Annotated in this window: 43 protein-coding genes and 1 other RNA gene; 28 read left to right on the top strand and 16 right to left on the bottom strand. The window is 65.3% G+C overall.

Annotated features, from left to right (window positions below):
- Positions 1-51: 51 nt before the first annotated feature.
- Positions 52-1,818 carry a GH25 family lysozyme gene (locus TVB01_RS12185; RefSeq protein WP_422456177.1) on the bottom strand — a complete coding sequence of 589 codons (1,767 nt, stop codon included), beginning with the start codon at positions 1,816-1,818 and terminating at the stop codon, positions 52-54.
- A 701-nt stretch (positions 1,819-2,519) separates the two neighbouring features.
- Here TVB01_RS12185 and TVB01_RS12180 point away from each other — a divergent pair.
- The 7 genes from TVB01_RS12180 (at position 2,520) to TVB01_RS12150 (ending at position 7,161) form a co-directional block, all read left to right on the top strand.
- Complete coding sequence (locus tag TVB01_RS12180) at positions 2,520-3,746, top strand: CpaF family protein (RefSeq protein WP_422456176.1); 1,227 nt, start codon at positions 2,520-2,522, stop codon at positions 3,744-3,746.
- Entirely contained in the window at positions 3,743-4,597 is an 855-nt protein-coding gene (locus tag TVB01_RS12175) for a type II secretion system F family protein (protein ID WP_422456175.1), read from the top strand. Before TVB01_RS12180 ends, TVB01_RS12175 begins: the two co-directional genes overlap by 4 nt.
- Complete coding sequence (locus TVB01_RS12170; RefSeq protein WP_422456174.1) at positions 4,594-5,529, top strand: type II secretion system F family protein; 936 nt, start codon at positions 4,594-4,596, stop codon at positions 5,527-5,529. The genes TVB01_RS12175 and TVB01_RS12170 overlap by 4 nt, the downstream gene beginning before the upstream one ends.
- A gap of 77 nt (positions 5,530-5,606) precedes the next feature.
- Positions 5,607-5,837, top strand: a complete 231-nt coding sequence (locus TVB01_RS12165) for a hypothetical protein (protein ID WP_422456173.1) — start codon at positions 5,607-5,609, stop codon at positions 5,835-5,837.
- Entirely contained in the window at positions 5,818-6,273 is a 456-nt protein-coding gene (locus tag TVB01_RS12160; RefSeq protein WP_422456171.1) for a TadE family protein, read from the top strand. The genes TVB01_RS12165 and TVB01_RS12160 overlap by 20 nt, the downstream gene beginning before the upstream one ends.
- Entirely contained in the window at positions 6,245-6,706 is a 462-nt protein-coding gene (locus TVB01_RS12155) for a hypothetical protein (protein WP_422456170.1), read from the top strand. Before TVB01_RS12160 ends, TVB01_RS12155 begins: the two co-directional genes overlap by 29 nt.
- Positions 6,703-7,161, top strand: a complete 459-nt coding sequence (locus TVB01_RS12150; protein WP_422456169.1) for a pilus assembly protein TadG-related protein — start codon at positions 6,703-6,705, stop codon at positions 7,159-7,161. Before TVB01_RS12155 ends, TVB01_RS12150 begins: the two co-directional genes overlap by 4 nt.
- 36 nt (positions 7,162-7,197) lie before the next feature.
- Here TVB01_RS12150 and TVB01_RS12145 read toward each other — a convergent pair whose 3' ends face one another.
- Positions 7,198-7,533 (bottom strand): hypothetical protein, encoded by a 336-nt coding sequence (locus tag TVB01_RS12145; protein WP_422456168.1) that lies wholly within the window; start codon positions 7,531-7,533, stop codon positions 7,198-7,200.
- 134 nt (positions 7,534-7,667) lie between these two features.
- Between TVB01_RS12145 and prfB the strand changes: the two genes are divergently transcribed.
- The gene (prfB, locus tag TVB01_RS12140) at positions 7,668-8,786 is read left to right on the top strand and encodes a peptide chain release factor 2 (RefSeq protein WP_422456167.1); all 1,119 of its coding nucleotides are present in this window, start codon (positions 7,668-7,670) and stop codon (positions 8,784-8,786) included.
- A gap of 9 nt (positions 8,787-8,795) precedes the next feature.
- Here prfB and TVB01_RS12135 read toward each other — a convergent pair whose 3' ends face one another.
- Entirely contained in the window at positions 8,796-10,937 is a 2,142-nt protein-coding gene (locus tag TVB01_RS12135) for an acyltransferase family protein (protein WP_422456166.1), read from the bottom strand.
- A gap of 190 nt (positions 10,938-11,127) precedes the next feature.
- On the opposite strand from TVB01_RS12135, the gene TVB01_RS12130 reads away from it, so the two are divergent.
- The 15 genes from TVB01_RS12130 to ssrA all read left to right on the top strand — a co-directional run bounded on the left by TVB01_RS12130 (position 11,128) and on the right by ssrA (position 24,531).
- Positions 11,128-12,330 (top strand): substrate-binding domain-containing protein, encoded by a 1,203-nt coding sequence (locus tag TVB01_RS12130; RefSeq protein WP_422456165.1) that lies wholly within the window; start codon positions 11,128-11,130, stop codon positions 12,328-12,330.
- A gap of 10 nt (positions 12,331-12,340) precedes the next feature.
- Complete coding sequence (locus tag TVB01_RS12125) at positions 12,341-13,099, top strand: ABC transporter ATP-binding protein (RefSeq protein WP_422456164.1); 759 nt, start codon at positions 12,341-12,343, stop codon at positions 13,097-13,099.
- Positions 13,099-13,902, top strand: coding sequence for an ABC transporter ATP-binding protein (locus TVB01_RS12120; protein ID WP_422456163.1), 804 nt, complete (start codon positions 13,099-13,101; stop codon positions 13,900-13,902). The genes TVB01_RS12125 and TVB01_RS12120 overlap by 1 nt, the downstream gene beginning before the upstream one ends.
- Positions 13,899-14,777 carry a branched-chain amino acid ABC transporter permease gene (locus TVB01_RS12115; RefSeq protein ID WP_422456162.1) on the top strand — a complete coding sequence of 293 codons (879 nt, stop codon included), beginning with the start codon at positions 13,899-13,901 and terminating at the stop codon, positions 14,775-14,777. The genes TVB01_RS12120 and TVB01_RS12115 overlap by 4 nt, the downstream gene beginning before the upstream one ends.
- Complete coding sequence (locus TVB01_RS12110; protein WP_422456161.1) at positions 14,774-15,904, top strand: branched-chain amino acid ABC transporter permease; 1,131 nt, start codon at positions 14,774-14,776, stop codon at positions 15,902-15,904. Before TVB01_RS12115 ends, TVB01_RS12110 begins: the two co-directional genes overlap by 4 nt.
- Entirely contained in the window at positions 15,901-17,493 is a 1,593-nt protein-coding gene (locus TVB01_RS12105; RefSeq protein WP_422456160.1) for a class I adenylate-forming enzyme family protein, read from the top strand. Before TVB01_RS12110 ends, TVB01_RS12105 begins: the two co-directional genes overlap by 4 nt.
- Positions 17,490-18,128: a TetR/AcrR family transcriptional regulator gene (locus TVB01_RS12100; protein ID WP_422456159.1), complete on the top strand. Its 639-nt coding sequence runs from the start codon at positions 17,490-17,492 to the stop codon at positions 18,126-18,128. The genes TVB01_RS12105 and TVB01_RS12100 overlap by 4 nt, the downstream gene beginning before the upstream one ends.
- The gene (locus TVB01_RS12095; protein ID WP_422456158.1) at positions 18,125-18,892 is read left to right on the top strand and encodes a 3-hydroxybutyrate dehydrogenase; all 768 of its coding nucleotides are present in this window, start codon (positions 18,125-18,127) and stop codon (positions 18,890-18,892) included. The genes TVB01_RS12100 and TVB01_RS12095 overlap by 4 nt, the downstream gene beginning before the upstream one ends.
- Positions 18,889-19,815 (top strand): alpha/beta fold hydrolase, encoded by a 927-nt coding sequence (locus tag TVB01_RS12090; protein ID WP_422456157.1) that lies wholly within the window; start codon positions 18,889-18,891, stop codon positions 19,813-19,815. Before TVB01_RS12095 ends, TVB01_RS12090 begins: the two co-directional genes overlap by 4 nt.
- Positions 19,816-20,006: 191 nt before the next feature.
- Positions 20,007-20,819 carry a cell division ATP-binding protein FtsE gene (gene ftsE / locus TVB01_RS12085; RefSeq protein WP_422456156.1) on the top strand — a complete coding sequence of 271 codons (813 nt, stop codon included), beginning with the start codon at positions 20,007-20,009 and terminating at the stop codon, positions 20,817-20,819.
- A complete protein-coding gene (gene ftsX / locus TVB01_RS12080; protein WP_422456155.1) occupies positions 20,816-21,727 on the top strand; it encodes a permease-like cell division protein FtsX in 912 nt (303 codons plus the stop codon). The genes ftsE and ftsX overlap by 4 nt, the downstream gene beginning before the upstream one ends.
- A 52-nt stretch (positions 21,728-21,779) precedes the next feature.
- On the top strand, positions 21,780-23,210 hold the full coding sequence (locus TVB01_RS12075; protein WP_422456154.1) for a peptidoglycan DD-metalloendopeptidase family protein: 1,431 nt from the start codon (positions 21,780-21,782) through the stop codon (positions 23,208-23,210).
- Between the two features lie 42 nt (positions 23,211-23,252).
- Positions 23,253-23,726 (top strand): SsrA-binding protein SmpB, encoded by a 474-nt coding sequence (gene smpB / locus TVB01_RS12070; RefSeq protein ID WP_422456153.1) that lies wholly within the window; start codon positions 23,253-23,255, stop codon positions 23,724-23,726.
- Positions 23,726-24,094, top strand: a complete 369-nt coding sequence (locus tag TVB01_RS12065) for a hypothetical protein (protein ID WP_422456152.1) — start codon at positions 23,726-23,728, stop codon at positions 24,092-24,094. Before smpB ends, TVB01_RS12065 begins: the two co-directional genes overlap by 1 nt.
- Positions 24,095-24,161: 67 nt before the next feature.
- Positions 24,162-24,531, top strand: a transfer-messenger RNA (tmRNA) gene (gene ssrA / locus TVB01_RS12060).
- Between the two features lie 118 nt (positions 24,532-24,649).
- Here ssrA and TVB01_RS12055 read toward each other — a convergent pair.
- The 3 genes from TVB01_RS12055 to TVB01_RS12045 form a co-directional block, all read right to left on the bottom strand.
- Entirely contained in the window at positions 24,650-25,156 is a 507-nt protein-coding gene (locus TVB01_RS12055) for a hypothetical protein (protein ID WP_422456151.1), read from the bottom strand.
- A 68-nt stretch (positions 25,157-25,224) separates the two neighbouring features.
- Positions 25,225-27,126, bottom strand: coding sequence for a hypothetical protein (locus tag TVB01_RS12050; protein ID WP_422456150.1), 1,902 nt, complete (start codon positions 27,124-27,126; stop codon positions 25,225-25,227).
- Positions 27,123-27,575: a DUF6507 family protein gene (locus TVB01_RS12045; protein ID WP_422456149.1), complete on the bottom strand. Its 453-nt coding sequence runs from the start codon at positions 27,573-27,575 to the stop codon at positions 27,123-27,125. The genes TVB01_RS12050 and TVB01_RS12045 overlap by 4 nt, the downstream gene beginning before the upstream one ends.
- Before the next feature lie 304 nt (positions 27,576-27,879).
- Between TVB01_RS12045 and TVB01_RS12040 the strand changes: the two genes are divergently transcribed.
- Positions 27,880-28,563 carry a uracil-DNA glycosylase gene (locus TVB01_RS12040; protein ID WP_422456148.1) on the top strand — a complete coding sequence of 228 codons (684 nt, stop codon included), beginning with the start codon at positions 27,880-27,882 and terminating at the stop codon, positions 28,561-28,563.
- Positions 28,564-28,576: 13 nt separating this feature from the next.
- Here TVB01_RS12040 and TVB01_RS12035 read toward each other — a convergent pair whose 3' ends face one another.
- Together TVB01_RS12035 and TVB01_RS12030 are read right to left on the bottom strand one after the other, a co-directional pair.
- Positions 28,577-28,951: a hypothetical protein gene (locus TVB01_RS12035; protein WP_422456147.1), complete on the bottom strand. Its 375-nt coding sequence runs from the start codon at positions 28,949-28,951 to the stop codon at positions 28,577-28,579.
- Between the two features lie 71 nt (positions 28,952-29,022).
- Positions 29,023-29,520: a DUF1269 domain-containing protein gene (locus TVB01_RS12030; RefSeq protein ID WP_422456146.1), complete on the bottom strand. Its 498-nt coding sequence runs from the start codon at positions 29,518-29,520 to the stop codon at positions 29,023-29,025.
- A gap of 242 nt (positions 29,521-29,762) precedes the next feature.
- Between TVB01_RS12030 and TVB01_RS12025 the strand changes: the two genes are divergently transcribed.
- Positions 29,763-31,466, top strand: coding sequence for an alpha-glucosidase (locus TVB01_RS12025; protein WP_422456145.1), 1,704 nt, complete (start codon positions 29,763-29,765; stop codon positions 31,464-31,466).
- Here TVB01_RS12025 and TVB01_RS12020 read toward each other — a convergent pair.
- From TVB01_RS12020 to TVB01_RS11990, 7 genes are all read right to left on the bottom strand, one after another.
- Positions 31,463-32,563, bottom strand: a complete 1,101-nt coding sequence (locus TVB01_RS12020; RefSeq protein WP_422456144.1) for a carboxylate-amine ligase — start codon at positions 32,561-32,563, stop codon at positions 31,463-31,465. The two genes, TVB01_RS12025 and TVB01_RS12020, sit on opposite strands and share 4 nt — an antisense overlap.
- Positions 32,564-32,684: 121 nt before the next feature.
- Positions 32,685-33,758, bottom strand: a complete 1,074-nt coding sequence (locus TVB01_RS12015) for a carboxylate-amine ligase (RefSeq protein WP_422456143.1) — start codon at positions 33,756-33,758, stop codon at positions 32,685-32,687.
- 154 nt (positions 33,759-33,912) lie between these two features.
- Entirely contained in the window at positions 33,913-34,695 is a 783-nt protein-coding gene (locus tag TVB01_RS12010) for a class I SAM-dependent methyltransferase (protein WP_422456142.1), read from the bottom strand.
- Between the two features lie 11 nt (positions 34,696-34,706).
- Positions 34,707-35,516 carry a histidinol-phosphatase gene (gene hisN / locus TVB01_RS12005; protein ID WP_422456141.1) on the bottom strand — a complete coding sequence of 270 codons (810 nt, stop codon included), beginning with the start codon at positions 35,514-35,516 and terminating at the stop codon, positions 34,707-34,709.
- A gap of 78 nt (positions 35,517-35,594) precedes the next feature.
- Positions 35,595-36,710 (bottom strand): ribosome small subunit-dependent GTPase A, encoded by a 1,116-nt coding sequence (rsgA, locus tag TVB01_RS12000; RefSeq protein WP_422456139.1) that lies wholly within the window; start codon positions 36,708-36,710, stop codon positions 35,595-35,597.
- Between the two features lie 2 nt (positions 36,711-36,712).
- A complete protein-coding gene (gene aroA / locus TVB01_RS11995; RefSeq protein ID WP_422456138.1) occupies positions 36,713-38,059 on the bottom strand; it encodes a 3-phosphoshikimate 1-carboxyvinyltransferase in 1,347 nt (448 codons plus the stop codon).
- Between the two features lie 5 nt (positions 38,060-38,064).
- The gene (locus TVB01_RS11990) at positions 38,065-38,646 is read right to left on the bottom strand and encodes a DoxX family membrane protein (protein ID WP_422456137.1); all 582 of its coding nucleotides are present in this window, start codon (positions 38,644-38,646) and stop codon (positions 38,065-38,067) included.
- 225 nt (positions 38,647-38,871) lie between these two features.
- Between TVB01_RS11990 and TVB01_RS11985 the strand changes: the two genes are divergently transcribed.
- Positions 38,872-39,654, top strand: coding sequence for a sigma-70 family RNA polymerase sigma factor (locus TVB01_RS11985; RefSeq protein WP_422456136.1), 783 nt, complete (start codon positions 38,872-38,874; stop codon positions 39,652-39,654).
- Positions 39,651-39,911, top strand: coding sequence for a mycothiol system anti-sigma-R factor (rsrA, locus tag TVB01_RS11980; RefSeq protein ID WP_227894604.1), 261 nt, complete (start codon positions 39,651-39,653; stop codon positions 39,909-39,911). The genes TVB01_RS11985 and rsrA overlap by 4 nt, the downstream gene beginning before the upstream one ends.
- Before the next feature lie 83 nt (positions 39,912-39,994).
- Here rsrA and TVB01_RS11975 read toward each other — a convergent pair whose 3' ends face one another.
- Positions 39,995-40,069 carry a 50S ribosomal protein bL37 gene (locus TVB01_RS11975; protein WP_369299106.1) on the bottom strand — a complete coding sequence of 25 codons (75 nt, stop codon included), beginning with the start codon at positions 40,067-40,069 and terminating at the stop codon, positions 39,995-39,997.
- Positions 40,070-40,218: 149 nt separating this feature from the next.
- On the opposite strand from TVB01_RS11975, the gene TVB01_RS11970 reads away from it, so the two are divergent.
- Positions 40,219-41,184, top strand: coding sequence for a zinc-binding dehydrogenase (locus TVB01_RS11970; RefSeq protein ID WP_422456135.1), 966 nt, complete (start codon positions 40,219-40,221; stop codon positions 41,182-41,184).
- The last annotated feature ends 63 nt before the right edge of the window (positions 41,185-41,247 follow it).

The following is a 41,247-nucleotide window of genomic DNA, read 5'->3' as shown; positions in this document are numbered from 1 at the left end:
ACAAGGGGGGGAGCTCCAGTTGGGGCCAGACACCCCGTTTCTGCTTCCCGGCTAGCTGACCACAACTCCCCGAGACGGGATCCACCGCAAAGACCCGCGCTCAAAGAGCTGCCTGCAGCTTCCGGATGCATCACACTTCTCCTGCGAAGTGGGATAGCCCAGCCTGCCTTTCTCCCAGCCCAAGGACGCCCAGACTGTAGCGAAGGCGCCGGATGTCGGGTAGGCCCCGGTTGCCGGTGACCAGTGCATCTGGCCTTTCTGGAAGTTTTGATAGCAGCCGCCGGCTTTCAATCCGCATACCTGCGAGCTGGTCGGGTAGCCGAGTTTGCCGTTTTCCCAACCGGTGGCCGCCCATCCCTGGGCGATCTTCCCCGTCGTCATCTGGGGACCGGTCACTGGAGTCCAATGGATTTGCCCGCCTTGGAAGTCCTGGTAGCACCCGCCCAGACGCAGTCCGCACCGCTCACCGCCCGTGGGATAGCCAAGTGCGCTCTGTTCCCTTCCCAAGGAGCTCCATAGGCTGTCGATTCCTCCCTTTGTGTACTGCGGACCTGTCTGGGCTGTCCAGTACGCGTTGCCGCCCTGGAAGACCTGCAGGCATCCACCATTCTTCAATCCGCAGATCTCGTCCATCACGGGAAAGCCGAGCGGGCCTGCTTCCCAGCCCTGAGCTGCCCACATGCTGTTGATGGCTCCCCGGGTGATCCGCGCTCCCGTAGCTTTGGTCCAGTGGATCTGCCCGGACGCGAAATTCTGGACGCATCCATTTGAACTGATGCCGCAGACGATGGCGGACGTTGACCGGCCTAGTGAGGGATTCGCGGCGGCCTTGGCAGCGATGGCAGCGCGTCCCGGGGACTGTCCGTTGACGAAGTCCGATAACGCAGCACCCGAACCGTTCCAGACGTTGGAGTCACCTTCGAAGGGCCCGGTGCTGCTGTACTGCCAGACGTTGTATGTTTTCCATCCGGAAGGCATTGAGCCGGGGCCGGCAGTGCTGTACCGCGCGATATGCAGCGGATGATCGGAAAACGCCGTGCTGTTTCCGGTGCAGCGGTTCCACCAGTCGGCGGTGGTGTAGATCATGGGCAGCCGTCCGGTGCGGGCCCTGATCGTGTTGGAAAAGTCCCGGATCCAGGACACCATCTGGGAGGCCGAGAAGTTGTAGCAGGTGTTGCCCAGCTCCGGGTAGGGGTTGTATTCGATGTCCAGCAGCGGCGGAAGGGTCCGCCCGTCGGCAGACCAGCCCCCGCCGTTGTCCACGAAGAAGTTGGCCTGTGCAGCGCCGCTGGAATCCTTTTTGGGAATGGCGAAGTGGTAGGCCCCGCGGACCATGCCCACGGACCCTGCGCCGTTGTACTGGCTGGTGAAGCGCGGGTTCTTGTAGGTGGTGTGTTCCGTAGCCTTGACGTAGGCGAACCGTGAGCCCTGGCTCCAGGCCCGGCTCCAATTGACTGACGGCTGGTGGCTGCTGACGTCCATGCCCTGGATTCCAGCCGGCTTCCACGTCGCAGCCAGTGAAACTGCAGCGGGCTGGGATTGATAGAGGGCGGCGTGTGCGGCGCCGGGACTCGCCAGGGGGGTCCCCGAGGTCTCCGGGGTTCCTTCTGCCGCCTTTTCCGGTTCCGTAGCCAGCTGCGGATCGGCAAGACCTTGGTCGATCAGCACCTGCTCTGCTTCGATGCGCTCCACAGTCTCTGCTGCGCTCGGGACCTGGGCGTTGCTTGTTTCCTCAAGTCGTTCCAGGCCCTGGCCCATTTTGGCGCCGAGGATACCGATTACTTCCTTGAGTTCTTCCTCGGCGGGTTCCTGCTGCAAGGGGTCGGCTTCTTCGTGTGACGGTCCTGGTGCAGGCACCGGAGCGGTGGGCGACTGAGGTGTGCTGTCCAATGCGTCGCCACCGGGCAACGGCAAGTCTGTCGCAGCGGGGTCGCCAGCGGGCAACGACGATGGATCTGTCGCAGAAGGTTCGGTGCTGGGTAGGTCTGTTGCAGCGGGGCCGGCGGGCAGGTTTTGTGCATCCTCCGGCAAGCCTGACGTTTCCGGGTTTGAGGGGCTTTCAGAGGCCGCCGGGTTTGGTACATCGACGGTGGCGTAAGCCGGCGCCGCCGAGGCTACCAGTGTGAGGCTGAGGATGCCTGCGAGGATGGGCGCGAGGTGGGATTGTTGCACTGGATCTCCAGAAGGGGCGAGAGCGGATCAAGGTGAACACTACCTGTGCCAATGTGATTGTTGTTGCATATGATGAAGAAGGGGTCTTCGTGGTCCGGATATAGGGACTGACCCTGCAGGCTCGGAATTAGGTCCGTAGAAAGCTACGACTGGGGATCTCACGGCGGAAGCGTGCCGGGCTGTTTTGCGCGCCGAACAGCCCAGAACCTTTTCCACACCCGAGAGCCGCCACTCTCGCCAGCACAGCCGAAATAACTTATCCTCTGCCGCATGGCCGCGTTGGCCTGCAGTTTTTGTCTCGTTTCCGCACGCCCAAAAGGGAGTGCGGGATAGCCCGGGGGAGCGCCATGGATGCTGTGCGTATTGTCGAGGATGAGGTCAGGGAGCTCATCCGCGTGCGCGGGCTCGACCCGGCGAGCCAGGTGACCGAGGTCCGCCGTCTGGTGGAGGCGGCCGTGCAGGACTACGACGAGCGCTCCATGCTGGGCTCGCTGCCGGCACTTGGACAACTGGACCATGCACGCAAACGCGTGTTCGACGCCGTCGCCGGCTTTGGCGCGCTGCAACCACTGCTGGACGATCCGAGTGTTGAAGAGATCTGGATCAACTCGCCGCATGAGGTCTACGTTGCCCGCGGCGGCCGCTCAGAGCTGACGGCCCTTTCCCTGACCCAGGACCAGGTCCGCGACCTGGTCGAGAGGATGCTGAAGTCCTCCGGACGGCGCCTTGACCTCTCGTCACCGTTCGTTGACGCTGCCCTCCCGGACGGGTCCCGGCTGCATGTGGTGATCCCGGACGTAACCAGGCGTCACTGGGCGGTCAACATCCGCAAATTCATTGTCAGGGCAAGCCGTCTGGAACATCTTGTAGAGCTCGGAACGCTGACGCCTCAGGCATCCCGGTTCCTCTCGGCAGCCGTGGCAGGTGGCCTGAACATCCTTGTCTCCGGCGCCACCCAGGCCGGAAAAACCACCATGCTCAATTGTCTGGCGGCATCTATTGGGGCCAGGGAACGAGTGGTCACTGTGGAGGAAATTTTTGAACTGCAGTTGCCGCTTCGCGATGTGGTGGGACTGCAGTGCCGGCAAGCCAACCTGGAGGGAAACGGAGAGATCCCACTGCGCAGGCTGGTTAAGGAAGCCCTCCGTATGCGGCCCGACCGGCTCATCGTCGGTGAAGTCCGGGAGGCTGAGAGCCTGGACATGCTCATCGCCTTGAACTCGGGCCTGCCGGGGATGTGCACCGTGCACGCCAACAGTGCGCACGACGCCGTCACCAAGATTTCCACGCTGCCTCTCCTGGCAGGGGCCAACATTTCCAGTGCCTTCGTGGTACCGACGGTTGCCTCCTGCATCGACCTGGTGATCCACTGCGTCCGGACTCCTTCCGGACGGCGGGAGGTCTCCGAGATCCTGGCCCTCGGACGCCGGGTGGAAAACGGAATCATCGAATCCTCACTGGTCTTTCAGCGCGAGGACGGCCGCCTTGTACCCAGTCCGTCCTCGCTCCCGTCGCCGGAAAAGTTCCTGCGTGCCGGAATGAACCTCACCGAGCTGCTGGAGCCGGCGGCATGACGGGGCTGGCGGGACTGGCACTTGGCCTTGGTCTGTTCCTTATCTGGTGGTCGTGCTGGGTGTTGCCGGAAAAACCAGCGAAGCGGTCCCGTCCCGGCAGGCTGACGGAACTACTCACGGCGTCGGGTATCAGGTCGGTGACGCCCACCGGCCTGGTCGTCAGCAGTGTCGTCCTGGGGCTCTTCGCAGCTCTCCTGACGTGGGTACTCACCGGTTCCCTCCCCATCGGAGGCTGTTTCGGTGCCTTCGCCTGCGCACTTCCGGTGAGCGTTGTCCGTTGGCAGGCAAGCAAAAGGTCAGCTTCCCTCATGGAACTCTGGCCCGATGCCGTTGATCATCTGCGCTCGGCCATCCGTGCTGGCCTGTCCTTGCCCGAGGCGCTCATCCAGCTGGGCGAGAACGGGCCGGCGGAACTCCGTGAACCATTCCGTGAGTTTGGAATGGCGTACCGTTCGGGTGGTTCATTCGATACTGCGCTCGAGGGCCTGAAGGAACGGCTGGCGGATCCCGTAGGGGACCGGATCGTCGAGGCACTGAGGATCACCCGGCAGGTCGGAGGATCAGATCTCGGCCGGCTGCTCGGTACGCTCGCTGAATTCCTGCGGGAGAACGCCCGCACCAGGAGCGAGTTGCTGGCGCGGCAGTCGTGGACGGTCAACGCCGCACGTCTCGCGGTCGCAGCGCCATGGATCGTACTGCTGCTGATGGCGACCAACCCCGCGGCGGTCGCGGCCTACAACACGCCGGCGGGGGCCATGGTGCTCATTGCCGGAATGGTGGTTTCCGTTGTCTGCTACCAGCTGATGCTACGTATTGGAGCCCTTCCGGCCGACCGGCGGGTTCTGCAGTGACCGGGGCACTTCCGGCTGCGTGGCTGGCTGGGGCGGGCTTGGGGATCGGACTGTGGCTGACCGTTGTCCGGCTGCCGTTTCTCCGGCCGCGCACCTTCACGGAACGGATCGCCCCGCAGCTGCGTTCAGGTGCGCCGGGTTCGCGCCTGCTCACCAGTGCGGACATCACACCGTTCGGTCCGTTGGAGAGAGTCTTCCGGCCAGTCCTCCACAGTGCGGTCGCCAGGCTGGAGCGGCTAAACCCCGCGGCCCCGGCCCTTTATAAGCGGCTGGAACGCACAGGACGGCAAACCACAGTGGTGGAGTTCAGGTCCGAACAGGTTCTCTACGCTGCTGCCGGACTGGTCGTTGGAGCGGCAGCAGGAGTCTGGCTGGCATTCAACGGCAGGATCTCCGTTCCGGGCGTCGCCTTCCTGGCGCTCGCCGGAGGAATCCTTGGCTACCTGCTGAGGGACTACCTGCTGACCAGGGCGATCAGCAGCCGCGAAGCATCGATGCTTGCCGAGTTTCCCAGCTTGGCGGAGATGATGGCCTTGGCCGTCAGCGCCGGCGAGAGTGCCGGAGGGGCGTTGGAACGGGTCTCCCGGACCGCGAACGGGGAGCTGGCCGCAGAATTCGGAAGGGTACTCGCGCAAACCCGCTCCGGCGTGCCCCTGCTGACCGCGTTGGCAGACCTTTCCCAACGAACCCAGCTGGCCCCGCTGGCCCGGTTCATCGACGGGATCTCGGTGGCCATTGAGCGTGGCACGCCGCTCGCGGACGTCATGCGTGCCCAGGCGCAGGACGTGAGGGACCTCGCCAAACGCGAACTCATGGAAGCGGCCGGAAAAAAGGAAATCGCCATGATGGTTCCCCTGGTCTTTGGCGTCCTGCCGCTCACGGTGCTCTTTGCGATCTATCCGGGACTGTCCCTGCTGAGGATCGGCCTGTGAGGACGTCCGTCCAGGATGCGTCGCAGAAAGCGGCGCCCACCAACCAGATACCGAAGATGAACAACGAAAGGGCACCAATGACTACTCGAACAAGGCTCCGTTCGCTGCCAGGGCTGCTGGCCTTCGCCCTGCTCACCCGGCTGCAAGCGGCCGCTGCACCTGCTGACGACGATCATGAGCGGGGCGACGTGCCGGGCTGGGTGATGATCACGCTGATGTCGGCTGTCCTCGTGGCCGCCATCCTTGTCGTGGCCCAGGACGCGCTGCTGGAACTGTTCGAATCCGCCATTGCCCAGGTACGGAGGTAGACCCATCGGGCATCCGGAAAGGGGTGCACCCGGTACCAGGGAACGGGCCGCAAAAGAGTCAGCTGCGGAGGACGGGTCCGCCGTCGTCGACTTTGTGCTGGTGGGGGCCCTGCTGACTCTCATCGCCGTTGCCGTCATTCAGCTGGCGCTGATCCTCCACGTGCGCAACACACTCATCGATGCGGCTTCCTCAGGAGCGCGCTACGGCACCCTGGCAGACCGCACGCCGGCGGACGGAGTGGAGCGGACCCGTGACCTCATCTCACAGTCCCTGTCACCGGTGTTCGCAGAGGACGTTACGTACTCAAGGACCAGCGGCGGTGCGGGAATGCTGCAGGTACGCGTGAGTGCTCCGCTTCCAGTGATCGGCTTTCTGGGGCCGCAGGGAGGAATCGAGGTGAGCGGACATGCGCACTGGCCTGCGACGACGGATTAGGGCGGCTCTCAAGGAGAGTGCCGGCGATGACGGAAATGCGGTCGTCGAGTTCATCTTCCTGGGCGTCCTGCTCCTGGTTCCGCTGATCTACTTCATCGTGGCTTTAGGGCAGGTGCAGGGCGCTTCCTACGCAGTTGTGGGCGCGGCAGACCATGCTGCCAAGGTTTATGCGGCAGCAGATCCTGAGGGTGTGCCGGAAGCGATTGCCCGTGACGCAGCGGGATTGGCTCTCTCCGACTTTGGCTTCGACGACTCCGGCATGGAGATGGAGGTGATGTGCTCCGCTGCGTGCCTGACCCCGGGATCGACAGTGACCGTCACCGTGGCCTTTGACGTCCCGCTTCCGCTCTTTGCCTCGATCCCGGGAATGGACCTTGCTCCCGTTCGGGTGGACTCGACCTCGATGCAGACAGTGGAGCGTTTCGGATCATGACGGAACAGCGCTCGGGTGGCGACGAATCAGGCCAGGTCGGTGTCCTGATTATTGGGTACGTGCTGCTCGCGCTGCTTGTGATCACAGTAGTCGCAGGAGCCTCATCGGTTTATCTGGGGCATAAAAAGCTTCTGTCGGCCGCTGACGGAGCGGCGCTCGCGGCAGCAGACACCTTTTCGCTGTCGCAGGTCCAGGGCACGCAGCCCGGCGCGCCCCCGGCTGCACAGCTTGAGCCCGCTGCAGTGACGGCCGCTGTGCAGCAGTATCTGGCGGACAGCGGGGCGGGGGAGCGGATCGACGCACTTCGAATTTCGCCTGAGACCGGTACCCCGGATGCCCGGACCGCGCGCGTAGTGCTGCTCGGGGCGGTGCATCCGCCGATCATGAACTTCCTGGTCCCGGAGGGGATACCTATCCGGGCCGAAAGCGACGCGAGGGCCAGGCTGACCCGTTAGGCCACCGCGGGAGATGCAGTTGGTGACTCTAAGGAGTCAGGAGGCTTTAGCCTCCTCCTGCTGGACGTAATGGCTCCAGCCGCCGTGATCCACCTCGAGCAGGGTGCCGTCGTCGGCATAACAGAGCGTGACTCGCTCGCCGTAGAGTTCGCAGGCTGGGTCAGGGCAGCGGTCACGGAAGGAGCCAACGTAATCGGTGGCGTCGTAAAGGTCCCAGTCGTCGAGTTTTGAGTGGGCCCACGGATCGCCCTCGGCAGCCAGTTCCTCGAGTTCAGCGCGGTCGTACTTGCGTCCGGACTCGGGATGACGGGCGGGGGATCCTGGGAGTCGGTTCGTGGAAATGGCGATGCTCCTTTCCGGTCGTGACAGCACCAATGTACTACCGGGTGCCTGACAGAGACTGCGTTGTAACCCGGTGCGTCGCGCCGTCATACGGCACGCGGCACCGTTGTGCAGGAGGCCGGGCCCGGGCCTGCGCCCGGCCCATGGCGTAGTCTGTAAACACCATGGCAGAAATCGATTTTCCCGCAGAAATCCGCGCGCTCCGCTCCACGTTCGCTTCCATCGAGGACGTCTCAGACGTCGCAGCGATGAAGGAAGACATCGCCGAGCTCAGCGAAATGGCCGGCGAACCGAACCTCTGGGACGACCCTGACGCCGCCCAGAAGATCACGTCGAAACTCTCGCACCGCCAGAGCGCGCTGGAGAAGCTGCAACGGCTTGAAGCCCGGATCGATGACCTTGAGGTCCTCGTGGAGCTTGCCCAGGATGAATCTGACGCCGACAGCAAGGCCGAGGCTGTCCTGGAACTGGAATCGCTGCGCAAGGCCCTCGCAGAGCTCGAAGTGGTGACACTGCTTTCCGGCGAATACGACGAGCGCGAAGCGGTAGTGACCATCCGGGCAGGCGCCGGCGGGGTGGACGCGGCGGACTTTGCCGACATGCTGCTGCGGATGTACCTGCGCTGGGCCGAGCGCCATGGCTACCCGACCCAGGTGCTCGACACCTCCTACGCCGAAGAGGCCGGCCTTAAATCGGCGACTTTCGAAGTCAAGGCTCCCTACGCCTTCGGCACGCTCGTGGTGGAAGCCGGTACCCACCGGCTGGTCCGCATCAGCCCCTTTGATAACCAGGGGCGGCGCCAAACGTCCTTTGCCGCCGTCGAGGTCATCCCGCTGATCGAGGCGACGGACCACATCGATATTCCGGACAATGAGATCCGCGTGGATGTGTTCCGTTCCTCGGGCCCTGGCGGCCAGTCGGTGAACACCACAGACTCGGCCGTGCGCCTGACCCACATCCCGACCGGGACGGTGGTGTCGATGCAGAACGAGAAATCGCAGCTGCAGAACCGCGCCGCTGCGATGCGGGTGCTCCAGTCGCGCCTGCTGCTGCTGAAGAAGGAACAGGAAGACGCCGAAAAGAAGGCTTTCGCCGGTGATGTGAAGGCGTCCTGGGGTGACCAGATGCGTTCCTACGTGCTGAATCCGTACCAAATGGTCAAGGACCTGCGCACCGAACACGAAGTGGGAAATACCTCCGCGGTGTTCGACGGCGAGATTGACGACTTCATCGACGCCGGCATCCGGTGGCGTGCCAATGGGAGCGTTTCGGCGCGCAACTAGCGCTCCGTCCTAGACCCCCAGGGCCTGGCGCAGGGGAATGGTCAGCGTCTTGGCGAAGGTTCCCGTCATATGGTTGTCGCGGTACACCAGTACGTTCCCGATGACGCTCCGGCAGACGCTGTCCGGGCACAGATAATCCCGGAGGTCCACGGAGGTGACACCTTCCACTGACTTGGCCGCTGCGGCAAGGGGACTGGTTTCTTGCCCGGCCGGGAAAGTGCAGGAGTCCTCCGACTTCGCGGCGACGCATTCCGGCACGCTGAAAGGCGGATAGGGAAGGTCGCTGATGACCGCTATGCGGATGCCGGCCTCCTGCAGGGGCAGCAGGGTTCCCCTGAATCCATCGATTGCGGCGGACTCATCGCTCCAGCGCCAGCTCAGTGCGTCTTCGTATCCCGCGGGGCTCAGGGCGGCCGTGACTACGACCGCCGGCTGGATCGCCAGAATGTCCTGGACCGTTTGTTCGTTCTGTTCGGAGCAGTTGGTGTAGGTGAAGGTGTCTGACTGCAGCGGGTGGAGGCTGAATGGACAGCCGTTCCTGCTGAGCACATACAGGCGGTAGCCGCTTTCGCGCGCAACAATGCCAAGGGAATCCATGTACTGGGCCGAGTGGGAGTCACCGACGAGGACGATGCTGCGTTCTGCTGCTTCATCTCCAAAAACACAGTCCTGATAATCCACCTTGGCGGGGTCATAGCTGTTGCGGCACCCCTCGGGTGCATCGGGCTGATCGGCTGCGGCGATGGCGGGGTCTGGCCGAACCGGCATCTCCGGGAAGTCCCTGGGCCCGAAACCATGCAGTGCCATCGCGCCCGGATAGGTATCAAGATCCAGTTCGTCCGTCAGCGAACGTTCCTTCAGCTCCATGGCCTGATAAGGAACGGCGGCCAGGCCAATGGGCAGAAGCGTGAGGATCGCGCCCATCGCAAAAATTCGGCTGTAGCCGGGTGTCACGGTGCGGCGCCTGCCGCGTGAACCTCTGCGGCCCGGCTGGAAATTACGCGCGGGCTGCTCGATATAACGTGTGGAGACAGCAGCCAAGGCGACGCTGGCAGCGATGACGGCGCTGCCGTGCAGCCAGCCAGGATTCGGGCCCAGCAGGAAGACGGAAAAGACGATGAGGGGCCAATGCCACAGGTAGAGCGAATATGAGATGTCGCCCAAATACCTCATCGGGCCCAGGGACTGCCACCAGGCCGGTGATAAGCCGCGGCGCGGTTGGGCGGTGTCTCCCGAAAGGAGCAGGAAAACGGTCCCGATCACCGGAAAGAGGGCGATCCATCCGGGAAAGGGCATGGCCGTCGACAATGCCGCTGCTGATCCCAGAACCAGGAAGAGGCCAAACCAGCCCAGCAGCGCGGAAAGTGCCGGGCGCATGCGGGCGGGTCGGGCGGCCAGTGCCACCATGCCCCCGAGGGTCAGCTCCCACACGCGGGTAGTGGTGAAGAAATAGGCCAGGTCCGGACTGGCTGCGGAGAAGAGGATTGAATGGGCGAAGGATGCCAGGGTCAAGCTGCCTAAAACACCCAGTGCCAGCAGCTCGAATGTTCGCGCACCTCCGCGCAGTCTTCTGCGTGCAAGCCAGGCACAGGAAAGCAGGATGACAGGCGCCACGAGGTAGAACTGTTCTTCAACAGCCAAGGACCAGAAATGCTGGAGCGGCGAAACGGATGCAGTTGCGCCTTCATAGCTGGTGCTGAAGAAGGCCTGGTTCCAGTTCTGGATGTTCAAGCCCGAAGCGGCGACGTCCCGTGCAACGGACTGCCAGCGGCTCTGCGGGAGTATCAGGACTGTCGCGGCCAGGGTCGCGAGGAGGACGGCTCCTGCGGCTGGAAGCAAACGTTTGATACGGCGGCTGTAGAACCTGGCCAGCTGCAGGGTTCCGGTGGACATCGCCTCACGGGCCAGGGAACCGACAATCAGGTACCCGGAAATGACGAAAAAGACATCCACTCCCACAAAACCGCCCGGAAGCGAGGAGGGCCAGATGTGGTACCAGACCACGATCCCGACGGCCAGGGCCCGCAATCCCTGGATATCCGGCCGGTGTCCAGCGGGACGGGACGAGGAAGCGGGGACGGCTGTGGGCCGCGCACTGCGGGTGGCACGGGCAGCGCGGGAGGCAGAGGCAGCCAGGGAGAGTGGGGGCACAAAGCGCAAGTATATGCGGATCTACGGGGACCGGTGGGGGTGCGGGATTGCCGGGCGTTAGGTTCCCTTCGACCGAACCATTGACGCATTGTGATTCATGTCATACATTTTCCGTAACCTGAATCGCCTTTCAGGTTTAGGGCCCAGAAGGGGCCGGGCACCGCCAGTCACCGCACCGAAAGGCACCACCGTGAAGGCAACAAAGAAGTTCCTCCTCGCAGCGGCCGTCACCGCAGGGCTGACGCTCTCGGCCTGCGCCCCCGCCGCAGATTCCGGCACCGCACCCGCTGAGGGCGGCGAAGCGCCGTCGAGCGTCGACGTCGGAATCGTCTATTCCAAGACCGGACCGCTCGCCGCCTATGGCGAGGCCTACTACGAGGGCCTGCAGGCCGGCATCGACTACGCCACCGACGGCACGGGCAAAGTCGGGGACACTGAGCTGAACATCACTTACCACGACGACGGCGGCGACCCGGACAAGGCAGTTACCGTCGCCAAGGACCTCATTGGACAGGACTACAAGATCCTGGCCGGCACGGTGGTCTCCGGCATCGCCTTGAAACTGGCCGAACAGGCCGAGCAGAACCAGGTCCTCTACATTTCCGGACCCGCGGCGACGGATGCGATCCAGGGCATCAACAAATACACCTTCCGCTCCGGCCGCCAGTCCCTGCAGGACGTCGCGGCGGCAGGTTCCTTCGTGCCGGACATCGAAGGCAAGAAGGTTGTGGTCTTCGCGCAGGACAACGCCTTCGGGCAGGGCAACCTCGCAGCAGTGGAGGCCGTCCTGGGCGCGCAGGGAGCGGAAGTGGAGAGCGTGCTGGTTCCCGAAGACGCCACTGAATTCACGCCCTTCGCCCGCCAGCTCATCGACGCTGCCCCCGACATGGCGTTCGTCGCCTGGGCCGGTGCTACCTCCGGGTCCATGTGGCAGGCACTGGACCAGCAGGGTGCCTTCGACGCCGCGCCCATCGTGACCGGACTCGGCGACGCTGCGACCTTCGGTGCCTACGGAGCAGCCGGAACCAAGATCTCCTTCCTGAACCACTACTTCCCGGGCGCCGGCGGCAACGAGGTCGAGAAGGCCATGATCGAATCCGTCGAGGCGACCGGCAAGAAAGCCGACCTCTTCACACCGGACGGCTTCGTGGCCGGTCAGATGATCGTCCAGGCAGTCCGCGAGGGCGGCAACGACGTCGACGCCATGGTCGCAGCGCTGGAGGGCTACTCCTTCGAAGGGCCCAAGGGCACAACGACAGTCCGCGCCTCCGACCACGCGCTGCTGCAGGACATGTACCAGGTCACCCTGGCGGACGAGGGCGGAACCTGGGTTCCCACCTTGGTCGACACAGTTGCGGCCGATGCCGTGGCACCGCCGGAAGCCGCGAAGTAGGCCCGCCCGTATGGACAGCCCCAACGCTCTCGAGCTTTCCGGCGTCGGCCTGATGATCGGCGGCGCACGGATCCTGGAAGACATCAGCTTTACCGTTCCGCAAGGGGAGATGGTAGGCGTGATCGGCCCCAACGGAGCCGGCAAAACCACCCTTTTCAACGTCATCTCCGGGCTGCTGCGCCCCACCGAGGGCACTGTAGCGGTCTCAGGCAACGACGTCGGACGTCTGGCGGTGCACCGCCGTGCCGCCGCCGGGCTCGGTCGGACCTTCCAGACGTCCAGCCTGTTCCCGCAGCTGAGCGTGCGGGAGAACGTCCGGCTGGCTGCCCAGGCACGCCTCGGCGGGAGCCTGTCGCTGCTGCGCTTCCCGCACCGGGGTGACGAGGCGACCCGGATCGCTGAAAGGCACCTCGAGGAAGCGGGAATCGCCGGAAAGGCGGACACCGCCGCGGGAGGGCTGTCCCACGGGGACAAACGCAAGGTTGAAATCGCCATGCTGCTGGCCGCTGATCCGGCTGTGATCCTGCTCGACGAGCCGATGGCCGGCGTCGGATCCGGTGACGTTCCGGCCTTGTCCGAGGTGATCCGCAGGATGCACCGCGACTCCGGCCGGACGGTGCTGATGGTCGAGCACCACATGGAGGTGGTCCTGGGCCTGGTCGACCGCGTGGCGGTCATGCATCACGGAAGCCTCCTGGCCATCGACACCCCCGAAGCCGTCATGGCGAATCCGCTGGTCCAAAGCGCCTACCTGGGAGAACCTGTCTGATGAACCAAATTCCCATCCTGCGGGCAGCGAACCTGTCCGCTTCGATCGGCGGCCAGCAGGTCGTGGAGGACGTCAGCTTCGAAGTGCCGGCAGCCGGCGTCACGGCGCTGCTGGGGCGCAACGGAGTCGGCAAGACCAGCACCATCAAGGCCATCATCGGCCTGCTTTCCCGTACCGGGACGGTGGAGCTCGACGGCGTCCGGATCGATGGCGAACACACCCACCGCATCATCCAGCGGGGTGTGGGCTACGTCCCGGAAGACCGTGAGGTGTTCTCCCGCCTGACGGTCGCGGAAAACCTGCGGCTGGCGGAACGGGACGGACATCCGCAGCGGCAGCTCGTGGAAGACCTCTTCCCGGACCTGGTCAAACGGTCGGCCCAGATGGCAGGAACCCTGTCGGGCGGACAGCAGCAGATGGTGTCCCTGGCCCGCGCGCTGCTGAACACCAACAAGGTGCTCCTCGTGGACGAACCCACCAAGGGACTTGCCCCGAAGATCGTGCAGGAGGTGAGCGAGGCTTTGGCTGAGGCGGCCAGGAGCGTTCCGATCCTGCTCGTGGAACAGAACCTGACCGTCGTACGCCAGCTTGCCTCGACCGTCACAGTGCTCAGCGGCGGCAAAGTCGCCCTGACCGGCATGGACGCCGGCGAGTTCCTCGATGACACGGAGCTCTTCCACCGGCTGCTGGGGGTCCACGCCGGCGGCGCTCCGGAACCGGCGAGGGACACGGCAGCATCCCCGGGTGCAGCCGGCCACCTCACGGCACGGGCCCCGGAGGCCGGAAAGGTGCGTGAAGCATGAGCACCATCGTCCTGCTCACCGTCACCGGGCTCGGCCTGGGCGCGCTGTACTTCCTCGTCGCCTCGGGACTTTCCCTGATCTACGGGCTGATGGGCGTGCTCAACTTCGCCCACGGGTCCTTCCTCACGCTTGGTGCCTTCCTCGGCTGGCAGGCAGCGCAGGCGCTGGGCGCAGGCGGCTGGGGTGTTTTCCTCATCAGCCTGGCTGTCGGAGCCGTCACGGGAGCCGTCTTCGCCGCACTCACCGAACGGATCCTGATCCGTCCCCTGTACCAGCGGCATATTGAACAGGTCCTCGTCACCGTGGGCCTCTCGCTCGCCTCCGTAGCCCTGTTCGAAGGGATCTGGGGCACGGATCCGTCCTTCATCACCGGTCCGCCCTGGCTCAAAGAAACCACGGAACTCCTCGGCGCACGGATTCCGAATGACAGGTTCGTCGCCATTGTCGCCGCCGGACTGGTCCTGGCCGGCCTCCTGCTGTTCCTGAAGAAGACCCGGTACGGCATGATCATCCGGGCGGGAGTGGAAAACCGGTCCATGGTGACCGCACTGGGCATCGATGTCCGACGCGCGTTCACCCTTGTCTTCACCATCGGCGGAGCCGCGGCCGGCATGGGAGGCGTGCTTGCCAGCCACTACTTCGGCTACGTGTCGCCGCTGCTGGGCGGGTCGCTGCTCATCTTCGCCTTCATCGTGACGGTGATCGGCGGGCTCGGGTCCCTCACCGGTGCAGCGCTGGCCTCCGTGGCGGTGGGTATTCTGCAGCAGTTCGCAAACTTCTACTGGGGAGTGGGGGACTTCGTGGTGGTCCTCCTCCTCGCCGCCGTACTCCTGGCAAGACCCTCCGGACTGATGGGAAAGGCGGTAACCGCATGAGCGCAACCCAGGTCCGGGAGGACACCCGCGCACACCGGCCGAAGCCGGAACCGCAGAAAGGCCGACGGCGTCCGCTGGCCTGGGCCGCCGGTGCGGCCGGCGGCGTGGTCCTGGCTGTCCTGCCCCTGTTCAACCTCTCCGTCCCGGGCCTGCTGCCCGGCCCGACCTATACGCCCGGATCCCTGCAGCTGATGGCGCTGTGCATGCTGATGGCCGCCGCCGCACTGACCTACCACCTGCTCCTCGGAGTGGCCGGCATGCTCTCCTTCGGCCACGCGCTGTACTTCGGGGCAGGAGTGTACGGCCTGGCCATCATCCTGGACAGGACGGGCCTGCCGCTGCTGCCGGCCATGGCGCTGACACTCGTGGCGGTCATTGTGCTGGCGAACCTCACCGGGGCCGTCGCCCTGCGGGTCACCGGCATCCCGTTCGCCATGGTCACCCTCGCGTTCGCGCAGGCCGGTTCGGTGATGGTCCGCAGGAATCCCGACGGCGCCACCGGGGGAGAGGAAGGACTGAGCCTGGCCACCGAGCACGTCCCGGACTTCCTGGTGGGCGTCGCCAACACACGCAACCTGTATTGGCTGGCCCTGGCCGCACTGGTCACCGTTTTCCTGGTGACGGCCTGGATCCAGCGCAGCCGGGCAGGACACGTCGCCGCCGCTGTGCGGGAGAACGAGATGCGGGTACGGGTGCTGGGCCTGCAGCCCTACCTGGCCAAACTGCTGATCTTCGTCGTGGCCGGAACCCTGGCCGGCGTGGTAGGCATGACCTACCTGCTCCTGCAGTCCGGTGCCGTGCCGCGGGCCGTGTCCTCGGACTTCACCATCACGCTCCTGGTCATGGTGGTCCTGGGCGGCGTGGGTTCGCGGTGGGGCGCCGTGCTGGGCGGCGTCGTCTACACGATGCTGGACCAGCGGCTGACGGCGCTCGCCAACTCAGAGGCAATAGCCGGGCTCCCGCCGATCCTGCACATCCCGCTCAGTGAGCCGCTGTTCCTGCTCGGCACGCTGTTCATCCTGGTGGTCCTGTTCCTGCCCGGCGGCCTGGCCGGCGCAGCGGCACGGCTGAAGGGACGCCGAAAAGAGGCGGCACGGCCGCGGGAGATCCTGGAGGAAGCCGGATGAGCGGGCTGCATACCCTCGGTCGCTGGACGGCGGACCGTGCGCTCGCCACACCTGACCGCACCGCGATCGATGACCGCGGCGTCCGGCTCAGCTACCGGGAACTGGACACCCGTGCTGCGGCACTGGCCGGTGCCTTCCAGGAGGCCGGCTACCGGCACGGGGACCGGATCGCCACAGTAACCGGGAACAGCGCCGACCACGTGGTCCTGTTCTTCGCCTGCGCCAAAGCCGGGCTGGTTTTTGTTCCGCTGTCCTGGCGCCTGTCCGCCCGGGAGCTTGCCGCCCAGCTGCAGCTGGCGGACCCCGCCCTGCTGCTCGTGGAGGACGAGTTCTCCTCCGTCGCCTCCGCGGCAGCCTCCCGTCTTCCGGTGCCGCCGCCGGCTGCTCCGCTGGGGCGCACCGGCGTCGAAGCGGGCCCGCCTCCGCCGCTGCACCTGCTTCCGCCGGGCGAACGGCCCGCGGACGGAAGGCCGGACGACGACGATCCGCTGCTGATGGTCTTCACCTCGGGCACGCAGGCGGACCCCAAGGCCGTGGTGCTCACGCACGCCAACTGTTTCTGGACCAATCTCTCCCTCTCCCGGACAGCTGAGATCGGCAGCCACGACGTCGTGCTGGCCGTGCTGCCGCAGTTCCATGCAGGAGGCTGGAACATCCAGCCGCTGCTGGCCTGGTGGACAGGAGCAACCGTGGTGCTGGAAAGGACGTTCGACGCCGGGCGGATCCTGCAGCTGATCGAAGACCGGCGCGTCACCACGATGATGGGTGTCCCTGCGAACTACCTCATGCTGGCGTCCCATCCGCGGTTCGCGTCCGCGGACCTCTCCAGCCTGGGCCGGGCAGTCGTCGGAGGGGCGCCCATGCCCGCTCCGCTGCTGCGCACCTGGCACGCCCGGGGCGTCGCACTGGCACAGGGGTACGGCCTGAGCGAAGCGGGACCCAACGTGCTGTGCCTGCCGGAGGAAGAAGCCGAAGCCCGGATTGGTATGGCGGGCAAGCCGTACCCGCACGTCGACGTTGCAGTAGCGGACCCGGTAACGGGAGAACTGCAAGCGGGACCGTGCACGGGGGAACTCCTCGTCGCCGGCCCCGGGGTTTTCCAGGGCTACTTCCGGAGCCCCGAAGCGACCGCCGCGGCGCTCGCGGGCGGGTGGCTGCACACCGGAGACCTGGTGGAGCGCGATGCGGACGGGTACCTGCGCGTCATCGACAGGCTGAAGGACATCTACATTTCGGGCGGCGAGAACGTTGCTCCGGCCGAAGTCGAAGCCGTCCTGCGCGAGCACCCCGCGGTGGCGGAGGCGGCAGTGACGGCGGTGCCGGATCCCCAGTGGGGCGAAACGGGGATCGCCTATGTGGTCCGCCGCCCGGGGACCGCAGCCGATGCCGTAGAGCTGCTTGAACACTGTTCCGCCCGGTTGGCGCGCTTCAAGGTTCCCTCCCGAATCTCCTTCGTGGACGGGCTGCCCCATACCTCGCTGCACAAGGTCGCCAGGTCACGGCTGGGCGAACCGGAACCCGAGGTTCCCGCCGCATCCTTCTCAGACCTGCCCGCAGTGCCCGTCTCCCACCGTCAGGACAACCCATGAGCACAACACCGCGCACCGCCCGGGGTACCCGCACCAGGGCACGGCTGGTTGCCGCAGCTGAAGAGATCTTCGGGTCGCTGGGCTACCACGATGCGTCGATCGTGAAGATCACCGAGGAGGCCGGTGTTGGGCTGGGGACCTTTTACCTCTACTTCGAGGGCAAGCAGGAGATCTTCGACGAGGTGGTCGAGGACCTGAACCGCCGCGTCCGGCATGCCATGACCGAAGCCGCGCGGGCAGCCGGGAACCGGATCGACGCCGAGCGGGCCGGTTTCCGTGCTTTCTTCCGGTTCACCGCCGAACACCCGGCGCTGTACAGGATCATCCGGCAGGCAGAGTTCGTCTCTCCCGGGGCGCTGCGCATGCATTACACACGAATCGTCAACGGCTACGTGGAGGGCCTGAAAGCGGCCCGTGACGCCGGTGACATCCGGGAGATGGACGTGGACACCGTGGCGTGGGCGCTGATGGGCATTGGAGAAATGCTCGGGATGCGGTGGGTGCTGTGGAATAAGGACGCCGGCACCGAGGCAGGCGCCGTCGCCGAGATTCCGGAAGCTGAGTTTGACGAAATGATGCGGTTCATTGAACGAGGAATGGCGCCGGTTGCGCCCGGTAAAGGAGCTGGAGAATGACAACGGATGCACTCAACGGACCGTCGCTGGACGGGCGGACGGCACTCATCACGGGAGCTGGGTCCGGCATCGGGGAAGCGTGCGCGCGCACCTTCGCCGCCCTCGGCGCCAAAGTGACCGTGGCCGACATCAACAAGGAGGCGGCCGCCCGGGTGGCTGCCGAAACCGGAGGAACGGCCTGGGAAGTCGATCTCAGCGATACGCGCGCCCTCGAAAACCTGTCCCTCGAAGCTGACATCCTGGTCAACAATGCCGGCATCCAGCGGATCAACCCGATCCACGAATACGACCCGGACACATTCCGGCTCGTGCACCGGCTTATGGTCGAATCTCCGTTCCTGCTGATCCGGGCCGTCCTGCCGGGCATGTATGAACGCGGCTTCGGGAGGGTCATCAACATCTCGTCTGTCCACGGGCTGCGCGCTTCGGCCTTCAAGAGTGCGTACGTCAGCGCCAAGCACGCGTTGGAGGGGCTGTCCAAAGTCACCGCACTGGAGGGCGGGCCGCACGGCGTGACGTCCAACTGCATCAACCCCGCCTATGTGCGCACTCCGCTGGTCGAAACGCAGATCGCGGACCAGGCCCGGATCCATTCGATTCCCCGGGAGGAGGTGGTGGCCTCCATCATGCTCACGGAGTCAGCGGTCAAGCGCTTGGTGGAACCGGAGGAAGTCGCCTCCCTCGCCGCCTGGCTGGCAGGACCGGGCGCCGGAATGGTCACGGGTGCTTCCTACACGATGGACGGGGGGTGGAGCGCGCGATGACTGATTACACAACCATCGACGTTCCGGTACGCGGCGGACTGCTGCGCACCGGCGTCTGGGGGCCGGATGACCCCGGTGCTCCCACCGTCCTGGCCATCCACGGAGTGACTGCCTCCCACCGCACCTGGGGGATGGTGGCCGAGGCCCTGCCCGAGATCCGGTTCATCGCACCGGATTTGCGCGGCCGCGGAAGGAGCAACACGTTGCCCGGGCCCTACGGAATGCCGGTGCATGCCGAGGACCTGGCAGCCGTCCTGGACGCGCTGAAGGTGCCGCGCGCCGTCGTCGCCGGCCACTCCATGGGCGCCTTTGCCGCATTGGTGCTGGCGAACCTGCATCCCGCACTGGTGCAGTCGCTGGTGCTGATCGACGGCGGACTGCCACTGGACGTTCCAGCGGGACTCAGCGACGAACAGGTAGTTCAGGCTGTCCTGGGCTCCGCCGCAGAGCGGCTCGGGCAGCCGTTTGCCTCCCACGAGGAGTACCTCGCGTTCTGGCGTCCCCATCCCGCCTTCGCCGGACACTGGAACCCGTTGCTGCTGGACTATCTGGCGTATGACCTCCAGGCGCATCCAGACGGCGGTTTCCGCGCTGCAACCAGTTACGCAGCCCTGGCGGAAGACACCGCGGAACTTCACCGGGGAGCGGCCCTGCTTCGTGCCCTCGACGAGCTGGTTCATCCGGTGCAGCTGCTCCGTGCACCGCGGGGTCTCTTCAACGAAGAACCCGGCCTGTACGCGCCCGGCTACATTCAGCAGTGGCAGCAGCGCCTGCCGTCCCTGGTGGTCACAGACGTTCCGGCGACCAACCACTACACAATCGTCATGGATGAGCCGGGTGCAGGTTCGGTTGCCGGCGTCCTGCGGGAACAGTCCCGCATCCCGGCCGGCGCTGAACAGGGAGCCCCGGACGGGATGGTCTAAACCTGCAGCAGATGCCGGTGCCCGGCCCGCCTTCCCAGGCCGGCCGGGCACCGGAAGCAGGACGAACGCGACACACCGCCGGCGCTCTCCCCGGCAGGTCGATCCGCTGGCTATAGTCGAAAGGCCGGTTCCCTGCTCCCCAACCCAAGGCCCTTGCCGATCCGGTAGTTAGACAAGGGCATGAAACGCTAATGATCACATTCGACAACGTCACCAAGGTCTATGACCGCAACTCCAGGCCGGCGTTGAACTCGGTCAGCTTTGACGTGGACCGCGGTGAGTTCGTCTTCCTGGTGGGAGCATCCGGTTCAGGCAAATCCACGCTGATCCGCCTTGTGATGAAGGAAGAGCACGCCACCCGCGGCACGGTGTACGTCGCCGGTTCCAATGTCGCGAAGATTCCCAGCTGGCGCGTTCCGCGCCTGCGCCGCGGCATCGGCGTCGTGTTCCAGGACTTCCGCCTGCTGCCCAACAAAACCGTCTTCGCCAACGTTGCGTTCGCCATGCAGGTCATCGGCCGGAGCCGCGCCGTTATTCGCGAGACCGTTCCCGAGGTCCTCAAGACGGTGGGCCTGGAAGGCAAGGACAACCGGATGCCGCATGAGCTCTCCGGCGGCGAGCAGCAGCGTGTGGCCATTGCCCGGGCGATCGTGAACAAACCGGGCATCCTCCTTGCCGACGAACCGACCGGCAACCTCGATCCGACAACGTCGCTGGGCATCATGAAGGTCCTGGACCGGATCAACCAGAACGGAACCACCGTGGTCATGGCCACGCACGACCACGACATCGTCAACGCCATGCGCAAGCGCGTGATCGAACTGCGCCACGGCAAGGTCATCCGCGATGAGCGGGAGGGAATCTACCTGGCGACGGCGATGCAGCCTGTCGTCCCTGCCGCGGGAGACCCCGCAGGCGCCGCCGCAACCGCAGGCCCGGCCGGGACCGAAGAGCGCACCCCCGCCCAGGCCGGCGGCCTCTCCGGTTCGGAGGCCCCCGAATGAGGATGGCTTTTGTCCTGGGCGAAATTGGATCCGGAATCCGGCGCAACCTGTCGATGGTTGTCTCGGTCATCCTGGTGACCTTCGTGTCTCTGACCTTCGTCGGTGCTGCCGGGCTGCTCCAACTGCAGATCAACCAGATGAAGGGTTACTGGTACGACCGGGTGCAGGTTGCGGTGTTCCTGTGCGTGGGCAACGATGTCTCGCCGTCATGTGCCTCAGGCGCCGTGACTGACCAGCAGCGCACTGCCATCGAAGCCAAGCTGACGTCGCCTGAATTCGAGCAATACATCGACACGGTGCAGTTCGAGGACCAGGAAACTGCCCTGGGCCACTTCCGCGAGCAGTTCGCAAACTCTCCGATCGTTGACAGTGTGACGGCAGACCAGCTTCCGGAGACTTTCCGCGTTTCCCTCGTTGACCCGGAGAAGTACGAGGTCATCAACGAGGCGTTCTCCTCCATGCCCGGCGTCGAGTCCGTCAGCGACCAGCGGGAACTGCTGGAAAAGGTGTTCTCCTTCATGAACATCGCCTCCCTGGTGGCGCTGCTCATTGCCGTGCTGATGCTGGTCTGCGCCATCCTCCTGATCGCCACGACCATCCGGCTTTCTGCGTTCAGCAGGCGCCGTGAAACGGGGATCATGCGGCTGGTGGGCGCCTCGAAGGCGGTGATCCAGCTGCCGTTTGTGCTGGAGGGCGTGATTGCCGCGCTCATCGGAGCCGTCCTCGCGTCGGGAACCCTGTGGGCCGTGGCGCACTTCTTTATCGGTATGCTGGCCCGCCAATATCCCGCAACTGCCTTCATATCCGCGCGGGAAGTGCTCATGCTGAGTCCGGCCCTGTTGATTCTTGGTGCTTTGCTGGCGGGTGTTTCCTCGCTGCTGACGCTCAGACGGTACATCAAGGTTTAGAGTGTGGGCACTGGGACAGGAAAGATGAAAGACCATATGAATTGCTTTGCCAATGACTAGGCGCCGGGAGCGGCAGGGCACCGTTGCCGCCGCAGCCCCCGCCTCGGTGGGAGCTGCCAAACGTGCAGCCGCTGCAGGAGCAGCGGTGTTGCTTTCGCTCGCCCTCGCCCTCGGTGCGGTGAATGCCCCGGCCGCCGCAGACGAACTCAGTGACCGCAAGGCCGCACTCGAAGCTGAGCAGCAAAAGGTCCAGGAACAGTACGAGTACCTCGACCAGGACATTGCCAAGACGGTGGCACAGCTGAACATCTACCAGAACGAGGAACTGCCGGCAGCGCAGGCCGTCCTGACGGAAGCAGAGGGCCGGGTCAGCACAGCCTCGGCGAAGGTTGGCGCCCTCACGGACCGCGTTGCGCTGGCGCAGGAGAGCCGCAACACGATTGCCGCCCAGATCGAAGAGGACCGCCAGGCCCTCGACGAAACGCAGAAGGTCATCGGGCAGATTGCCAGCCAGGCCTACAAGAGCGGGGGAGTGCCCTCCAGCCTCACGCTGCTTTTCGGTGCCGAGGGAGCGGACAGCCTGACGGATTCCATGGGCATGGCCGGCCAGGCCCTGCGCGGCCAGAACGCCGCCGTCGAGCGCCTCACCCAGCAAGCCGCCACCAACGTGAACTCAGAAGCCCGCCTCGCCGCCGTGGAGGAGGAGATTTCCTCACTCAAGGCGCAGGCACAGGAAGCCCTGGAATCGGAGCAGGCGGCCCGCGACGAAGCCGCTGAAGAGAAGTCCAAGGTGGACAGTCTCATCGCCAGTGCCCAATCGCTGAACGATGAACTGGAAGCGAAGAAGCCGGTCATCCAGGCCAAGCTGGCTTCCATCCAGTCCGAGCAGGCGGCGGTCCAGGCAGAGATCGCGGAACGGCAGCGGATCCTGCTCGAAGAAGCACGGCGCGCAGAGGAAGCCCGGATCGCCGAGGCCAACCGCCGCGCGGCGGCAGAAGCGGCTCAAAACAACCAGCCCGCGCCTCCTCCCCAGACACTGCAGCCCACCAACCCGTCCGCCTTTGGACTGCGTTACCCTGTCAGTGCTCCGCTCAGTTCGGGCTTTGGCTGGCGTGCGACGCCGGTCGGCACCATTGATTTCAACGGCAGCGGCGGGTATCTGCACTCCGGGCTCGACTTCGGGGCCCGCTGCGGCACCCCGATCTACGCTGCGGCAGCCGGAGAGGTCTGGCGTTCGGACACCGGCGGCGGAGAAATGATCGGCACCGGAAACCGGATCGTGCTCAACCACGGAGTCATCGGCACCAGTGCCCTCGCCACGAACTACTACCACCTGAGCAGCCGGCTGGTGAATGCCGGACAGTGGGTCAACGCTGGACAGCTGATCGGTTACGTCGGGACGACCGGTAACTCCCAGGGATGCCACCTGCACTTTGAGACGATGCTCAACGGCCAGCTGGTTAACCCGACGGGTTTGCTGTAGGCATAGAATAGGTGTTTTCTCATCTAACGAAGGAGTTGAACCGTGCCCAAAGAAAGTGGCCGTAAAGTCGTGGCCACCAACCGCAAGGCCCGGCACAACTACGAAGTCCTCGACACCTATGAAGCAGGCATGGTGTTGATGGGAACCGAGGTGAAGTCCCTGCGGGAGGGGCGGGCCTCCCTGGTCGACGGATTCGCCACGTTCTACAACGACGAGTTGTGGCTGGAAGCGGTGTACATCCCGGAGTACCTGAACGGAAGCTGGACCAACCACTCCGCGCGGCGCCGCCGCAAGCTGCTGCTGCACCGCGAACAGCTCGATAAGATTGCGCAGAAGACCCGGGAATCGGGGTTCACGATCGTTCCGCTCCAGCTGTACTTCCTGGACGGCCGTGCCAAAGTGGAGATCGCCGTTGCCCGCGGCAAGCGGGACTACGACAAGCGCCAGACGCTGCGTGAAAAGCAGGACAACCGCGAGGCATTGCGAGAAATGCGTTCCAAGAACCGCGGCGCCTGATGAGCAGCGCGTTCTGGGAATCACAGCTCCAGGAAGTCGACGAATCCAGCGAAGAGCAGGCACGTAAACCTCTCTGGGCCTGGGCTGTGACCGTTCTGGACCTGCTGGTTGTCGCAGCTGTGGCTCCGGTCGTCATCCTGGTGGCCGTGCCGTTCTTCGCCGTGTTCTACGTCTACCTGGCCCAAATCCTGGTCTGGGCCAGCCCGGTCCTACTGGCGGCGAACGCCGTTCTTTTCGTCTGGGCGTTCCGGCGCAAGTACGCCGGCATGACGGGCCTGGCTATCCTGTCCGTGCTGTTCGTCCTGCTGTCTGCCCTGCTGGTCGTTCTGTGGGGCGCGCCGTTCACGGTGTTCGGAATGACGTTCTAGCGTCAATGCGTTATAGTTAACGGTCCGGCCGGTTGCGGTCGGATACATCAGTTTGATAACTGAATACGGGGATGACAGGTTTCGACGATGTTAGTCGCGACAGGTGAAGCGGGCCGAGGATGCAGGGTTATCTCGTAAACGCTCCTTGCAAACCAATAAGTGCCGATTCTAAGCGCACTGACTTCGCTCTCGCTGCCTAAGCAGCGGGCATAGTCCGTCAGACCGGGAATGCTCTCGTCCCGGATCCTGGCGTCATTTAGAGGGCCACTGCTGAGCACTTTCGCCGTTGGAGTGCTCGGGACTTTTAGACGGCTGGGCCCGGATCAGCCACTTGTTCACATGATGGCTGGGGCCGAGAAACTCCGACGTGAACTGCGCCCGGAGAAGCCCTGACAACACGACATCGGACGGGGGTTCAATTCCCCCCATCTCCACCCTTTTCAAAGGGCACCTCGGCCTCCGGGCCGGGGTGCTTTTTGTGTTCCGGCGTTTCATCGGTGCCTCCCCGGTCCTCCGGCCCCGAGTAAGTGGCCAGAGGGTCCGTGCAGGAATCAGCTAGGAGGAGCCGTCCTGGTAGTACTGGCTGGGGATGCCGTACTGCGGATCCAGCTCGGAGCGCTGCATCTGGTGTTCCGGTGGATTCTCCGTGCATGGGGATTTGGCCAGGACTTCAACCAGGTGGCCGCCGTCGTCGCGGTGGGTCGCCGTGACGCTTACGTCATCCTTTCGGTAGATCAGGACCCGAATCTCGCCCCCTTCCTCGGGGGGATTGGTGACTTCGTTCCGGTACTCCCAGCCCTCGGAATCGAGCCAGTTCCGCAGCCGGTCAAGCGCCGCGTTCGCGGTTTCCGGATCGTTGACCCGGCCGGCGGCGGAGCCAAGCCAGCCGGTCTCCAGCTGCTGTTCCTCAATCTCAGGGCGCAGGCAGGACTCCTCCCGGAGCTTCCGGATCTCCAGGCCTTCGCCTGCCTGTTCCACCAGGGAAGGCAGCAGCTGTTCAAACTGCGCCAGGCGGCTGCCCTCATCCGCGTGGGCTGTCCGGGGTGAAGGTTCGGAATTCACTGCGCAGCCTCCTACAGCCATTGAAAGGAACAGGGCCCCGGTGAGGGCTTGGATTGAACGGGTGCGGATCACTTTTCGAGACTTTCGGTAGGCACGGTCTTCAGTTTCCTGTCCGTGTATTCTTCAGGCCGGGTGGCTATCGGACTCAGCGGGTAAGAGCGGCCAGCTACCGTGTGCCACTCGTCTTCAACGTACAGGCTGACCTTCTTTCCTTCGACCACGGCCGCGATGTTTGCCGCGGACGTCGAGCCCTCGTAGAAGTACTCCGAGTGGCCCCTCATCAGGGATTCCGGATCGGCCGGGTCCAGGAACCCGGTCTCCAAGCGCACGGCACCCATCTGCGTTTTGGGATCTCCGCCGCTCCAGAAGGACCCGCTGTGGAACCCGCCACCGGCCACCTGCGCTACCGTGATCGGGTCGTCCCGGGTCTGGAGCCAATAGCGGTTGGCGTCCGGGGTGGCGGTGTCCTGAGGGTTTGACACCTCATGCCCGATCCCGGCAGGTGCCACGTAGACGATGTTTGTGGCACCCAGGCCTTCCCGTTCGGCGGTACCGAGCAGCGACCCGCCGGCACTGTAGCCGATGTACGTACTGCGGGTCCCCTCGGCGAGTTCCAGGTCCAGGGCGTGGTCGAAGGCCGCCAGGAGAGGACCTCCGTCCTCGTTATAGGAGCTGGTCAGGTTGTCGTGGAGCTGGTCCGGCAGATCGGAGCCCTGCCAGTAGATTGAGAGCTTCTCCGGCCCGGCTTCCCCGTCCACGGCATCCAGCCGGCCCGTATAGCCTTCCACCGAGGTCAGGTCCGCACTGGTGCCTGGAACCAGGACGGCGGCTGTGGTGACCGCTTCGGAGGGTGTGCCCTTCATCGTGACAATCCTTCCGTCCCCTTCCGAGCTGACGAGAAGCACCTGTGTTCCCTGCCTGGTCACGTTGTCCAGTGCCTTGACCTCCCGGTCCAGGCGGTCCACTTGAGCTTCCCATGCCGTGTGGTCATGGTTCCACCGCATCGCCGAAGCGCGGTCGTATCCGTAGTCGGCGAGCTTTGGTTCCTCCAATGCGGCCAGTTCCTGCTTCAGCGACTGCCGGCAGCCCGCGACCGTGATGGTGTTGGCGTGGGCACGGGAGGCAAATGGCACCCCGTTGAGTGCGCCGAACACCGCGGGGTACAGCAGCAGAAGCTTCTCCTGGTCTGCGGCGGGCAGCTGCAGCCATGCAGTGCGGATGGCTGCAATTCCCTCCTGCGACAGGCTGTCGTGGAGGACATCGGACATGGCTGCCTCGGGACTTCCCAGGGGGAACGGGCCCATCGGTTTATTGGCTGCCAGCAAGGCAGCGGCCTCCGGGTTGGCTTCCGCCCATGCCTTCAGCTCTGCCGTGCCCAGCCCCCGCAGCGACTCCAGCAGCTGACCGGGAGTTACGGCACCCAACCTGTCGTCGAGGGCGACCGTCAGGGCAGCCCATTCGACCTCCGGGAGCACAGACCCGCCGGGCCTGGCCGCCATGGGCAGTCCCTCTCCGGTCCCCCCGGAAATGGCAGCCAGGCGAGCGGCAGTCTCCTGCTGGAGGGTATTCCACTTCTGTGTGAGCTCACCCGCACGGGTATTGAATTCGTCCAGGGCGCGCTGCGCTGGGGGATCGTCTTCGGCAGGGTCTGAGGACGGCCGCTCGGCTTCGAGCGTCCGGCACTCATCGCCGAGGGCGCCTGCGGCGGCTGCGAAGTCCTCGATGATGCCGGCAGCGGCAACGAGGGCGGACCGCCAGCCGGCCATGGGTGCAGCCAGGGAATCCATAGCCGTGTGCACCAGATCCTGTGTCCCGGGCTCTCGGTAGGCAGGAATGACCCGGTTCCATGCGGTGCTTGCATCGGTCAGGTAGCTCTCGGCCACCTCGGCGCGCACCCTCAGGTCCGCGGCAGCGGCATCAAGGGTGGACCAGTCCCCGCTGATCTCAGGAAGCGCAGCGCCAGCCATCATTCCTCCATGAACCGGAGCCGGCCGGTCCGCGGCGGGGAAGCCGGGGAATAGGCGGTAGGCAGTTTTGCCAGGGCTGACTCGGCGGCAGCAGTCATCTGGCCGTCAGCCTCCACAAAAGCCGCTGTGGCGTCTGCCAAAGCAGAGGCCTTGCGGAAGATCAGGCTGGCTACGTTCCGGGCGACATCCCGGCGCGGATCCCAGAACCGGGAAAAAGCCCCGGCTACCGCTTCCGCGGAGCCAAAACTTCCGGCGAGCTGGTCAGCACTTGTCTCGGCATCCCTGCCGGCGTCCAGCAGAGCCTGGCCGTCCGCAGCGATATCCACGATGGCAGCGTGGATGACACCCGGCTGGATCTCGTACTGCATGTTCCCCCTGGAGATGTTGGACATCTTCGCTACGGCAGAGTCTGCTTCCTTTCCCCGCAGAAGTCGATGGGCAGAACTACCCATGTCAGGGCTCCAGGCGGGCCGCCGGGCCTGATCGCCGGCCCCGCGGACAGGCTCCGGGACAGGCACTTGGCGCTGGCCCCGGCCAGCCCTTGGTAAGCTTGGAAGAAGCCCTTCGCCCGCCGCCCTGCCCACAGCAGTGTCCGGCTTCCGGTGCGGAGGCGCCCCTTTCCACCGCACCCACCACTGACCTGCTGCTCCGCTGCGCGCTCTGCCTTCGCACGTGCCGCCAAGCCGGAGCAGCTGCACTGTGCCCCACGCCCCGCGGCGGGAAGACACGCAATACCGTAGGAGAAGCGCCACCCCCATGCAGTCCGCCCCCGCTGAAACGTCCGCAGAAACGCACGCAGAAAACGCCGCTGAATCGCCCGCAGAAACCCATGAGGTTTCCCTTTTCGACCGCCGCTACGAACCCAACGTCGCCGAAGTCAACCAGCTGTGCGATACCCTCGCCGAGCTCAAGCCCGGCAGCGAAGTGCCTTACATTGATCCGCAGCATGACGTGGACGAAGCCCGGATCGTGAGCCTGTTCTCCAACAACGGCCCTGCCCATCCGTCAGGCTTCATCACCGCAGGCAGCGACGAGGCCGTCACCCGCCTCCTTGGCGTTCACTGGCAGGTGGGCCTGCAGCCCAAGTACGTCATGCCGTGGAACGTGCACCCCTGGTACACCCCGGGGGAACCGCACACCAAGCTCACCAAGGAAGAGGTTGCCGAGGGGCTGAAGCCGCTGCTGCGCTTCCTGGCACTGGTTCCGCGGGCTTCGGTGATCGTCGCTCACGGCACGGAAGCCCAGCGCCTGGCGGCTGCCTTCCTGAAGACCGAGAACCGGATGATCTACCGCCGAAGCTTCAAGGTCTACAAGGCGCGTTCGGCCGAGGGCCGTTCGTTTGGTGCCACCGAGGAACGGCAGCAGGAATCGCTGGCGGAAATGCGGATCGTCTATAAGGACGCAATGGCCCGCACCGGCCTGGCCGCCACAGGCCGCTAGAAAAGCCGGAAAACTATTGGGCCCTGCTCACCGGAACGTCGACGATTCCGGTGAAGCGGGAGCCCACACCCTCATATTCACTGCGGACACTTCCTTCAGGAACTGCGGGGAGCTCGCGGTCGCTGTGGTCATCGCAGGCCACAAAGGTGAAGTCCGGCCACCACTTCTTGGGCCGGGCAGTTTCCCGGAATCCGCAGACCTCACATTCAAGGCGCACCCAGACGGGACGCTTGCCGGTCCGGTTGGCCCGTGACTGAGCCAGCCAGGCCGGGGGATTGGCATCCAGCTCATCGAGCTCGGCCTGTTCCAGCCGTGGCGGTATGCCGTGTTTGGTGGCCATTTCGAGCGGAATATCAAGGAACTGTGCGGCCTGGCGTCGAGTAATCATCGCTTTAACGATACGGCAGGGGGGGCGCGCGCGGCCCCGCCCCCCCCCCGGGCCGTTAGTCCTGGAGGTCCCTAGTCAGCCTCGGCGAAGGCCTTCCGGAGGTTGTTCTCCTGGTCCTTGGAGAGGTTGGTGGCGATCAGCGATGCACCGGGGAAGCTGTCCTTGAAGGCGTCAAGGACGCGGTCCTCGACGGCGTTTGAGGACAGGACAAACAGGGCCGACGTTCCCGGGGTGACTTCCTGCCGGATCTGCTTGATGAAGTTGTCATCGATCCCCACGTCCACCATGGAACCGGACAGTGCACCGATGGCGGCTCCGACAGCGGCCCCGATCAGCGGTATGAAGAAAATGAGCCCAAAAAGCAGGCCCCAGAAGCCGCCGCCCAGGGCGCCTGCTCCAACCGTGTTGTGTTCCTGGATGGTCCGGGGCTTTTTCTTGTCGCGCGGCCAGGTAACGATTGCTTCGTCCTGCACTGTGATCAGGTTCTGGGACTGCAGGCTGGCGAGTGTTTGTGTTGCCCGTTCTGCGGCGTCCGCGTCGGGGAATTTCCATACGGTAAGTGTTGCCATGGCAGATACTCCAAACGGTTGGGGTCCAGGCACTGACCGCCATGAGCGGGGCACACGGGCGACCAGAGTAGGCGTCACGTTAGCCACTGTGCAGCCCGCTTATCAAGGAATGTGCCGGACCCGGGGCAAGACGGCCCCGGACTGGCAGCGGCACCTGTCTAACGCGTGCTCCCAGCCGTAAACTGGCGCCCAGGCACTGCCCGGAACCGACTCCGGGAAACCGCTCACTATCAGGAGCGTCAATGAGGGACAGATCCCGGCCCGCTTGGTGGACCAATGCCGTCGTCTACCAGATCTACCCCCGCAGCTTCCAGGACACCACCGATGACGGAATCGGGGATCTCACGGGAATCGTCCAGCGCCTGGACCATCTCTCCGAGCTGGGGGTAGACGTCATCTGGCTGTCCCCGGTCCATGAGTCCCCGCAGCGCGACAATGGCTACGACATCAGCAATTACCGCCGGATTGACGCCGTCTTCGGAACGGAGGAGGAATTCGACTACCTGCTCGCTGAAGTGCATGCACGGGGCATGAAGATGATCATGGACCTCGTCGTCAACCACACGTCCACGGAGCATGCTGCGTTCAAGGTCTCGGCATCATCGCGGGACAATATCTCGCGGGACTCCTATCTCTGGCGAGATCCGCGCGGTTCGTTCAAGGGCGGGGAGCCAGGGGCCGAACCGAACAACTGGGGCTCCCTCTTCGGCGGATCGGCCTGGAACTGGCACGAACCGACCCAGCAGTACTACCTGCACATCTTTTCCGCCCACCAGCCCGACCTGAACTGGGCGAGCACCCGGGTGCGGACCCGGGTTTTCGAAATGATGAACTGGTGGATGGACCGCGGCATTGACGGTTTCCGCATGGACGCCATCAACTACATCTCCAAGGACCAGCGGTTTCCGGACAGCATGATCCAGTTCGGCGGGGTGTGGGGGGACGGGGCACCGTTCTTTACCTCCGGTCCGCGCGTCCACGAATTCGTCCAGGAAATGATGCGCAACGTCTTTGCCGACCGGGACACTGATTACCTGGTCGTGGGGGAAACCACCGGGGCAACGGTTGAAGAGGCGCTTTTGTTCACCATCCCGGAGCGTGGGGAACTGGACATGATCTTTCAATTCGAGCACGTCAACCTGGACCACGGTCCCGGCGGGAAATGGGACAGGCGCCCGGTCCGGCTCCGGGACCTCAAGACAAGCTGGAACCGCTGGCAGCGCGGACTCGAGGTCCGCGGCTGGAACAGCCTCTACCTGAGCAACCATGACCAGCCCCGGCACGTCTCGCGCTTTGGGAATGAGGCGGCCTTCCGCTACGAATCTGCGACGCTCTGGGCCACGCTCCTGCATATGCAGCGGGGGACCCCCTTCATCTACCAGGGCGAGGAAATCGGCATGGTCAATGCCGATTTCTCCTCGATCGACCAGTACCGGGACGTGGAGACCCTGAACTTCTATGCGGAGGCCACAGCCCGGGGGAGATCGCCAGAGGCAGTACTGGAGCTGCTGCGCCACGTCTCCAGGGATAACGCCCGCACTCCCATGCAGTGGGATCCCGGTCCCAACGCCGGATTCACCGGCGGCATACCGTGGATCGGGATCGGCCCCCGCCACGGGGAAATCAACGCCGAAACCGACAAGGCTTCAGCAAAGTCGATTTTCCGGTACTACCAGGAGCTGATCCGCATGCGGCATGACCTTCCGGTCATCGCGCTGGGCACGTTCAGCCTGTTGTATGCCAACCACCCGGCACTGTTCGCGTTCCGCCGGACGCTCGGGGACGTCAGCCTGAGGATCCTGGCCAATCCCTCGAACCAGGAGCTCGCGGTTCCGCCGGACCTTCGGACAGGAAAGATCCTGCTGGGCAACTATGCGGGGGAAACGGATCCGGCAGTCCTGGCCCCCTGGGAGGCACGAGTGACGGACATCAGCCCGGCAGGTTAGCGTTCTCCGACGAGGGTTCCCCGGTAGAGCTCCAGCAGGCCGTCCATGCCATGGCTCTCCATGGCCCGGCGCTGTTGCTCGGATCCCGTCCCGGAGTCCCGGATTTCCGTGAGGCCGGCCTGCACCCATTCCGTGTCCCCTTCGGTATCCAGGGCCTGTCCGATGAACTCCAGCATGTCCCGGACACGGGTCTGGGCAGGCACCAGCTCTGCACTGGCGGGGTCCACCAGCATGCCGGTCATCCCCTGCCGGGCTGCCTGCCACATCGCCGCGTCAAGGAGCTCCGGCTCCGGATTCGGCCGCAGCACGTCCCGTTCGGCTTCCTTGACGGCAGTGGACACGAGGCCGCGGACCAGTGCAGCCAGAAGGACTGAGCCCCGCGCCCTGAGCTGGGCGTCGCCGGCTCGGACCTCCAGCGTGGGGTAGGAATCGGAGAGGCGGGCCATCCAGGTCAGGACACCGCGGTCGATGATGGCGCCGGTGGCCACCAGTTGCTGGATGCGGCGCTCGTAGTCGTTTGCGTCTTTGAAGGTTGGAGGGCAGCCCTGGACCGGCCAGCGGCGGTAGTGCACCACCCGCCAGCTGCCGAAGCCGCTGTCCCGGCCCAGCCAGTAGGGGGAGTTGCAGCTCAGGGCCACGATCGCCGGGAGCCATTCCCGGATCCGGTTAAGCGCCTGGACGCCGGACTCCCGGTCCGGGATGGAAACGTGGACATGCAGGCCGTTCACAAACTGGTCACCGACGATTCCCGGAGCGCTGTCCTTCAGCTGGCGGTAGCGTTCCTTGTCCGTGAGCTCGGGGTAATGGTCCGCGATCAGGGGAGCCGACGCGGTGCCTGCCGCAACCACGGAGGCTTTTCCGGCTGCGGTTTCCAGCTGTGACCGGAAATTGAGCAGGTACTCTTCCGCTTCCGTCAACGTCGAGGAAACGGGCGTGGCCGTCTCGATCTGGCAGCTGAGGAGCTCGCGCTGGATTTCACCGTCGGTCACGCGTGGTGAACGGTGCAGGTAACCTGCCACCTCCTCCGCCTGGTGCGACGGTAGCCCGGTGTCCGGATTCAGCAGCAGGTACTCTTCCTCGATGCCCAGTGTCGCCATTCAACCCTCCAGAATCTGTTTGGGGCACGCTGCAGACTGCCGGCAGTGCCTGTTGAGAAGACTAGGGCCAACTGGTGCACGGAATCCAAATGAGAAGCAGACTGAGGTTCTTCTCACAGGGCTAGAATGCGGTGAGGGAGCGCCTGAAGATGTCAGCCAACCCGTCCCACCCGGCGTCGGCCACTGCGGCCCGCTGCCGGGCGGCGCCCGTCCCCTCAAGGGCCAGCCGCCGCACCCCGGCAGTAACAAACGCCAGGTCCCCGGCTTCTTCGAGCGCCGGCCGGATCAGGGCCAGCAGCGCATCAACCTGATCCTGTGCAGAGGCCGATCCGCCCTGGACATCCAGCAGCTGACCGCCCAGGCCGTACCGTGCCGCCTGCCAAATCCCGGCGTCGAGCAGCTCAGGGGACTGGATGGGAAGAGCCTCGCGGGTAAGCGCAGTGGTTACCAGGCCACGGATCAGCGCCGCGAGCAGGACGGTGTCCCGAACCTCCAGCTGGGCGTCACTAATCCGTACCTCCACCGTAGGAAAGTGGTGAGACAGCCGCGCAGCCCAGCCCACATGCCCGGCGTCCAGCACGACGTCGGTGGCCAGCAGCTGCTCCAGCCTCCTGTCATAGTCTGCGGCACCGCCGAAGTGCGGCGGGCAGCCCTGCACTGACCAGCGCCGGTAGTGGATCAGGCGCCAGCTGGCGAAGCCGGTGTCCTGGCCGCGCCAGAACGGGGAGTTGGATGCCAGGGCTGCGACGACGGCGAGCCAGGGGCGCAGATAGTTCAGGGCCGCCACGCCCTTTTCACGGTCCGGGACGGCAACGTGGATGTGCATCCCATTGAGGTAGTGCTCACCCGCCACGGCACCCGTGGTTTCGCCCATGAGGAGGTATCTCGGGGTGCCGCTGATTTGGGCCGGTGTGTCAGGGATGCGCGGTGCAGCGCCGGTCATCATAACGTCGAGGCCGGCCACGGAGGCAGCGTCTGCCAGCGCATTCCGGGCCCCGGCGAGAGCGCCCGAAGCCTGCTCCAGACTTTCGCAGATCTCTGTGGACGTCTCGAGCTGGCACGCGAGCAGTTCCGTCGAGCCGGCAAACCCCGGGACCAGCGCCAGGCTCTCCGCGAGTTCCGCCGCGCGGGCCGAGGGCATGCCGCTCTCCGGATCGACGAGCAGGAACTCCTCCTCAACACCGAACGTGACCATGCACAACCCCTTCCGCAGCCGACGGCGCGCGCATCACATCACCGGTCGGTCCAGTCTAGGACAGGGGACCGGCCCGCGGCAGGCGGTCGACGGGTATTGGAACCGGCTCAGTCCGGAGCTGGCCGCCACAGCGAAACAGGCTCACGGGAACCGTTTATGCCCGGGTCGCCCGCCAGGAAAGAGTGAGGTACGGCAGCTCCAGGCTCTCCCCGGCAGCATGTCCGAGGTGCTCATGCAGGTACCAGTCCAGGTTGGCCAGCACCTTGGCACGGACGGCCTCGGTCGCCGAGAGGTAGTAGGACCTGGACTTGGCCAGCTCCGTGAGGTCGGCGGGTGTCATCTGCTGGGTCCAGGCCGTGGTGTGTGCTTCCTGCAGGCGGAGTGCCGGGCCCATCGGCGGGCGGAAGCCGGGGCGGAGCACGTCACCGGCATGGATGATGCGCGCGAACCGGTGGACCCAGGGGACGCTGACGTCGAGCTGGTTCCAGACGAGGCCAACGAAGCCTCCGGGAACCAGTATTCGGGCAAATTCTTTCGCTGACGCGTCCGGATCGCACCAGTGCCAGGCCTGCGCAACGGTTACGGCGTCGAAGGACGCAGCCGGAAGGCCGGTGGCTTCTGCGGTGCCGACGCTTACGGGAACCTGCGGCAGGGATTTGTGCAGCTGGCCGAGCATGTCCTCCGACGGGTCCACGGCATGGACGTCGAAGCCGGCTGCGGCCAGCGTGCGCGTGTACTTTCCGGTCCCGGCGCCGACGTCCGCCACGGCCACGTTGGACGGTGTCCGTGAACTCACTCCGGGAACGTCAAAAAGCCAGCGGACAGCCTCGTCCGGGTAGCCGGGACGGATCCGGTCGTAGTGCTCTCCGCCGCTGCGGTAGCTGCTGGCGAGCTCACGCCGCCGCTGGCTGTCCAGGCGTGGTCCTGTCGCCGCCATGTGGAACGCCCCTAGAAAAGGTCGTCGAGGTCCGGGTTCAGGCGCTGGAGGACCTCGTTGTGCAGTACCCCGTTGGTGGCCAGCGCATTTCCGCCGAACGGGCCGTCCTCGCCCTCAAGCGACGTGAAGCGTCCGCCGGCTTCAGTGATGATGGGCACCAGGGCTGCCATGTCGTAGAGGTTGAGTTCGGGTTCGCAGGCGATGTCGACGGCGCCCTCGGCCACCATGCAGTAGGACCAGAAGTCACCGTAGGCGCGGGTCCGCCAGACGGAATCCGTGAGGCCCATGAACTCATCAAAATTACCGCGCTGCTTCCAGCCGGTGAGACTGGAGTAGGAGAGCGAAGCATCGTCGAGCTTGGAGACATCCGATACACGCAGCCGCGTGGCGGAGGCGAGCGAGCGGCCCATGTAGGCACCGGTTCCGGTGGCTGCCCACCAGCGCTTGCCCAGTGCCGGAGCGCTGACGAGTCCCACGACGGGAACGCCGTCGTCCACCAGTGCGATCAGGGTGGCCCAGACGGGGACGCCGCGGACGAAGTTCTTGGTGCCGTCGATCGGATCAATGATCCACCGCCGGGGACCGGAACCGGTGGAACCGAATTCCTCGCCCAGGACGGCATCGCGGGGCCTCGCACGCGAGAGCTGTCCGCGGATGGCGTCTTCGGCTGCCTTGTCGGCATCGGTGACGGGCGTGAGGTCCGGCTTGGTCTCCACCCGCAGGTCCTGGGCCTTGAAGCGGGACATGGTCTGGTCGTCCACGGAGTCGGCCATGACATGGGCGAGACGCAGATCATCGTTGTAGTTCTGAGCGAACGGCATACTTCAACTTATCGCTATTAGCACCGCTGTGCCCACGTTTACGCAGGCGACCGGCGTGTGCCCGCGCCGCAACTGCGTCTACTGGCTTCCCAGCTCCTTGGCATGGGCCCTGTTTTCGGTCCGCATCCCGGAGCCCAGCAGCCGGCGCAGCGACGCGAGACGGGCCGGTCCGGCAGCACCTGCCTGGCCGGATTCCACCCAGGCATCGAGCCCGCAGTTCACGGCTTCACTGTCATGCCGGCAACCGCGTTCACAGGCCTCGGTGCCGGGCTCGAGGTCCGGAAAGGCGTTGAGGATGCGGTCCGGGTCCACATGGGCCAGGCCGAAGGAACGGATGCCGGGAGTATCGATAATCCAGCTTCCGGCGGGGGAGTCGTTGACTTTCAGGGCGAGGGCCGAAGAGGACGTGTGCCGGCCGCGGCCCGTGACGGCGTTGACCCCGCCCGTGGCACGGCGGGAGCCGGTCAGGGCGTTCACCAGGGTGGACTTGCCGACGCCGGAATGCCCCACCAGCACGCTGACGCGTCCCAGCAGGTGTTCATGGAGGGCCTCGACGGCGTTGCCTGCCAACCGGGCGGACAGCCCGTCGTCCGATTCGGAGTCCACGCCGGTGTCTTCATCCTGCGCCGTCCGGCTGATGACGACCTCCAGATCGAGGTGCTCATAGTTGGCCAGCAGCTCAGCCGGGTCCTTGAGGTCAGCCTTGGTGATGCACAGCAGCGGTGAAATTCCGGCGTCATAGGCGGCAACAAGGGCCCGGTCAATGAAACCGGTGCGCGGCTCGGGATTTGCGGCCGCCACCACGATGACCAGCTGGTCCGCGTTGGCAACTACCACGCGCTCCACCGGATCAGTGTCGTCAGCGGAACGCCGCAGGAGGGTGGCCCGCTCATTCACCCGGACCAGCCGGGCGAGGGTATCCGGGGCGCCGGAGACGTCACCCACCAGCGCTACCAGGTCTCCCGCGACGACCGGGGTGCGGCGGAGTTCGCGCGCCCGGGCAGCGGTGACGATCCGCTCCTGGGGAGTGTCTTCGTCAACGATCGCGGTGTAGCGGCCGCGGTCCACGGTAATGATGCGTCCGGTCACCGCGTCCTCGTGCGCAGGCCGGTCCTTGGTGCGCGGACGTGAGCCCTTTTTGTTCGGGCGGACCCTGACGTCGGATTCGTCCCACCCGCCGGTACCTCGTGCCACCGCTAGCCTTCCTGCGCAGTGCCGGCGGTGTCCGAAGACCCGGCTGCCAGTTCGGTCCACAGGTCCGCGAACTCCGGCATGGTCTTGGACGTGGCGGAGATGTCCTCCACGACTACCCCTGGAACGGCCAGCCCGATGATGGCTCCGGCGGTGGCCATCCTGTGGTCCGCATACGTGCCGAAGGTGCCGCCGTGCAGCGGTGCCGGTTCGATCTGCAGGCCGTCGGCAGTTTCCGTGACGGAGCCCCCCAACCGGTTGATTTCGGTCTTCAGCGCAGCGAGGCGGTCCGTTTCATGGCCGCGCAGGTGCGCAATGCCCGTGAGGACCGATGGTGAATCCGCAAGTGCGCAGAGCGCGGCCACCGTGGGTGCAAGTTCACTGGTGTCCGCGAAAACACCTCCGCGGATTGTGCCGCCGGAACGGACCGTCAGGACGCCATCCGACAGTTCCGCCTCGGCTCCCATCTGCGGGAGGATCCGGCGCCACTGGTCACCTACCTGCGTGGTGGTCTCCGGCCAGCCCGGGATGCGGACGGTGCCTCCGGTGACCAGTGCTGCCGCCAGGAAGGGGCCGGCGTTGGAGAGGTCCGGCTCGATCGCGACGTCAAAGGCCCGGATGGTGCCGGGGGATACCCGCCACTGGTTCGGAACGGAATCGTCGACCTCGACGGCGCATTCGCGGAGGACCTGGACGGTCATGGCGATGTGGTCCAGGCTCGGCAGGTTCGCGCCGCTGTGAACCAGATGCAGGCCGTTGGCGAACCGTGCGCCCGCCAGGAGGAGGGCCGAGACAAACTGCGACGAGGCGCCGGCGTCGATCGCCAGCCGGTCTCCGGCCACCTCCCCGCGGCCGGTGACGGAGAAGGGCAGGGCACCCCGGCCGCCGTCGTCGACTTCGATTCCCAGGGCGCGCAGCGCCTCGATGGTTACGCCCATCGGACGTTGCCGGGCGTGCGGATCGCCGTCGAAGGAGACTGTGCCGTTCCGCAGTGCGGCCAGCGGGGGCACGAACCGCATCACGGTTCCGGCCAGTCCGCAGTCGACTTCCGTGTCCCCCGCGGCACCGGGGCGTAGCGGCTCCACCAGCAGGTCCGGACCAAACGGTCCCGACCCCGGCACCTCGGTGATTCCCGCCCCCAGGGCCCGCAGCGCCTGGACCATCAGGGCGGAGTCACGTGAATGCAGCGGGGCACGCAAACGGGACGGTCCGTCGGCCAGGGCCGCCAGGACCAGGTATCTGTTGGTGAGCGATTTGGAACCGGGAACCCGGACCACCGCATCGACGGGGTCCTTGGGGGTGGGGGCCGGCCAGCCCTCTGTTACGGGCTGGAGCGCGGAAGGGGAAACCATGGTGCTTAGGAACCTGCTATATCTGAGGCTGCATTGCGGACGGCGCGGTCCGCCTTGGCCAGCTGCTTTTTGGTTTGCTTGGTGACCTGCCGGGAACGGCGGCCGGCGTCTTTGCCCATGGCGCGGACACTGCGCCCGGTGTCGGACACCAGGTGCTCGGCGCGCCACGCCAGTCCGGGGCGCCCGTTGGTATCCACTGCTGCGAGCAGGACACCGCCGATCAGGGAGAGGTTCTTCAGCAGCTGGTTGCGCCTGTCCTTGCGGCCTTCAGCCGTGGTGGCGTCAGCGTTGCGGTATTCCACGAAGGTGTTGATGCCCGTAGTGGCTGCCAGCACGACGCCGGCCAGGCGGGAGAACTTACCGAGGCCGAGCAGGCCGGCGGCGCCAAGCTGGGTCGCTCCGAGGACACGGGCGACGGCGGCGGGATTGTCCGCAAGTCCGGCCGCTGACGGCATGCTCTTGCCGAGGAGCCGCAGTGACGGGGCCAGCTGCTCACCGGTTTGATCAGCGTTGCGCAGGCGTTCGACGCCGGCCGCGACGAATCCTGACGCGAGGAGCGGGCGGGCTAGGGAACGGACAATCGTCATGCGTGCCTCCTTGTTGCGCCGGGGTCCGGCGTGCTGAACGGGATGATACGGCAGCGCAGCCAGGCGTGCCGTACGCAAACGGATAACCCCTAGTCTGGCACCTTTGGAACCCTTCTACATCCCGGCGGCCCGAGCTTCAAGAGCGGCGGGGAAGGAATAACCCCCTGCCGGCACCGGTTATGGCTGGAGTCAGGGAAGAAACCCGGACCGCAACAGACGGCAATAATGAAGGAGCAGGCACGGATGGTGAACGCAGTGCTGGACGACTCTGCCGTCTTGGCGGCCGGGTCTTTCGCCTTGCTGGCGGGCACACGCCCCTTACACTTGAACGTAATGAGAACTGATGTGCCGGAAGGCAGCCCACAAGTGGAAGATCCGGGCCTGGATGTCGCTGCTGAATCTGAGCAGGCCCGCAAGCTGAGGTTCGAGCGTGACGCCATGCAGTACGTGGATCAGCTCTATTCGGCTGCCATGCGCATGGCCCGAAATCCTGCTGACGCCGAAGACCTGGTGCAGGAGGCATACACCAAGGCCTTCTCTGCCTTCCACCAGTACAAGCCGGGGACCAACCTCAAGGCCTGGCTGTACCGGATCCTGACGAACACCTATATCAACCTGTACCGCAAGCGCCAGCGCGAACCGCTGCAGTCCAACTCCGAGGGAGTGGAGGACTGGCAGCTGGCCCGCGCCGCTGAACACAGCTCTTCGGGTCTCCGTTCGGCGGAAGCCGAAGCCCTGGACCACCTGCCGGATTCTGACGTCAAGAGCGCGCTCCAGGCCATTCCGGAGGAGTTCCGCCTGGCCGTTTACTTCTCCGACGTGGAGGGCTTCGCGTACAAGGAGATTTCCGAGATCATGAACACGCCGATTGGCACCGTGATGTCCCGCCTTCACCGCGGCCGGAAGCTGCTCCGCGAGATCCTTGCGGAGTACGCCCACGAGCGCGGCATCAAGGCGAAGGAACGTCCGGCAGCTGCCGGTAACAAGAAACAGGGGAACACACTATGAGTGATTGCCAGAGCCTGGGCGATTGCGATGATGCACGCATCGAAAGGCTGTACGAGTACCTCGACGGCGCGCTCTCGCATGATGACCTCGTGGAGATCAAGGAACATCTGGAGGGCTGCCCGGAATGTGCCGAGGAGCACGATCTGGAGTGTGTCATCCGGTCCGTGGTGAAGCGCTCGTGCACCGAGGCTGCCCCCGAGACACTCAAAGCAAGCATCCTGGCCCGCATCAGCCAGATCCAGTCCGTGGACCACTAACCGCGCACAACAGAAAACCCCCGCGCCGGAAGGCTGCGGGGGTTTTCTGTTATGCGCGTCAGACCGCGCAAACGTCCCGTGACTTAAGTGTTGGGACGCTTGCCGTGGTTTGCGCCGCCGCGCTTACGGTCACGACGCTTGCGTGCTCGCTTGCTCATGGCTGCCTCCTTCGATTCGCGTTCAAGTTCTGCCCTTCAGTCTCCCACATACTGTACCGATGGCGTAAATGCCGGCCCCGGACAGATGGCGGCCCGGGTCGGCCGGCTGTCCCCTAGGATGGAGCAACAAGCGACCAAAGGAGCTATCCATGCGAGCCGTGTACGCCCAGTCCCAGTCCGACGGGGATCCGCTTAGCGGACTCGTTGTCGGTGAGCTTCCCGCCAACCAGCCGGAACCGGGATTCCGTCGTGTCCGCGTCGTCGCCTCCGCACTCAACCAGCACGATCTGTGGTCGCTGCGCGGAGTGGGACTGCCCGCCGACCGGCTCCCGATGATCCTGGGCTGCGACGGCGCCGGCGTGGACGACGACGGCAACGACGTCATCATCCATTCGGTGGTGTCTTCTCCCGGCTGGGAAGGTGATGAGACGCTGGATCCGCGCCGGACGCTGCTCTCGGAACGATACCCGGGCACGATGGCCAGTGAAGTCTGGGTCCCCGAACGCAACCTGGTTCCAAAACCCTCCCAGCTGAGCTTCGAAGAGGCAGCATGCCTGCCCACCGCCTGGCTGACCGCCTACCGCATGCTGTTTACGGTCTCACCCGCCGCTCCCGGGTCCACGGTCCTGGTGCAGGGAGCCGGAGGAGGAGTCGCGACGGCTCTGGTGTCCCTGGCCTCGACTGCGGGGTACCGGGTGTGGGTGGCCGGACGGAATCCGGACAAACTGGAGCACGCACGCGGGCTCGGTGCCGAATCCGTGTTCGAAGCAGGTGCCAGGCTCCCGGAGCGCGTTGATGCCGTGTTCGATTCCGTGGGTGAGGCGACGTGGAGCCATTCCCTGAAGGCACTGAAGCCGGGCGGGGCCCTGGTGACCTGCGGGGCGACGAGCGGACCGAATCCGCCCGCGGACCTGAACCGTGTCTTTTTCCTGCAGCTGAAGGTTCTGGGCAGCACCATGGGCACCAAGGCAGAACTGCAGCGCCTCATCGGTTTCCTTCTCGCCACCGGGGTTCGGCCGGAGATCGATTCGGTCCTCCCACTGGAAGAGGCGGCCAAAGGATTCCGACGGCTTTCCGACGGCGAAGCCACCGGGAAGATCGTCTTCCGTCACTGAGCTCCCGGGCCGCAGCCGGTTAATGCCGGCACGGGGGGCCGGCGCCGGCCCGCGGCGGGGGCG

The organism is Arthrobacter sp. 7Tela_A1 (assembly GCF_049311065.1).
GTDB lineage: Bacteria > Actinomycetota > Actinomycetes > Actinomycetales > Micrococcaceae > Arthrobacter_B.
This window is presented reverse-complemented; position numbering and strand designations above follow the sequence as displayed.

Excerpts from the sequence above, each read along its gene's own strand:
- TVB01_RS12180 (WP_422456176.1), top strand. The coding sequence starts at position 2,520 with ATGGATGCTGTGCGTATTGTCGAGGATGAGGTCAGGGAGCTCATCCGC.
- TVB01_RS12175 (WP_422456175.1), top strand. The coding sequence starts at position 3,743 with ATGACGGGGCTGGCGGGACTGGCACTTGGCCTTGGTCTGTTCCTTATC.
- TVB01_RS12165 (WP_422456173.1), top strand. The coding sequence starts at position 5,607 with ATGACTACTCGAACAAGGCTCCGTTCGCTGCCAGGGCTGCTGGCCTTC.
- TVB01_RS12155 (WP_422456170.1), top strand. The coding sequence starts at position 6,245 with ATGCGCACTGGCCTGCGACGACGGATTAGGGCGGCTCTCAAGGAGAGT.
- TVB01_RS12150 (WP_422456169.1), top strand. The coding sequence starts at position 6,703 with ATGACGGAACAGCGCTCGGGTGGCGACGAATCAGGCCAGGTCGGTGTC.
- prfB (WP_422456167.1), top strand. The coding sequence starts at position 7,668 with ATGGCAGAAATCGATTTTCCCGCAGAAATCCGCGCGCTCCGCTCCACG.
- TVB01_RS12125 (WP_422456164.1), top strand. The coding sequence starts at position 12,341 with ATGGACAGCCCCAACGCTCTCGAGCTTTCCGGCGTCGGCCTGATGATC.
- TVB01_RS12120 (WP_422456163.1), top strand. The coding sequence starts at position 13,099 with ATGAACCAAATTCCCATCCTGCGGGCAGCGAACCTGTCCGCTTCGATC.
- TVB01_RS12115 (WP_422456162.1), top strand. The coding sequence starts at position 13,899 with ATGAGCACCATCGTCCTGCTCACCGTCACCGGGCTCGGCCTGGGCGCG.
- TVB01_RS12110 (WP_422456161.1), top strand. The coding sequence starts at position 14,774 with ATGAGCGCAACCCAGGTCCGGGAGGACACCCGCGCACACCGGCCGAAG.
- TVB01_RS12105 (WP_422456160.1), top strand. The coding sequence starts at position 15,901 with ATGAGCGGGCTGCATACCCTCGGTCGCTGGACGGCGGACCGTGCGCTC.
- TVB01_RS12100 (WP_422456159.1), top strand. The coding sequence starts at position 17,490 with ATGAGCACAACACCGCGCACCGCCCGGGGTACCCGCACCAGGGCACGG.
- TVB01_RS12095 (WP_422456158.1), top strand. The coding sequence starts at position 18,125 with ATGACAACGGATGCACTCAACGGACCGTCGCTGGACGGGCGGACGGCA.
- TVB01_RS12090 (WP_422456157.1), top strand. The coding sequence starts at position 18,889 with ATGACTGATTACACAACCATCGACGTTCCGGTACGCGGCGGACTGCTG.
- ftsE (WP_422456156.1), top strand. The coding sequence starts at position 20,007 with ATGATCACATTCGACAACGTCACCAAGGTCTATGACCGCAACTCCAGG.
- ftsX (WP_422456155.1), top strand. The coding sequence starts at position 20,816 with ATGAGGATGGCTTTTGTCCTGGGCGAAATTGGATCCGGAATCCGGCGC.
- TVB01_RS12075 (WP_422456154.1), top strand. The coding sequence starts at position 21,780 with ATGACTAGGCGCCGGGAGCGGCAGGGCACCGTTGCCGCCGCAGCCCCC.
- TVB01_RS12065 (WP_422456152.1), top strand. The coding sequence starts at position 23,726 with ATGAGCAGCGCGTTCTGGGAATCACAGCTCCAGGAAGTCGACGAATCC.
- TVB01_RS12050 (WP_422456150.1), bottom strand. The coding sequence starts at position 27,126 with ATGATGGCTGGCGCTGCGCTTCCTGAGATCAGCGGGGACTGGTCCACC.
- TVB01_RS12045 (WP_422456149.1), bottom strand. The coding sequence starts at position 27,575 with ATGGGTAGTTCTGCCCATCGACTTCTGCGGGGAAAGGAAGCAGACTCT.
- TVB01_RS12040 (WP_422456148.1), top strand. The coding sequence starts at position 27,880 with ATGCAGTCCGCCCCCGCTGAAACGTCCGCAGAAACGCACGCAGAAAAC.
- TVB01_RS12035 (WP_422456147.1), bottom strand. The coding sequence starts at position 28,951 with ATGATTACTCGACGCCAGGCCGCACAGTTCCTTGATATTCCGCTCGAA.
- TVB01_RS12030 (WP_422456146.1), bottom strand. The coding sequence starts at position 29,520 with ATGGCAACACTTACCGTATGGAAATTCCCCGACGCGGACGCCGCAGAA.
- TVB01_RS12025 (WP_422456145.1), top strand. The coding sequence starts at position 29,763 with ATGAGGGACAGATCCCGGCCCGCTTGGTGGACCAATGCCGTCGTCTAC.
- TVB01_RS12020 (WP_422456144.1), bottom strand. The coding sequence starts at position 32,563 with ATGGCGACACTGGGCATCGAGGAAGAGTACCTGCTGCTGAATCCGGAC.
- TVB01_RS12015 (WP_422456143.1), bottom strand. The coding sequence starts at position 33,758 with ATGGTCACGTTCGGTGTTGAGGAGGAGTTCCTGCTCGTCGATCCGGAG.
- TVB01_RS12010 (WP_422456142.1), bottom strand. The coding sequence starts at position 34,695 with ATGGCGGCGACAGGACCACGCCTGGACAGCCAGCGGCGGCGTGAGCTC.
- hisN (WP_422456141.1), bottom strand. The coding sequence starts at position 35,516 with ATGCCGTTCGCTCAGAACTACAACGATGATCTGCGTCTCGCCCATGTC.
- aroA (WP_422456138.1), bottom strand. The coding sequence starts at position 38,059 with ATGGTTTCCCCTTCCGCGCTCCAGCCCGTAACAGAGGGCTGGCCGGCC.
- TVB01_RS11990 (WP_422456137.1), bottom strand. The coding sequence starts at position 38,646 with ATGACGATTGTCCGTTCCCTAGCCCGCCCGCTCCTCGCGTCAGGATTC.
- TVB01_RS11985 (WP_422456136.1), top strand. The coding sequence starts at position 38,872 with ATGAAGGAGCAGGCACGGATGGTGAACGCAGTGCTGGACGACTCTGCC.
- rsrA (WP_227894604.1), top strand. The coding sequence starts at position 39,651 with ATGAGTGATTGCCAGAGCCTGGGCGATTGCGATGATGCACGCATCGAA.
- TVB01_RS11970 (WP_422456135.1), top strand. The coding sequence starts at position 40,219 with ATGCGAGCCGTGTACGCCCAGTCCCAGTCCGACGGGGATCCGCTTAGC.